54 protein-coding genes, 4 tRNA genes, 3 pseudogenes and 1 other annotated feature are annotated in these 53,553 nt (G+C 50.1%); of the genes and pseudogenes, 21 read left to right on the top strand and 40 right to left on the bottom strand.

Annotation, left to right across the window (positions count from 1 at the left end; genetic code table 11):
• Positions 1-21 precede the first annotated feature (21 nt).
• The 3 genes from HPC37_RS06495 to HPC37_RS06505 all read left to right on the top strand — a co-directional run bounded on the left by HPC37_RS06495 (position 22) and on the right by HPC37_RS06505 (position 1,746).
• A tRNA-Val gene (locus tag HPC37_RS06495) sits at positions 22-97 on the top strand.
• Positions 98-165: 68 nt separating this feature from the next.
• Complete coding sequence (locus tag HPC37_RS06500) at positions 166-1,149, top strand: glycosyl transferase family 90 (RefSeq protein WP_208122358.1); 984 nt, start codon at positions 166-168, stop codon at positions 1,147-1,149.
• A gap of 78 nt (positions 1,150-1,227) precedes the next feature.
• A complete protein-coding gene (locus tag HPC37_RS06505) occupies positions 1,228-1,746 on the top strand; it encodes a DUF1440 domain-containing protein (protein WP_208122359.1) in 519 nt (172 codons plus the stop codon).
• A gap of 43 nt (positions 1,747-1,789) precedes the next feature.
• Here the strand turns inward: HPC37_RS06505 and hisIE are convergent, their stop codons facing one another.
• From hisIE to hisG, 15 genes are all read right to left on the bottom strand, one after another.
• Positions 1,790-2,404 (bottom strand): bifunctional phosphoribosyl-AMP cyclohydrolase/phosphoribosyl-ATP diphosphatase HisIE, encoded by a 615-nt coding sequence (hisIE, locus tag HPC37_RS06510; RefSeq protein WP_208122360.1) that lies wholly within the window; start codon positions 2,402-2,404, stop codon positions 1,790-1,792.
• A 13-nt stretch (positions 2,405-2,417) separates the two neighbouring features.
• On the bottom strand, positions 2,418-3,191 hold the full coding sequence (hisF, locus tag HPC37_RS06515) for an imidazole glycerol phosphate synthase subunit HisF (protein WP_208122361.1): 774 nt from the start codon (positions 3,189-3,191) through the stop codon (positions 2,418-2,420).
• 2 nt (positions 3,192-3,193) lie between these two features.
• Entirely contained in the window at positions 3,194-3,679 is a 486-nt protein-coding gene (locus tag HPC37_RS06520) for a DUF1643 domain-containing protein (protein ID WP_208122362.1), read from the bottom strand.
• 63 nt (positions 3,680-3,742) lie between these two features.
• Complete coding sequence (locus tag HPC37_RS06525; RefSeq protein ID WP_235961515.1) at positions 3,743-4,243, bottom strand: opioid growth factor receptor-related protein; 501 nt, start codon at positions 4,241-4,243, stop codon at positions 3,743-3,745.
• A gap of 58 nt (positions 4,244-4,301) precedes the next feature.
• Positions 4,302-5,048 carry a 1-(5-phosphoribosyl)-5-[(5-phosphoribosylamino)methylideneamino]imidazole-4-carboxamide isomerase gene (gene hisA, locus HPC37_RS06530; RefSeq protein ID WP_208122363.1) on the bottom strand — a complete coding sequence of 249 codons (747 nt, stop codon included), beginning with the start codon at positions 5,046-5,048 and terminating at the stop codon, positions 4,302-4,304.
• A gap of 25 nt (positions 5,049-5,073) precedes the next feature.
• Complete coding sequence (locus tag HPC37_RS06535; RefSeq protein WP_208122364.1) at positions 5,074-5,514, bottom strand: protein disulfide oxidoreductase; 441 nt, start codon at positions 5,512-5,514, stop codon at positions 5,074-5,076.
• A 59-nt stretch (positions 5,515-5,573) separates the two neighbouring features.
• Positions 5,574-6,179: a PP2C family protein-serine/threonine phosphatase gene (locus HPC37_RS06540; RefSeq protein ID WP_208122365.1), complete on the bottom strand. Its 606-nt coding sequence runs from the start codon at positions 6,177-6,179 to the stop codon at positions 5,574-5,576.
• On the bottom strand, positions 6,167-6,370 hold the full coding sequence (locus tag HPC37_RS06545; protein WP_208122366.1) for a hypothetical protein: 204 nt from the start codon (positions 6,368-6,370) through the stop codon (positions 6,167-6,169). Before HPC37_RS06545 ends, HPC37_RS06540 begins: the two co-directional genes overlap by 13 nt.
• Positions 6,371-7,204 (bottom strand): SIR2 family NAD-dependent protein deacylase, encoded by an 834-nt coding sequence (locus tag HPC37_RS06550; protein WP_208122367.1) that lies wholly within the window; start codon positions 7,202-7,204, stop codon positions 6,371-6,373.
• A 156-nt stretch (positions 7,205-7,360) separates the two neighbouring features.
• Complete coding sequence (gene hisH, locus HPC37_RS06555; RefSeq protein WP_208122368.1) at positions 7,361-7,954, bottom strand: imidazole glycerol phosphate synthase subunit HisH; 594 nt, start codon at positions 7,952-7,954, stop codon at positions 7,361-7,363.
• On the bottom strand, positions 7,951-8,625 hold the full coding sequence (locus tag HPC37_RS06560) for a hypothetical protein (protein WP_208122369.1): 675 nt from the start codon (positions 8,623-8,625) through the stop codon (positions 7,951-7,953). Before HPC37_RS06560 ends, hisH begins: the two co-directional genes overlap by 4 nt.
• A 96-nt stretch (positions 8,626-8,721) precedes the next feature.
• A complete protein-coding gene (gene hisB / locus HPC37_RS06565) occupies positions 8,722-9,816 on the bottom strand; it encodes a bifunctional histidinol-phosphatase/imidazoleglycerol-phosphate dehydratase HisB (RefSeq protein WP_208122370.1) in 1,095 nt (364 codons plus the stop codon).
• A 9-nt stretch (positions 9,817-9,825) separates the two neighbouring features.
• Positions 9,826-10,890: a histidinol-phosphate transaminase gene (gene hisC / locus HPC37_RS06570; protein ID WP_208122371.1), complete on the bottom strand. Its 1,065-nt coding sequence runs from the start codon at positions 10,888-10,890 to the stop codon at positions 9,826-9,828.
• A gap of 97 nt (positions 10,891-10,987) precedes the next feature.
• On the bottom strand, positions 10,988-12,271 hold the full coding sequence (gene hisD / locus HPC37_RS06575) for a histidinol dehydrogenase (protein ID WP_208122372.1): 1,284 nt from the start codon (positions 12,269-12,271) through the stop codon (positions 10,988-10,990).
• 3 nt (positions 12,272-12,274) lie between these two features.
• Positions 12,275-13,174 carry an ATP phosphoribosyltransferase gene (hisG, locus tag HPC37_RS06580; protein ID WP_208122373.1) on the bottom strand — a complete coding sequence of 300 codons (900 nt, stop codon included), beginning with the start codon at positions 13,172-13,174 and terminating at the stop codon, positions 12,275-12,277.
• Positions 13,175-13,209: 35 nt separating this feature from the next.
• Positions 13,210-13,333: a sequence feature (His leader region), on the bottom strand.
• Between the two features lie 256 nt (positions 13,334-13,589).
• Between hisG and HPC37_RS06585 the strand changes: the two genes are divergently transcribed.
• From HPC37_RS06585 to yjjG, 10 genes are all read left to right on the top strand, one after another.
• On the top strand, positions 13,590-15,131 hold the full coding sequence (locus tag HPC37_RS06585) for a YjjI family glycine radical enzyme (RefSeq protein WP_208122374.1): 1,542 nt from the start codon (positions 13,590-13,592) through the stop codon (positions 15,129-15,131).
• Positions 15,131-15,952 (top strand): 4Fe-4S cluster-binding domain-containing protein, encoded by an 822-nt coding sequence (locus HPC37_RS06590; RefSeq protein WP_208122375.1) that lies wholly within the window; start codon positions 15,131-15,133, stop codon positions 15,950-15,952. Before HPC37_RS06585 ends, HPC37_RS06590 begins: the two co-directional genes overlap by 1 nt.
• 148 nt (positions 15,953-16,100) lie before the next feature.
• A complete protein-coding gene (locus tag HPC37_RS06595) occupies positions 16,101-17,372 on the top strand; it encodes a NupC/NupG family nucleoside CNT transporter (RefSeq protein ID WP_208122376.1) in 1,272 nt (423 codons plus the stop codon).
• Between the two features lie 72 nt (positions 17,373-17,444).
• The gene (gene deoC / locus HPC37_RS06600) at positions 17,445-18,236 is read left to right on the top strand and encodes a deoxyribose-phosphate aldolase (RefSeq protein WP_208122377.1); all 792 of its coding nucleotides are present in this window, start codon (positions 17,445-17,447) and stop codon (positions 18,234-18,236) included.
• Between the two features lie 42 nt (positions 18,237-18,278).
• Positions 18,279-19,517, top strand: a complete 1,239-nt coding sequence (gene deoB, locus HPC37_RS06605) for a phosphopentomutase (protein ID WP_208122378.1) — start codon at positions 18,279-18,281, stop codon at positions 19,515-19,517.
• Positions 19,518-19,527: 10 nt separating this feature from the next.
• Positions 19,528-20,247, top strand: a complete 720-nt coding sequence (deoD, locus tag HPC37_RS06610) for a purine-nucleoside phosphorylase (protein ID WP_208122379.1) — start codon at positions 19,528-19,530, stop codon at positions 20,245-20,247.
• A 113-nt stretch (positions 20,248-20,360) separates the two neighbouring features.
• Positions 20,361-21,209: a co-chaperone DjlA gene (gene djlA, locus HPC37_RS06615; RefSeq protein WP_208122380.1), complete on the top strand. Its 849-nt coding sequence runs from the start codon at positions 20,361-20,363 to the stop codon at positions 21,207-21,209.
• Positions 21,209-21,817 (top strand): DUF2238 domain-containing protein, encoded by a 609-nt coding sequence (locus HPC37_RS06620; RefSeq protein WP_208122381.1) that lies wholly within the window; start codon positions 21,209-21,211, stop codon positions 21,815-21,817. Before djlA ends, HPC37_RS06620 begins: the two co-directional genes overlap by 1 nt.
• On the top strand, positions 21,810-22,769 hold the full coding sequence (gene dusC, locus HPC37_RS06625) for a tRNA dihydrouridine(16) synthase DusC (RefSeq protein ID WP_208122382.1): 960 nt from the start codon (positions 21,810-21,812) through the stop codon (positions 22,767-22,769). Before HPC37_RS06620 ends, dusC begins: the two co-directional genes overlap by 8 nt.
• Entirely contained in the window at positions 22,756-23,466 is a 711-nt protein-coding gene (yjjG, locus tag HPC37_RS06630; RefSeq protein ID WP_208122383.1) for a pyrimidine 5'-nucleotidase, read from the top strand. The genes dusC and yjjG overlap by 14 nt, the downstream gene beginning before the upstream one ends.
• On the opposite strand, the gene agaF is transcribed toward yjjG, so the two are convergent.
• The 19 genes and pseudogenes from agaF to HPC37_RS06725 form a co-directional block, all read right to left on the bottom strand.
• Positions 23,435-23,902, bottom strand: coding sequence for a PTS galactosamine/N-acetylgalactosamine transporter subunit IIA (gene agaF, locus HPC37_RS06635; RefSeq protein ID WP_208122384.1), 468 nt, complete (start codon positions 23,900-23,902; stop codon positions 23,435-23,437). The two genes, yjjG and agaF, sit on opposite strands and share 32 nt — an antisense overlap.
• 48 nt (positions 23,903-23,950) lie before the next feature.
• Positions 23,951-24,799, bottom strand: a complete 849-nt coding sequence (agaE, locus tag HPC37_RS06640) for a PTS N-acetylgalactosamine transporter subunit IID (RefSeq protein ID WP_208122385.1) — start codon at positions 24,797-24,799, stop codon at positions 23,951-23,953.
• Entirely contained in the window at positions 24,789-25,565 is a 777-nt protein-coding gene (gene agaW, locus HPC37_RS06645; RefSeq protein WP_208122386.1) for a PTS N-acetylgalactosamine transporter subunit IIC, read from the bottom strand. Before agaW ends, agaE begins: the two co-directional genes overlap by 11 nt.
• Positions 25,566-25,576: 11 nt before the next feature.
• Positions 25,577-26,056 carry a PTS N-acetylgalactosamine transporter subunit IIB gene (agaV, locus tag HPC37_RS06650; RefSeq protein WP_208122387.1) on the bottom strand — a complete coding sequence of 160 codons (480 nt, stop codon included), beginning with the start codon at positions 26,054-26,056 and terminating at the stop codon, positions 25,577-25,579.
• Between the two features lie 178 nt (positions 26,057-26,234).
• Positions 26,235-27,575 (bottom strand): ribosome rescue GTPase HflX, encoded by a 1,341-nt coding sequence (hflX, locus tag HPC37_RS06655; RefSeq protein ID WP_208122388.1) that lies wholly within the window; start codon positions 27,573-27,575, stop codon positions 26,235-26,237.
• 14 nt (positions 27,576-27,589) lie between these two features.
• Positions 27,590-27,853: an RNA chaperone Hfq gene (gene hfq / locus HPC37_RS06660; protein ID WP_208122389.1), complete on the bottom strand. Its 264-nt coding sequence runs from the start codon at positions 27,851-27,853 to the stop codon at positions 27,590-27,592.
• A 108-nt stretch (positions 27,854-27,961) separates the two neighbouring features.
• Positions 27,962-28,915 (bottom strand): tRNA (adenosine(37)-N6)-dimethylallyltransferase MiaA, encoded by a 954-nt coding sequence (gene miaA / locus HPC37_RS06665; RefSeq protein ID WP_208122390.1) that lies wholly within the window; start codon positions 28,913-28,915, stop codon positions 27,962-27,964.
• On the bottom strand, positions 28,912-30,714 hold the full coding sequence (gene mutL / locus HPC37_RS06670; protein ID WP_208122391.1) for a DNA mismatch repair endonuclease MutL: 1,803 nt from the start codon (positions 30,712-30,714) through the stop codon (positions 28,912-28,914). The genes miaA and mutL overlap by 4 nt, the downstream gene beginning before the upstream one ends.
• Positions 30,715-30,721: 7 nt before the next feature.
• Positions 30,722-31,639: pseudogene (locus HPC37_RS10925) on the bottom strand (N-acetylmuramoyl-L-alanine amidase); the annotation flags it as partial.
• A gap of 105 nt (positions 31,640-31,744) precedes the next feature.
• Positions 31,745-32,095 (bottom strand): annotated as a pseudogene (locus HPC37_RS10930) (AMIN domain-containing protein); the annotation flags it as partial.
• Positions 32,096-32,131: 36 nt separating this feature from the next.
• A complete protein-coding gene (gene tsaE / locus HPC37_RS06680) occupies positions 32,132-32,617 on the bottom strand; it encodes a tRNA (adenosine(37)-N6)-threonylcarbamoyltransferase complex ATPase subunit type 1 TsaE (protein ID WP_208122393.1) in 486 nt (161 codons plus the stop codon).
• A gap of 80 nt (positions 32,618-32,697) precedes the next feature.
• Positions 32,698-33,315: a 2-dehydro-3-deoxy-6-phosphogalactonate aldolase gene (locus HPC37_RS06685; RefSeq protein WP_208122394.1), complete on the bottom strand. Its 618-nt coding sequence runs from the start codon at positions 33,313-33,315 to the stop codon at positions 32,698-32,700.
• A 4-nt stretch (positions 33,316-33,319) separates the two neighbouring features.
• On the bottom strand, positions 33,320-34,237 hold the full coding sequence (locus tag HPC37_RS06690) for a 2-dehydro-3-deoxygalactonokinase (protein WP_208122395.1): 918 nt from the start codon (positions 34,235-34,237) through the stop codon (positions 33,320-33,322).
• A 2-nt stretch (positions 34,238-34,239) separates the two neighbouring features.
• On the bottom strand, positions 34,240-35,751 hold the full coding sequence (locus HPC37_RS06695; protein WP_208122396.1) for a tripartite tricarboxylate transporter permease: 1,512 nt from the start codon (positions 35,749-35,751) through the stop codon (positions 34,240-34,242).
• A gap of 18 nt (positions 35,752-35,769) precedes the next feature.
• Positions 35,770-36,246, bottom strand: coding sequence for a tripartite tricarboxylate transporter TctB family protein (locus HPC37_RS06700; protein WP_208122397.1), 477 nt, complete (start codon positions 36,244-36,246; stop codon positions 35,770-35,772).
• Between the two features lie 54 nt (positions 36,247-36,300).
• Positions 36,301-37,260, bottom strand: a pseudogene (locus tag HPC37_RS10935) (Bug family tripartite tricarboxylate transporter substrate binding protein).
• Between the two features lie 33 nt (positions 37,261-37,293).
• On the bottom strand, positions 37,294-38,070 hold the full coding sequence (locus tag HPC37_RS06715) for an SDR family NAD(P)-dependent oxidoreductase (protein WP_208122400.1): 777 nt from the start codon (positions 38,068-38,070) through the stop codon (positions 37,294-37,296).
• A gap of 28 nt (positions 38,071-38,098) precedes the next feature.
• Complete coding sequence (locus HPC37_RS06720; protein WP_208122401.1) at positions 38,099-38,599, bottom strand: IclR family transcriptional regulator; 501 nt, start codon at positions 38,597-38,599, stop codon at positions 38,099-38,101.
• Positions 38,600-38,619: 20 nt separating this feature from the next.
• Complete coding sequence (locus HPC37_RS06725; protein WP_208122402.1) at positions 38,620-38,823, bottom strand: helix-turn-helix domain-containing protein; 204 nt, start codon at positions 38,821-38,823, stop codon at positions 38,620-38,622.
• A gap of 263 nt (positions 38,824-39,086) precedes the next feature.
• Between HPC37_RS06725 and HPC37_RS06730 the strand changes: the two genes are divergently transcribed.
• The 8 genes from HPC37_RS06730 (at position 39,087) to HPC37_RS06765 (ending at position 49,367) form a co-directional block, all read left to right on the top strand.
• The gene (locus tag HPC37_RS06730) at positions 39,087-40,121 is read left to right on the top strand and encodes an ABC transporter substrate-binding protein (RefSeq protein WP_208122403.1); all 1,035 of its coding nucleotides are present in this window, start codon (positions 39,087-39,089) and stop codon (positions 40,119-40,121) included.
• An 82-nt stretch (positions 40,122-40,203) separates the two neighbouring features.
• Positions 40,204-42,240, top strand: a complete 2,037-nt coding sequence (locus tag HPC37_RS06735) for an ABC transporter permease (protein ID WP_427915962.1) — start codon at positions 40,204-40,206, stop codon at positions 42,238-42,240.
• A 12-nt stretch (positions 42,241-42,252) separates the two neighbouring features.
• Positions 42,253-43,308, top strand: coding sequence for a ferric ABC transporter ATP-binding protein (fbpC, locus tag HPC37_RS06740; RefSeq protein ID WP_208122405.1), 1,056 nt, complete (start codon positions 42,253-42,255; stop codon positions 43,306-43,308).
• A gap of 137 nt (positions 43,309-43,445) precedes the next feature.
• Positions 43,446-44,792, top strand: a complete 1,347-nt coding sequence (locus HPC37_RS06745; RefSeq protein WP_208122406.1) for an imelysin family protein — start codon at positions 43,446-43,448, stop codon at positions 44,790-44,792.
• Between the two features lie 49 nt (positions 44,793-44,841).
• Positions 44,842-46,209, top strand: coding sequence for a di-heme oxidoredictase family protein (locus tag HPC37_RS06750; RefSeq protein ID WP_208122407.1), 1,368 nt, complete (start codon positions 44,842-44,844; stop codon positions 46,207-46,209).
• Positions 46,206-47,228, top strand: a complete 1,023-nt coding sequence (locus tag HPC37_RS06755; RefSeq protein WP_208122408.1) for an imelysin family protein — start codon at positions 46,206-46,208, stop codon at positions 47,226-47,228. Before HPC37_RS06750 ends, HPC37_RS06755 begins: the two co-directional genes overlap by 4 nt.
• Before the next feature lie 8 nt (positions 47,229-47,236).
• The gene (locus HPC37_RS06760) at positions 47,237-48,244 is read left to right on the top strand and encodes a sterol desaturase family protein (RefSeq protein ID WP_208122409.1); all 1,008 of its coding nucleotides are present in this window, start codon (positions 47,237-47,239) and stop codon (positions 48,242-48,244) included.
• Positions 48,156-49,367 (top strand): cytochrome-c peroxidase, encoded by a 1,212-nt coding sequence (locus HPC37_RS06765; protein WP_208122410.1) that lies wholly within the window; start codon positions 48,156-48,158, stop codon positions 49,365-49,367. The genes HPC37_RS06760 and HPC37_RS06765 overlap by 89 nt, the downstream gene beginning before the upstream one ends.
• A 66-nt stretch (positions 49,368-49,433) precedes the next feature.
• Here the strand turns inward: HPC37_RS06765 and efeU are convergent, their stop codons facing one another.
• The 6 genes from efeU to HPC37_RS06795 form a co-directional block, all read right to left on the bottom strand.
• The gene (efeU, locus tag HPC37_RS06770; RefSeq protein WP_208122411.1) at positions 49,434-50,225 is read right to left on the bottom strand and encodes an iron uptake transporter permease EfeU; all 792 of its coding nucleotides are present in this window, start codon (positions 50,223-50,225) and stop codon (positions 49,434-49,436) included.
• A gap of 151 nt (positions 50,226-50,376) precedes the next feature.
• Positions 50,377-50,453 (bottom strand) — tRNA-Arg (locus tag HPC37_RS06775).
• 58 nt (positions 50,454-50,511) lie between these two features.
• Positions 50,512-50,588: transfer RNA gene (locus HPC37_RS06780), tRNA-Arg, on the bottom strand.
• A 10-nt stretch (positions 50,589-50,598) separates the two neighbouring features.
• A tRNA-Ser gene (locus HPC37_RS06785) sits at positions 50,599-50,688 on the bottom strand.
• Between the two features lie 106 nt (positions 50,689-50,794).
• Positions 50,795-52,813: a DNA helicase Rep gene (gene rep, locus HPC37_RS06790; RefSeq protein WP_208122412.1), complete on the bottom strand. Its 2,019-nt coding sequence runs from the start codon at positions 52,811-52,813 to the stop codon at positions 50,795-50,797.
• A gap of 2 nt (positions 52,814-52,815) precedes the next feature.
• Complete coding sequence (locus HPC37_RS06795) at positions 52,816-53,031, bottom strand: YceK/YidQ family lipoprotein (protein ID WP_208122413.1); 216 nt, start codon at positions 53,029-53,031, stop codon at positions 52,816-52,818.
• Positions 53,032-53,553 lie beyond the last annotated feature (522 nt).

Here is a 53,553-nt window from a genome sequence, read left to right on the forward strand (position 1 = left end):
ACCACTTGATTTCCGCATTGCGGGCGATTAGCTCAGTTGGGAGAGCACCTCCCTTACAAGGAGGGGGTCACTGGTTCGAGCCCGGTATCGCCCACCATCTTATTTTTATTGTCATTTCCTCCAAATCGTCTACAATCAATTAACGTTTTCTTAACGGTGATTGCGATGAAATTACTCAGTCGACTCCACAAAGCCGCCTCGCGTGTGCGTTTTTATCTCCGCCAGACCGCACTTTCACTTGTGCCGAGCGCCTTTGCACGCCGCCAAGCCCGCACGCTTGAGCGCGATTGGCAAACCTTGCAGGCGAAAAATCCAGCCAAAGCGGCCGAGATTCAAGTGCGGGTGGATTACTACAACAAGCTCAGCGCGCCCTTTGACATCGCGCACCACGCCGAGCGGCAGGTGATTGGCTCCTTTCGCTTAGGCGATAATGGCTCAACCTATTACCTCGACAGCAAGCCACTGCTGAAAATGTTCCCACCGCACTTTGCTTTTTTGCGAGAGTTTGGTGACGTGACCCACATTCCAAGCGCGCCGAGCTTGGTCAAAAGCCGTCCGATTGCCGGCGACAACCAAAACGCGGTGGTGCTCAAGCTCGACAGCGTGCGCCATTTTTATGTCTTTCCTGATAACGTGCCCTTTGAAGATAAAAAGCCAATGGTGGTGTGGCGTGGTGCGTCGCACCAGCCGCATCGGCGCGTGTTTTTAGAGCAGTTTCACGCCCACCCGCTGTGTGATGTCGGCTGCGTGCATGACCGCTCGCTCAACACGCCTTATCACCGCGGCTTTTTGAGCATCGCCGAGCAGCTGCAATACCGCTATGTGCTGAGCATCGAGGGCAATGACGTGGCGACCAATTTAAAATGGATTATGGCGTCAAACTCGCTGTGTTTTATGGTCAAGCCCGTGTATGAAACCTGGCTGATGGAAGGCCGCCTTGAAGCGGGCAAGCACTACGTGGAGCTGAAAAGCGATTATTCCGATTTGGACGACAAAATCGCCTATTACAACGCTCACCCCGAGCAGGCCAAGGCCATCATCGCCAACGCCAATGCGTGGATGGCGCAGTTTTTCAACGCCCGCGACGAGCAGCTGGTGAGCTACTTGGTGCTGGCGAAATATTTCCAACTGCAACAGGCGGCGAAGTAGCGCTCTTTTTGTTGTTTTTTTAAACAAATGGGTGTAGTGTGAGGGTGAATAATGATAACCATCCTCAAGGGGGAACTTATGCAAGGGCTACGCACAACACCCTATTCCGCGCGCCACTATGGCGTGGCAATGCTCTCCGGCATCATTGGCGGGATCCTCTCCGCCATGGTGAAATCGGGCTGTGAAGACATCTTGCCACCGCGCCCGCCTGGTGCCGTGCCACCACCGATTGGCATTATCAACGATCTTGGGCTCTCGCCGGATTCCATGGTTTACACCTTCTCAGAGCAAGTGGTCAACTGGGGCGGCAACGGCATTCACTACCTCTTTTCCATCGCCATCGCGATTCTCTATTGCTGCTTGGTGGAAGTGTACCCCAAAGTGAAAATGGCCTGCGGCGTGGTGTTTGGGCTGGTGGTCGCGGTGCTTGGCTTTCACACCATTGTGTTGCCGATTTTGGGCCTCACCGCACCGATTTGGCAGTGGCCTGTGGACAGCTTGATTTCAGAGCTCATCGGCACCCCGATTTGGATCATCGTGATCGAAATGGTGCGCTATTACCTGCGCGGTCGCATCGTCGGCAGCCAAGTGTATTGATGGCAAAACCGCACTTTACTATGAAAGTGCGGTTTTTTTGGCGTTATTTATGCCGCTCTTTCAGCTTGCCGATCACATCGGCCCAGCTTAGGTTGGCATCTTGCAGCAACACGGTTAAGTGATAGGCCAAATCCGCCGCTTCGCAGATGGTCTCTTCACGGTCTTTCACCGTAGCGGCCAGTGCGGTTTCCACCCCCTCTTCACCCACTTTTTGCGCGATGCGTTTGGTGCCGCGGGCGTAGAGTTGCGCGGTGTAGGAGCTTTGCGGGTCGGCATGCTTGCGCTCGCCTAACAGGCGCTCAAGCTTGGCGAAAAACACCCAATTGAGCGCATCACTTTGCCCAAATTGGTGAAAGCAACTCTCCGCGCCAGTGTGGCAGGTCTCCCCGATGGGCTCAGCGATAATCAGCAGCGTGTCGTTGTCGCAATCAATGCTCATATCCACCACATTCAAAAAATGGCCTGAGGTTTCGCCTTTGGTCCACAGCCGCTGCTTGGTGCGCGAGAAAAAGGTCACCTTTTTCTCGGCCAATGTTTTTTCCAGCGCCTCGCGGTTCATGTAGCCAAGCATCAGCACTTCGCAAGTGAGCGCACTTTGCACAATCACGGGCAACAGCCCGTCAACTTTTTGCCAATTGATTTCAGGCAGAGATGTCATAATAACCTTCCTGTTAGCGACGAATGTCGATCTGTTGTGTGGCGAGGTAGTCTTTCAGTTCGCCAATATTAATAATCTGTTTATGGAACACGCTGGCAGCCAGTGCGCCGTCGACGTTGGCGTCAATAAAGGCATCACGAAAATGCACCATTTCGCCCGCGCCGCCTGAGGCAATCAGCGGCACATGGCAGACTGACCGCACTTTTTTCAGCTGCACGAGGTCATAACCGTTGCGCACGCCGTCTTGGTTCATCATGTTCAGCACAATTTCCCCCGCGCCGCGGCGTTGCACTTCTTCCACCCAGTCTAACGTTTGCCAAGTGGTTTGGCGAGTGCGTTTTTCATCCCCCGTGAATTGGTTGACCCAATAGTGATCCGTTTCGGTGTCATGCCAAGTGTCGATGCCAACCACAATCGCCTGCACGCCAAAGCGATCGGCCAAGCGCTCGATAAGCGTTGGGTCGGCCAGCGCAGGCGAGTTGATGGAAATTTTATCCGCGCCAAAGGCGAAAATTTGCTCGGCGTCGGCCACGGTTTTAATGCCACCCGCTACGCAAAACGGGATGTCGATCACCTCCGCCACGCGCTGCACCCAGCTTTTATCAATGGTGCGCCCGTGCGCCGAGGCAGTGATGTCGTAAAACACCAGCTCATCAGCGCCCTCTTCGGCGTAGCGTTTCGCCAGCGGCACAATGTCGCCAATGATTTCATGATTGCGAAACTGCACGCCCTTGACCACCTGCCCGTCGCGCACATCTAAGCACGGGATTATCCGTTTTGCCAACATGCTTAATTTTTCCTTATATATTCTTGTAAATTAATATCGCCCTTGAGGTATAAAGGATGATGAGGCTCTCCTGTGTTATTAAGTTTAAGACAATATAATTTGTCAAACATACGGCATACTTCAGTTGAACGTCCTCGATAACAACCATTATTTCCCCAAGCAGCAATAATTTTATCCACTGAACAAGCATATTTTTTCAAGTAGAGATCGTTTTCTAACCCAATGGGATCATCAACTTGATAAATAACATCTTGATATTTATCTACAAAGGCGAACAAATTTAGCATGTAGAAGCCGCCAAATCCTTCTTTTTTTGTGTAATGGATGCATTTTTTAATTGTAGAGTCATCATGATGTTCATCTGCTTCCGAAGGATTTAGTCCAATCCACATTATTTTCGGTAGAGAATTATCCCATGTGCGTTCGAGAACATATCTATATTTCCTACAATCAGAAAATACAGCATTTTTTATCATTTTGTCTGACATAAAATTATTTCCTAAGCTATCAGTTAGTCGTTAATATCTATGTGTATCCATCTTTATCCATCTTTATGATGGAATAATGCTCTGCCAAATACCAATTGTTTGTTCTTGAATATGACCTTTTTCTTCTCCCAATTCGATGGCGATACGTTGCAAGTTTCTTGCTAATTCAGGTTGACCGCAGAGCCAAAGACTATAGATGATGCGAGAAATTTTTTTACTCTCATGGCCGATATTACGCAGCCAGTACTGTTGATTTTTAAGTGATTCCTTTGCATAAAGCTGATCATCTTTTCGATAGAGCGAGAAATAATCGATGATAAAATCAAATGCCTGTAAAAAACGCTGTTGAATAATTTCATTATTTCGGAAATAGTCGATATCTTCTTGCGTAAAAAAACCTTCGCGATGATTCCATTTGCTGGGTTGATCGGTCGGGAAAAGCCATGCAATATAAAAATAACCATCTCCAATAACAGGTTTTGGTATAGTGAGCATGGCATTGAAATCAAATCTATCACATGCAATTTCTTGATCTAAATAAAATTTAATAATTGGATGCATCATTACCTACTTAGCAAAAAAGAATTAACTTGCTGTTTCTATGCTTGTATGAGAAAAGGGATTATCTGTTTTGCCAACATGCGATTGCCTCCGCTACGTTAAATTTGCCTTCCAACAGCGCGCGGCCGACGATCACGCCCGCCACGCCGGTGCCTTTGAGTGCTTCAATGTCGGCCAGCGAGCCGATGCCGCCGGAGGATTGAAACCGCACTTTAGGAAATTGCGCGCACACGTCGCGATAGAGCGCCACATTCGAGCCGGCAAGTGTGCCATCGCGGGAAATATCGGTGCACAGCACATGCTGCAAGCCCACTTGGCTGAAGTCGTCAATCACCTGCTCCAAAGTGAGTGCGCTGGTTTCTTGCCAGCCGTGAATGGCGATCAGTTTTTGCCCATTGATGATGTTGATATCCAGCGCCAGCACAAATTTTTCTGCGCCATAGCGCTCAAACCAACGTTTCACCATCTCGGGTTGCTTGATGGCGGTTGAGCCAATCACCACGCGGTTGGCGCCGACTGCGAAAAGATCCGCCACATCACGCTCAGTGCGGATGCCGCCGCCGACTTGCACAGGGCAGCCTGTTTTTTCAATAATATCGCCAATCAGGGCAGTTTGGCGCGCGGCGGGGTCTTTCGCGCCAGTTAAATCCACCAAGTGGAGCTGCTCGGCGCCTTGCGCCACATAGTCAGCAAATTGGGTGATTGGGTCGTCGCTGTAGGTGGTTTGCTTGGCATAATCCCCTTGGTGCAGCCGCACCACGTGCCCGTCAATCAAATCCAACGCTGGGATGATAATTGATGTTGTCATAATCGTTTCCTTATTGTGGCTAAGCTTACGCCAGCCATAGCCGTAATTTCAAGCCCCATTTACTGGCAAGGCCTGTGGTGGCATGCACTATTTTGCCTTGCTTGATGATGATAATGCTCGGCGTCACCTGCACTTGCCAAGCGCTCGCCAGCGCCCCTTGCGGGTCATTAATGGTGCGAAAGTGGTAGTCATGCTCACGCAAATAGGCCGCAACCGCACTTTTATCGCCCGAGCGCAGCGCCACACTCACCACCTGCACGCCCTCATCAGCCAGGCTTGCCACCGCAGGGGAGGTGAGGCGGCAAATCGAGCACCAACTGCCCCAAAAATAGAGCAACACAGGCTTGTCTTCACTCAATGGCCCCAAGTGTAAAGTGCGGTCATTGATATCCACCAACGCTTGCGCCAACGCATTGTCTGGCGCCACTGGGCGGCGGACGTGGTCAATCACCACGGAAAGGCTCATTAGCAGGGCTATAAAATAAAAACTTTTTAGCTATTTTTATCATAAATTGTTATTCTTTTTTAAATATTTATTACGCCGCTGTTTGCATCTGGCTGATAATAAAAACATACGACAGAAATGTCATCATAAATTTGGCGTTTTTCGCCAAAAAAAGTATGGATCCGCTCAAGCCAGCCACAGGCTTTATAATCCAGCGATTTATTCCATGTTGGAAAGCCGCTCCAAATACCTTGGCGAATCGCTTTGGTGGTGTAGTCAGTCAATCCATCAGTGCAAATTAACAAAGTTTCGCCAGCCTTGAGTTGATATTGTTTCAGCGTGATTTCGCCACTAAAAGGCGCCCCATCCGCGACAAAACAAGAGGTTAGCCCAGCGTATAGACTGGCATAATGTTGTTTGTCATCTTCATCGAGGTCAGGTTTTAATTCGCTGAGCATATTATGATCTTGCGTCATTAAGTGCCAATTATCCTCTTTATCAATCACATAAATTCGACTATCCCCCACACTAAGCAGTGTGCATAACCCTGTTTGGGGGTTAATACTCGCGCCAGCAAACGTTGTTGCACTGCCCCAGCAGCGCGTTGAGAGCAGTTTGTTAAAATCAGCATAATGACGCTCAATCCATTGCTTTGATAGGGGCTGAGTTTTGCTCAGGGCTTGCATCCAATAATAACTCGCGCAATGCGATTGCGCGCTGGAAGAAATGCCATCAGCCACGCCAATAAAAAGGGCTCATCTTGAATAAAAATATTCCCAATGGCAAATTTTTGCTGCAAGATATTCTCGCCATTAAATAACGCATCTTGGTTTTGCTTTTTAGCGCTGGCTTTATGTTGATAATAATTAACTTGCATTTATTTGCCCCTCTTCCACACATTATTGATAGCCACCAGCGCCTCGAGGGCGTTCATTTCAATGCTTAAAAACTTGTCATGCGGAACATTTGCTTCTATGGGATTAATCCTAATCAAGTCAGCATCAGCCGTTTTAGCCACTCGTTCAGAGAAATTTCGCACGGTTCTTATTGTTTTGCCAGCACCTATCTCAATAATAAGCAGGTTATTAACCTTCATTAGCCAGCGCTCAAGCAGCTCGCGCTTGAGCTGGTAATAATGCTCGCAAAAATGCCAATCATCGAACATTAAAACATTTTGCCGAGCCAAACCACCACAATAGCGACAAGTCGGTGGAGGAGTCAGTAGCTGGCAATTTTCATTATCCACAACAGGATTAAAATCTGTGGCTTCCCAACTGGTGTCACAGCAATTATTTAAACACTGTAAACGGTGAATAGTGCCGTGACATTCATAAACTCTATGCTCTTGAAACCCCGCTTTTTGAAACTGTCTATCAACATTGCTGGTAAACACAAATGCCCCCTGCGCCATTGTGTCTGACCACGCTTTTAAAATCTGGAAACCCAAATGAGGTTGCGTTTCTCTGTTTTGGATCAACCGATGCGCAAAAAACCAATAGCCAATATCAGGATGCTTTTTGTACACATCAGGGGTGGCGAGATCCATAAATGAGAGATCAACATTTTTAAGCGGTGGATAAGCATTCCATAACCCACCCATGCTACGAAAATCAGGGAGCCCAGAATCCACCCCCATGCCTGCCCCTGCCGTGATTAACAAACCATCGGCTTTGTTGAGCAGCGCTACGGCATAATTTAAATCGTTTTTCATTTCAATCTCCTCATATTGACCACTTAATACAGGCTAAAATGCGCTGTAAGAAGTCATTGATATGAGGAAATCAAATTATTTTCTTGTTATTCAATATCGTTATCGCTGCATCCCACTTGACGCCTAGTGAGCGCCTGGTGGGATGGCAGATCAATATCACACCTTCTCCACAAAATTGCGCAGCAATTGCGCGCCTGCTTTGCCGGAGCGTTCAGGGTGGAACTGTACGCCGTAGAAATTGCCGCGCGCGATGGCAGCCGAGAATGGCTCGCCGTAGTCACAGGTGGCGATGGTGTGCTCGTTGGGGCGCACGGCAAAGCTGTGGACAAAATAGAAGTAGCTGTCTTGCGCAATGCCGTCAAACAGTGGGTGAGCGTCTTCAAACCGCACTTTGTTCCAGCCCATGTGGGGCAGTGGCAGCGCACAGTCAGGCAATTTTTCAGTTTGCCCGCCAATCACGCCGAGTGCCGCCACATTGCCCTCGGTTGAGAAGTCCGTCATCAGCTGCATGCCAAGGCAAATGCCCAAAACAGGTTGGGTGAGGGCTTGGATGGTGTCAATCAAATCACGATCGCGCAAGTTCGCCATCGCCGCATTCGCCGTGCCCACGCCGGGCAATAACAATTTATCCGCTGAGCTGATCGCATTTAAATCACGGCTAATCTCAGCGGCAATCCCTAGGCGATCAAACGCAAATTTAACAGAAGACAGGTTCGCACAACCTGTGTCGATGATGGTGAGTTTGGTCATATTTCCTCTATGGTATATCCAGCATTTATAAAGCGTCTTATCATTTCTTTTCTATAATTATCTGAACACTCAGAAAAATCTAGAGTTTTAATTTCATACTCTAAGGTGTTTTCTGGAACTAAAAATTTTATATTTCTACGAATAAGTCCATTTAGTAAATATTGATAGGGTTCTGTATCTTCATTATAATTAATAGCATATAATTCCCAGCATTGGTTAATAAATGGATCGATAATGCTGTAAATATACTTTAAGGTTTCCTCGCTGAAATCTTTATTTAATGGTTCTTTGAAATGTTGAATAGAGTTCCTTAACTTTCCAAATTTATCATACAACTTTCTGTCAGATAATTTTATCCCTGTTGTGATCCATAATCTGTCTGGGAGTTCAGAATACGGAATAGTCCTTGATTTATCTAATAATTGTATAAAGTTTAATTTATCATTGTGTTCACTATATTTTGGTAAGGTTTCAAAAATTAGCAAAGGATGTTCTTCAGCGATTCTTGCTTTTATTAAAATTTCCATAGCATGAGCAGCTTGTAAAACAGATAATTCATGCCACATGTCATTTTCAAAACTATAATAATTTGCATGCCAATTAGAATGTTGTAATGCTGACAAACCTAATTTTAGCATGTGTGATGAAATGTTTTTTAATTCATCTTTCATAAATCTCACTTACACCAAAGATCATATTACCTAAAAACTTTTAGTCTAACGTATTTTAAATAAAAAACATAAGTGCGGTCACACCGCACTTTGCCATTACAACACCCCTTTCGAGCTCGGTAGCACGTCGCTTTCGACTTTAAAGGCTTGGCGCAGGGTGCGGCCGAAGCATTTGAAGAGCGCCTCTACTTGGTGGTGGGCGTTTTTGCCTTTGACTTTCAAATGCAAGGTGCAGGCGAGCGCGTAGGTGAGCGACATGAAAAAGTGCTCCACCATTTCGGTGCTGAAATCGCCAACTTTGTCTCGGGTGAATTTAGCTTTGAATTTTAAATACGGGCGGCCAGAGAGGTCGAGCGCGCATTGGGTTTCGCACTCGTCCATCGGCAGCACAAAGCCAAAGCGGGCGATGCCGCGTTTGTCGCCAAGGGCTTGTTTGAGCGCCTCGCCAAGGGCAAGTGCGGTGTCTTCAATGGTGTGGTGATCGTCAATGTGTAAGTCGCCGTTGACCTTTACGTCCATTCTAAAGCCGCCATGGGTGGCGATTTGGTCGAGCATATGGTCGAAAAAGCCCAGGCCCGTGGCGATGTTATTCACGCCCGTTTCATCAAGCCACACTTCAACGTGAATGTCGGTTTCTTTGGTGGTGCGGGTCACGCTGGCGTGGCGGGGTTTGTGGCCTTTGTAGGCTTTTTTCTCAGCTAAAATCTTTTCTGCAATTAGCTCCCACGGCAATTTTTCAGGGTGGTACTGCAAGCCGGTGATGCCGAGATTGACTGCCAGTTGTAAATCGGTTTCACGGTCGCCAATCACAAAGCTGTGGGCGGGGTCAAAGAGTTTTTTGCTGATGTATTTTTTCAATAATTTGGTTTTGGGTTTGCGGCAATCGCAGTTGTCTTCGGGCTTGTGTGGGCAGATCACGATGTCATCAAAGGTGATACCTTGGGAGCGGAAAATCTCCAGCATTGCATTGTGGGGCGCGTCAAAATCCGCCTGCGGGAAGGACTCGGTGCCCAGGCCGTCTTGGTTGCTGACCATCACAAAGCGGTAGCCGTGGTCTTTGAGTTTCAATAACGCCGGAATCACGTTTGGCTCGAGTTTTAATTTCTCAAGGCTGTCGATTTGAAAATCGGTTTTTGGCTCGTCAATCAGCGTGCCGTCGCGGTCGATAAACAGGATATTTTGTTGGCTCATAATCAGTCCTTAGCGTTGTGCAAATGCGTTAATCGCAGCCAGTGTGCGTTCGTTTTCGTCTCGGGTGCCAATGGTCATGCGGATGCAGTTTTGCAGCATTAATTGGCTGTGTTGGTTGCGCAGAATTATGCCGTTGTCCCACAGGTATTTAAACAGAGCTTGGCCGTCTTTGGCGCGAAAGAGCACGTAGTTGGTGGCGCTGTCAAACACGTGCTCGATAATCGGGCATTGTTGCAACGCGTTGATGACCCAAGTGCGGTTGTCCAGCACCTCTTGCACCCGCGCACGCATGGATCTCAAGCTCGCTTCACTCAAGGCTTGCTCGGCAATGTCGCTCACCGGCACGGGGATCGGGTAAGGGGCGATCACTTTTTGCAGCACGCCAATCAGCTCCGCATTGGCAAGCGTGAAGCCACAGCGCAAGCCCGCCAAGGCAAAAGCTTTGGACAGCGTGCGGATAATCGCTAAGTGCGGGTAGCGCGCTAAAAGTGCGGTCACACTGTGCTGCGGGCAAAATTCAATGTAGGCTTCATCGACCACCACAATGGTGCGCTCGGCGGTCATCTCCAAAAGTGCGGTCAGGTCGTCGCGGTCAATCAGCGTGCCCGTTGGGTTATTCGGTGAGCAGACAAACAGCACTTTCACGCCGTCGAGATGGCGCTGAATCTCGGGCAAATCCAGTTGAAAATCCGCACGCAGCGGCACAGCTTTGAGCGCCACGCCGCAGGTTTCGCTGCTGACCGAATACATGCCATAGGTCGGTGGGCAGTAGAGCACCGCATCTTGGCCTGGCTCACAAAACGCGCGGATAATCAGCTCAATGGCCTCATCGCCGCCGCGGCTGACCAGCACATTGCTGTCATCAAGGCCGGCGTATTGGGCATAGCGCGAGACCAACGTTTGCGGCTGCGCCTCGGGGTAGCGGTGAAAAGTGCGGTTTTGAAGCGCAATGTCGGGCGAGCTGTGATATTCATTCGCGTTAAGCCAAATATCGCCACTGCCCCCCAAGCGCCGAGCCGATTGATACGGTGTCAGCGCTTGAATGTTTTTGCGTGATAATGCTGTGATTGTCATGGTGTTCTCTCTTAAATCCTATTAACGGTTCTATTGCACGTTTTTTGAGCTGTTGCATTTTTTGCAACAGCTGTTTCTCGTTCTACTTCACTTACCCTTAGAGCGTTTTTAAACGAATACTCACCGCGTTTTTGTGCGCATCGAGTTGTTCGGCGCTGGCCATCAGTTCGACGGTTTTGGCGAGATCTTTAAACCCTTGAGGGGTGAGCTCTTGCACGGTCATGCGTTTGGAAAAATCCGCCAGACCAAGGCTGGAGCTGGTGCGCGAGTAGCCGTAGGTTGGCAGCACGTGGTTGGTGCCGCTGGCGTAATCGCCCATGCTCTCAGGGGAGTAGGCGCCGAGGAAGATGGAGCCGGCGTTATCCAGCAGTGGCAGCAGGCTGCGCGCGTTTTGAATTTGCACAATCAAGTGCTCAGGCGCGTAGGCGTTGCTGATTTCAACACATTGGGAAAGGTCGCTGGCGACAATGGTGCGGCTGTGCTCAAGGGCTTTGCGCGCGGTTTCGGCGCGTGGCAGTTTAGACAGCTGGCTTTCCAGCGCTAAATCGACCTCAAAGGCAAGGCTTTCACTTGGGGTGACGAGCATCACTTGCGAATCCGCGCCGTGTTCAGCCTGCGAGAGGAGATCCGAGGCGACAAAATCCGGGTCGGCCATTTCATCGGCGATTACTAACACTTCCGATGGGCCGGCTTGCATATCAATGGCCGCGCCGCCTGGCATTTGGCTCACTTGGCGCTTAGCTTCGGTGACATAAGCATTACCTGGGCCGAAGATTTTATCCACCTTGGCAACACTTTCCGTACCAAAGGCCATCGCCACAATCGCCTGCGCACCACCGACGGCATAGACGGTTTCAATGCCGCACAGTTTGGCGCAATAGAGGATTTCGTCGGCAATCGGCGGTGGGGAGCAGAGCACAATTTTGTGGCAGCCTGCAATTTTGGCCGGGATCGCCAGCATCAACACCGTTGAAAACAGCGGCGCGCTGCCGCCTGGAATATAAAGCCCCACGCGGTTGATTGGGCGGGTGAGCACCTGACAGCGCACGCCAGCTTGAGTTTCCACGTCAATGGCGGGCGTGGTTTGCGCTTGGTGAAATGTGCGGATGTTGTCGTAGGCGTTTTGAATCGCCGCTTTCAGCTCCACATCCACGCGCTCGCAGGCCGCGTCGATTTGCGCTTGGTTGACCACAACGGAGTCAATCAGTTCTTTGTCGAATTTTTCAGTCAGTGAAATCAGCGCCTTATCGCCTTGCTCACGCACCAGCGACAAAATGGTGCCAACCGCACTTTGAATATTGCCAGATGCCGACATGGCTGGGCGCACCAGTGCTTGTTGTTGCTCGTCTTTGCTCAGTTCGTTCCATTTTAACAGTTGCATGGCTTACTCCATCATTTTTTCAATCGGTAGCACAAGAATTGAGCTTGCACCAATGTTTTTCAGTTGTTCCATGGTTTCCCAAAAGAGAGTTTCTTGGCTCACCATGTGCAGCGCCACGCGCTCTTCGTCGTGCGCCAGTGGGATAATGGTTGGGTTTTCCACTCCTGGCAGCAGCGCTACCACTTCCTCTAAGCGCGCTTTTGGTGCGTGCAGCATAATGTATTTAGATTCGCGCGCTTGAATCACCCCTTGCATGCGGGTTAACAGTTTGTCGATCAGCGCTTGTTTTTCAGGTTCCAGCTCGCCGTCGCGTTGAATTAAGCAGGCTTTGGAGCGATAAATCACCTCCACCTCACGCAGCCCGTTGGCCTCCAAGGTTGCCCCTGTGGAGACCAAATCACAAATCGCGTCAGCCAGCCCGGCGCGCGGGGCGACTTCCACCGAGCCGTTGAGCAAGCAGCTTTTGAATGCGATGTTTTGCTCAGCCATAAAGCGCTTGAGCAGTTGCGGGTAAGAGGTGGCGATGCGCATATTGCTCAATGATTGTGCGCCGTTGTATTGCGCATCTTGCCCTACGGCGAGCGACAAACGGCAGCCGCCGAAATCGAGCCGGCGCAGCATGCGGTAGTTCACCTCTTCGCCGGCACTAAGGCGTGTGAGTTCTTCTTCTTCCAGCACGTTTTCGCCAATGATGCCCAAATCCACCACGCCGTCAAACACCAGCCCTGGGATGTCGTCGTCGCGCACCCGCAGAATGTCGATCGGCATATTTTCCGCATAAGCAATCAGGCGCTGTTCGTTGAGGTTGATTTTCACCCCGCAGCGTTTTAAGAGTTCTTGCGAGTCGCGGCTTAAGCGGCCTGATTTTTGCATCGCAATGCGTAAGCGTTTTTTCTCTGACATACGTGTTATATCCTTTTTCTATTTTAAAACTGGCAAAAATAAACCCCTCGAAAGTGTCCTTCCGAGGGGTTAGGTTGACTGTGTCGTACATCACTCGGAAGTTATCTTCCAAGCAACACCAAGCGCCTGAAAGACTAATCAGGGAAATGGTGGTGATGGTGAGTGGTACGAACAAAATTCATGTTTAGCTCCTGTGTAATGGCAATAACATACTGAAATTTGCGTGCTGATGCAAGCATTGTTTTAATTATTTTTATCACGCAAAATAATTAAACCGCACTTTTACTTTTGCGCACACAAAAGTGTGAGAAACCTCTCAAATTTCAACATTGGTATGCTTGTTTGCGAAAATCCGATTGTTCGCGATTTTCCTTTTCGATAAGATTTGCTGATCAGAATTTTTCAGGAGGTGGCAATGCTGGCAACATTACAAGATATTCTCGATACCGTGAAGGCGGAAAACCTCACCACGCAACAAAAGTTGATGTGCTTGGGCAATATTGCCGAGCGCTTGTTTGACCCGCGTGAGCTGTTGGGCTACACCGATGAAGAGTGGCAACACATTGAAAACCAAATGATTTGTGACCTCAACGAGGGCTATGCGATTTATCGCCCGCGCTACATTCTGCCCGATTATTCAGTCTATATTGAAAAAGGCTGTGACTTTTTAGAGCTGCCCGTGCCGCAAACCCTTGATGACGTGCTTGACGGCTTGCTGATTTTATACGCCAACGTGCCGTCAATCACCACCTATCCAGTTTATATTGGCCGCCTTGATGTGCTGCTCGAGCCGTTTATCACCGATGAAAAAGCCGATTACATAAAAATTAAGCGCTTTTTAAATCACATTGATAAAACCATTCCAGACTCCTTCTGCCATGGCAATATCGGCCCTTATGACACGCGCGCCGGGCGCTTGATTTTGCAAGCGGTGATAGAGCTTGAAAACACCACACCGAATATGTCCATTCGTTATGACAAAACGAAAACCAGCCGCGAATTCGCTGAATTAGCCGCCAAGGCCTGCTTGCTGGTGTCGAAGCCGTCGTTTGCCAATGATGCCTACTACATCGAGGATCTCGGTGAGCAATACGGCATTGCCAGCTGCTACAACGCGCTGCCAGAGTGCGGTGGGGCGTACACCTTAACCCGCCTCCGTTTGGGCACCATTGCCCGCGCGTGCGACAGTGTTGATCAAATGGTTAATGATTTGCTCCCTAGGGTGGCGAACATGGCGCTATCCACCATGGACAAACGCCACCGCTTTTTGGTGGAAGAGGCGAACTTTTTCAACACCTCGTTTTTGGCCAAAGAGGGCTTTATCGCGCGGGAAAATTTCACCAGCATGATTGCCATTGTGGGGCTGGCGGATGCCACCAACCACTTGCTGGCCAAAGAAGGGCGCAATGAAACCTTCGGCCAAAGTGCGCGCGGTGACGAGATTGCAACGCTCATCATGCAAAAACTCGATGCAGTCAACCAAGCGCACCAAGGGCTTTATGTAGAGCGCACCGATAACCACTACTTGCTGCACGCGCAAGTGGGGGCAAGCTGCCACGAAGAAGACAAAGCCAACACGCCAGCGCACCGCATCAAAGTGGGGCAAGAGCCTACCTTGCTGGCGCATTTGAAGCAATCCGCGCCGTTTCATCAGTATTTCCCATCCGGCACGGGGGATTTGTTCGCATTTGATCAAACCTATGTGGATCACCTCGATGCCGTGGTGGATATTATCGACGGCGCCTTTGCCCTGAATTATCGCTACATCACCACCTATTTGAAAAACACCGATTTGATTCGCGTGACAGGTTATTTGGTGAAAAAAAGCGAAGTAGAGCGCTTTAGAAAAGGCGAGGCGGTGCTGCGTGATACCACATGGTATGGCTCTGGCACTGATGAGTGCGCCGATGTGTTTGACCGCCAATTGCGCGATGAGCAGGATGTGAGCGCGGCGTGATGGCGTGTGAAAACGCAAAGTGCGGTCAGCGTAGCGTGCTTGATGAGATTTATCTGCCGCTGCATCGCATCATCGCGTTTTCCAATGTGGAGGGGCAGGGCAACCGCACCAGCATTTTTTTGCAAGGCTGCAAGCTCAATTGCCTCTATTGTCACAACCCAGAAACCATCGCGCGCCACAGCGAGCAGGCCAACGCGGTGAGTTTGCGCTATTTAATCGAGCAAGTGCAACACGCAATGCCGTTTATTCGCGGGGTGACGGTGTCAGGCGGTGAGCCGACCATTCACCACCGCAAATTGGTGCCCTTGTTTAAAGCGCTGCGCGCGCAGGGGTTGACGTGTTATCTCGACACCTCAGGCTTTTTTGATTTTGAGGCGACGCGCGAGCTGATTGAAGAAACGGACAAATTTTTGTTCGACATCAAAGGCACAGGCCTTGGGCTGCAGCAGCTGTGCTTTGACCGTCAAAACCGAGCAGGCAAAGTGCGGTCAAACCCCATGGCAGGCGTGCGAGCGCATATCAAGCCTGAGCATTTGGCGCGCAATATGGACAATCTCACACGCTTGCTGCCGATGGGCAAAATTGAAGAAGTGCGGTTGGTGGCGATAAACGGCTTTTTTGATGCGCACACTTTGGTGCACGATCTCGCGGCGAGATTAAAACACTACCCCGAGGTGTTGCTGAAAATCATCCGCGTGCATGCCAAGGGCGCGCGCGACGCTGACGGGCTGACGCCGTTCATCCCAAGCACGCAGGAGATTGACGCACTGGCACAACACGCCAAAGCGTGCGGGGTGGCAAAGGTGGTGACGATTTATTAAGCGCTCGGTTGGCGGAAAAAACCGCACTTGCGCTTTTGCGGCGCGCTAAGTTTGATTTTGATCGCGTTTTTGGATTTTTTATAAAGATTTTTCGGTAAAAATAAGTCATATTTCAACAACATTTGTTTATCTACTTTAGAGGTAATTTATGAACTCGTTAATGAGTATTATTGGTATCGTGGTGTTGATTGCCATTGCGGTGATCTTTTCCAACAATCGTCGTGCGATCAACTTGCGGACTGTGATCGGTGCGTTTTTGATCCAATTTTCTGTCGGGGCGCTGGTGTTGTATGTGCCACCTGGACGCCAAGCGTTGTTGGCCGCATCCGAGGCGGTGAACAAAGTCATCAACTACGGCAACGATGGGATCAACTTCCTTTTCGGCGGCTTGGTGAGCGACAAAATGTTTGAAGTGTTTGGCGGCGGCGGTTTCGTGTTCGCGCTGCGTGTGTTGCCAACCATCGTGTTCTTCGCTTCACTCATCTCAGTGCTGTACTATTTAGGCATCATGCAAGTGGTGATTCGCTTGATCGGCGGCTTCTTGCAAAAAGTGCTGAAAACCTCCAAAACCGAATCCATGTCGGCGGCGGCCAATATCTTTGTGGGCCAAACTGAAGCGCCATTGTTGGTTCGCCCTTATTTGGCCAGCATGACCGAATCTGAGTTGTTTGCCATCATGTGTGGTGGTGTGGCCTCTATCGCTGGTGCGGTGATGATCGGTTATGCCTCAATGGGCGTGCCATTGCCATACCTTATCGCGGCTTCTTTCATGGCGGCACCGGGTGGCTTGCTGTTTGCTAAAATCCTCTACCCACAAACTGAACACGTGGATGACTCATTGGAAGTGTCTGATGATTCAGACAAACCAGCCAACGTACTTGACGCTGCGGCAATGGGCGCCTCATCAGGTATGCAATTAGCGCTTAACATCGGTGCGATGTTGCTGGCCTTTATCGCCTTGATCGCGATGCTCAACGGCATCATCGGCGGCGTGGGCGGCTGGTTTGGCTATGGCGATTTGAACTTGCAAACCATTTTAGGTTGGATCTTCCGCCCATTGGCGTGGGTGATCGGCGTGCCGTGGGAGCAGTCTGAAGTGGCGGGTGCCATGATTGGTCAAAAACTGGTCATCAACGAATTTGTGGCCTACGTTGACTTTGCCCGTTATCTCGGTGAAAACGCGCCAATGGTGCTGGATGAAAAAACCAAAGCGATCATCACCTTCGCGTTGTGTGGCTTTGCGAACTTCAGCTCCATTGCGATTTTGATCGGTGGCCTTGGCACCATGGCGCCAAACCGCCGCAGCGACATCGCACGTTTGGGTATCCGCGCGGTGATTGCTGGGTCATTGTCTAACTTAATGAGCGCCACCATCGCAGGCCTATTCATTGGCTTGACAGGCGCTGTTGTTCTCGGGTAATTTACCCCTAACACCACGGCTTGCCCGTGGTGTCCTTTTTTCAAAAAACAATAATAAAAAAGCGAGGCTTTTATGTCGAATTTGCAATCTCTTGAACAAGCCGCCCAATTGGCACTGTCGTTGATGGATTTAACCAGTTTGAATGACGACGACACCAACGAGACCATTACCGCACTTTGCCATCAGGCCAACACGCCGAAAGGCGCGCCGGCGGCGGTGTGTGTGTATCCGCAGTTTGTGCCATTGGCCAAACAAACCCTTTCACAACTTGGCCTTGAGCAGGTGAAAGTGGCGACTGTCACCAACTTCCCACACGGCAACAGCGACGTGGCGCAAGCGGTGGCCGAAACCGCCAGCGCCGTGCAAGCGGGCGCCGATGAGGTGGATGTGGTGTTCCCTTACCGCACTTTAATGGAAGGGGATGAAAAGTGCGGTTTTGTGCTAGTGCAAGAGTGCAAAAAAGTCTGCGCGGATGCTGATGTGGCATTAAAAGTCATCATCGAAACTGGTGAGCTGAAAACACCCGAATTGATTAAAAAAGCTGCTGAAATTGCCATTCGTGCCGGTGCGGATTTTATCAAAACCTCCACCGGCAAAGTGGCCGTCAACGCCACGCCAGAGGCGGCGCGAGTGATGCTTAGCACGATTAAAGAGATGGGTGTTGAAGACCGCGTGGGCTTTAAAGCCGCCGGTGGCGTGCGCACAAGCGAAGATGCCCAGCAGTATTTGCAGCTGGCATCGGAGATTTTAGGCGAGAAATGGCTGGACGCTTCACATTTCCGCTTTGGTGCATCAGGGCTTTTAACTGCCTTGTTGCGAACTTTAGGCGTCGATTCGTTGTCTAAATCTGATAACTCGTATTAATAGACAACGTCACTTGCGTTGTACTACGCTAGGAGAAAAATAATGAAAAGAGCATTTATCTTAATGATGGATTCCTTTGGAATCGGCGCGGCTGACGATGCTGATAAATTCGGCGACGCAGGCGCGAACACATTGGGTCATATTGCACAATTGTGTGCAGAAGGTAAAGCGGACAACGAGCACCGCCAAGGGCCATTGAATTTACCTAACTTAACCAAACTCGGCCTGGCGTTGGCCGCCAAAGAATCGGCCGGCAGCGTGCCAGCTGGCATGGATGCCAACAGCGAGCTAATCGGCGGCTATGCCTACGCGAAAGAAATTTCATCTGGTAAAGACACCCCGTCTGGCCACTGGGAAATCGCAGGCGTGCCAGTGTTGTTTGAATGGGGCTATTTTAAAGATCATGAAAACAGCTTCCCACAAGAGTTGCTCGACCGCATCGTTGAAAAATCAGGCATCCCAGGCTATTTGGGTAACTGCCACTCATCAGGCACCGTGATTTTAGATGAACTCGGTGAAGAACACATGAAAACCGGCAAGCCGATTTTCTACACCTCGGCGGACTCCGTGTTCCAAATTGCCTGCCATGAAGAAACCTACGGCCTTGAAAAACTCTATGAACTGTGCCACATCGTGCGTGAAGAGCTGGAAGGCTACAACATCGGCCGTGTGATTGCGCGCCCATTTGTCGGCGACCGTGCGGGCAACTTCCAACGCACCGGCAACCGCCACGACTATTCTATTGAGCCACCTTCAGCTACCGTGTTGCAAAAACTGGTGGACGAAAAAGGCGGCGATGTGGTGTCTATCGGTAAAATTGCCGACATTTATGCCCACACTGGCATCACCCGCAAAATCAAAGCCACTGGCATTGAAGAAATCTTCGATAAAACCGTGGCTGAAATTAAAGCGGCAGGTGACAACACCATCGTGTTCCCGAATTTTGTAAACTTTGACTCCGATTATGGCCACCGCCGCAACGTGGCAGGCTATGCGCAAGCGCTGGAATATTTCGACTCCCGCCTGCCAGAGGTGTTGAAGCTGGTTGAAGAGGGCGATTTGCTCATCATCACCGCAGACCACGGCTGTGACCCAACGTGGCACGGCACAGACCACACGCGTGAGCACATTCCTGTGTTGATGTACGGCAGTGACGTACCGCGCGAGTTTTTAGGCAAACGCGACACCTTCGCCGACATCGGGCAAACTTTGGCCAACTATTTTGGCTTAAGCCCAATGGATTACGGCAAAACCATTATCGATTTTAAACAAGAACAATAAGGATAAAATTATGGCAACTCCACATATTAACGCCAAAGATGGCGCATTTGCAGATGTTGTATTAATGCCAGGCGACCCATTGCGCGCCAAATACATCGCAGAAACATTTCTAGAAAACCCAGAGCAAGTCACGAACGTGCGCAATATGCTCGGCTTCACTGGCACTTACAAAGGCCGCAAAATCTCCGTGATGGGCCACGGCATGGGTATTCCATCTTGCTCAATTTACGCCACCGAATTGGTGAAAGACTACGGCGTGAAAAAAATCATCCGTGTGGGCTCTTGTGGCGCGGTGAAAGAAGATGTGAAACTGCGTGATGTGGTAATTGGCATGGGCGCGTGTACTGACTCCAAAGTCAACCGCATTCGTTTTAAAGACAACGACTTTGCCGCCATCGCCGACTACTCATTGGTTGAAAGTGCGGTGCAAGCGGCGCGTGCGCGTGGCGTGAATGTGCGCGTGGGCAACTTGTTCTCCGCGGATTTGTTCTACACGCCAGATGCTGAAATGTTTGACTACATGGAAAAATACGGCATTTTAGGGGTTGAAATGGAAGCCGCTGGCATCTACGGCGTGGCCGCAGAATACGGCGCCAAAGCCCTGACTATCTGCACCGTGTCTGACCACATCCGCACCGGCGAGCAAACCAGCGCCGAAGAGCGTCAATTAACCTTCAACGAAATGATTGAAATTGCCCTCGACGCGGTATTGCTCAACGACAAAGCCTAATGGCACACAACCGACAAAGGCAGCCACGGCTGCCTTTTTCTTTGGGCTTTAAACCGCACTTTTGGTATACTGTCGAGAATTTGAAAAAACCAAAGTGCGGTCAAGGATAGGAAATGAATTTTATCGGGAAAATTTTAGGTTTTATTTTAGGCTACCGTTATGGTGGCTTTTTTGGCGCGATTTTTGGTGTCATTTTAGGGCACATGGCGGACAAAAAGCTCTATGAACTGGGGTCGGTCAGTTCGAGTATTTTTGCCCGCAAGTTAACGCGCCAGCAGCTGTTTTTGCAAACCACGTTTGCCGTGATGGGGCACTTGAGCAAGGCGAAAGGGCGCGTGACGGAAGAAGATATCCAAATGGCGCAATCGCTGATGAACCGCCTCAACCTAGACGCCAACGGGCGCAAAATGGCGCAAGAGGCTTTTAATCAAGGCAAGCAGAGCGATTTCCCAGTGCGGCAAGTGATCCGTGAATTTCGCCAAAGTTGTGGCCAACGGCCAGATTTGTTGCGGATGTTTTTGGATATCCAAATTCAAACCGCACTTTTAGACGGCCAAATTGAAACCGCCGAACGCGAGCTGCTGTTTGTGATCGCTCAAGAACTGGGTTTAAGCCAGCTGCAATTTGAGCAGATGATGGCGATGATTTTTGCTGCGCAAAACTTCACCAGCGGTGGCGGGCAACAACGCAGCCAAAGCCAAGGCGGTTATGACTATCAAGAGCAACGCACAGGCTACACCAGCCAAAACAGCCTCAACGCGGCCTATCAAGTGTTGGGCGTGAGTGAAAATGATGACAAAACGGCCGTTAAGCGCGCGTATCGCAAATTGATGAACGAATACCACCCCGACAAGCTGGTGGCCAAAGGCTTGCCGCCGGAGATGATGGAAATTGCCAAAGAAAAAGCGCAAAAAATCCAAGCGGCTTATGACATGATCTGCAAAGCCAACGGGTGGAAATAATGCCGTCGCGCGCGCGTCATCTTTTGCCCGCACTGCTGTGCGGGTTTATTTTGTGCCTGCTTGTGTGGTCGGGCATTGCGCCTCACTCGCGTGCGGTGTGGTATGCCGAGGCTATCCCGATTATCGCCGTGTTTGCCTTGTTAGCACTCACTTACACTAGGTTTCAGTTCAGCCAAACGGCCTATGCCTTGATGAGTGTGTGGCTGATTATGCACACCATCGGCGCCCATTATACTTTCGAGCACGTCCCTTTCGGCTGGGGTAATGACCTGCTGGCGCCGTGGCTGGGCGAGGGGCGCAACCACTTTGACCGCGCGGCGCATTTTGCCATCGGCTTTTATGCTTACCCCGTGGCGGAGCTGTTGCTGCGTCAGCGCGCGTGCAACCGCACTTTAGCGATGCTGTTTGGGCTGTTTTTTATCATGAGCTTAGCCGCCAGCTATGAGCTGATTGAGTGGCAATATGCCGTGCTGGCTGGCGGCGATGAAGGCGCGGCGTTTTTAGGCAGCCAAGGCGATGTGTGGGATGCGCAAAAAGACATGCTCGCCGACACCCTCGGCGCGCTGACCGCACTTTGCCTTTTTTATTGGCAACACCGCGATGCCTAGGCTCATCCTCGCCCCAATGCAAGGGGTGCTTGACCCGCTGATGCGCGAGCTGCTCACCAGTGTGAATGACTACGACCTGTGCGTGTCGGAGTTTGTGCGCGTGGTTGACCAGTGCCTACCTGAAAAACTGTTTTATCGCCTCTGCCCAGAGCTGTTGAACCAAGGGCGCACTCGAGCGGGCACGCCTGTGCGGGTGCAACTGCTCGGCCAATCGCCTGAGTATCTGGCCGAAAACGCACAACTGGCGCTGAAATTGGGCTCGCACGGGATTGATCTCAACTGCGGCTGCCCGTCGAAAACCGTCAACGGCAGCTGTGGTGGCGCCAGCTTGCTCAAAGACCCTGAGCTGATTTATCGCGCCACGCGCGCACTGCGCCAAGCCGCGGGCAAGGCGGTGGTGAGTGTCAAAGTGCGGTTAGGCTGGGCTTGCAGCAGCGAAGCGTTTGAGATTGCCGATGCCGTGGTGCAAGGCGGCGCAGACGAAATTGCCGTACACGGTCGCACCAAGCTCGATGGTTACCGCGCGGAGAAAATCGACTGGGTCAAAATTGGCGAGCTGGCGCGCGCTTTGCCGATTCCGGTAATCGCCAATGGGGAAATTTGGCGCGCACAAGATGCCGAGCGCTGCGTGCACCTCACGCAGTGCGCGGGCTTGATGGTGGCGCGTGGCGCGTTAGGCTTGCCGAATTTATCCCGCGTGATAAAGCAGCAAGCCGCGCCCATGGGCTGGCCGGCGGTGGTGGCGTTGCTGCAAGCCTACCTCGCGCTTGAAGACGCGCAGCAGCGCGAGCTTTATCATATTGCGCGCATCAAGCAGTGGCTGCGTTTTTTAATGGTGCAGTACCTCCAAGCGCTCACGCTGTTTGAGCGCATCAAGCCGATAATGGAACACACCGCACTTTGCCAAGCGGTGAACGATTACGCACAGGAGCACAGTGATGGCACGATTTGAATGGGTCTTTTTTGACGCGGACGAAACGCTCTTTTCGTTTGATGCTTTTCGCGGGCTGCAATTGCTGCTGGCGGATTACGGCGTGGGCTTTAGTGCGGCGGATTTTGCCCAATACCAAAAGCTCAACAAGCCGCTGTGGTCGCAATATAACCAAGGGCAGATCACTGCCGCGCAGTTGCAAACCACACGCTTTGCCCAGCTGGCGGCGAAATTGCGCGTCAGTGCGGATACGCTGAACCATCAATTTTTGCTTAAAATGGCTGAAATTTGCCAGCCACTGCCTGGCGTTGTGGAGACGCTCGAATGCTTGCGCGCCCATGATGTGAAACTTGGGATCATCACCAACGGCTTCACGGCCTTGCAACAGCTTCGCCTAGCGCGCACGGGCTTGGCGCACCACTTTGCTTTTGTCGCGATTTCTGAACAAGTGGGCGTGGCCAAGCCACATCGCGGCATTTTTGATTACGCATTAAGCCAAGCGGGCGTGGTGGATAAAAGTGCGGTTTTGATGGTCGGCGACAGCCTGGAAACCGACATTCAAGGCGCACTCAATGCTGGGATTTCGTGTTGCTGGGTCAACCCGCAAGGCCAGGCGTGTGCAGATGTGGTGCCAACGTGGCAAATTGGCGCGATGGCCGAGCTCACCGCGCAGGTGTTGGGGAAAGTCAAAGTGCGGTGTGACCGCACTTTGCATTAGATGCCGTCGTCTTCGTCGTTGGCGCGGCTTTGTTTTTCTTGGCTAATTCATCGCTGAGTTTAACGATGCCGCGAGTGCCGCTTTCCACCGCCAAATCGACCAATTCTGGGAAGGATAAACCGTCTTTTTCCATCGCACATTCGATCACCATCTGCAAGTTAGCACCAGCAATCACCTCAACGGTGTCGAGGGTGTGCGCAACGGTGGAGGCGGTGCGAAACGGTGTGCCGCCTAAAATATCGCAGCAAAATAACACGCCGTCATCACGGCCCATGTCATCTAATGCGCTTTCAATTTCGTCTTTCAGCTCCGCGGGGCTTTTGCTTTCGGTGAAGTTTAAAAAGGCCACATTTTCTTGTGGGCCGATAATTTGCAGCATTGCCGCTTGCAAGCCTGTCCCAAATTGCCCGTGACCGAGCACAACCATGCTAATCATAATGACTCCTTAAAAATTATCGGCTGGGAGCCCCAGCCGATGTTGTTTTTATAATACGCCCAAAAAGCGCCCACCAATACCTAAAATCACGGTGAGGATAATCAATCGCAGTGGCGACCAGCCGCGTTTGACCAAGTAGTACATGAACAAGGTGTACACCAGCGGGAAGAAGGCTGGCATCAGTTTGTCGATCACATCCTCTTGCACCTTGACCACCGCGTCCCCTGCGGTAATTTCAAGGGTGGTGTTAAAGCGGATGTAGGTGGCCACCAACGCACCGATAACGGTCATCCCCACCATGGAGGCAGCGTGGCCGACTTTTTTGGTGTTGGCTTTGATCACAGGAATTGCCGCCACACCCATGCGGTAAGAGTAGTGCGCCAAACCAAAACGCAAAGCAAAGTGCACAATGTTGAACACCACAAAGAAGAAGATGGCGCCCATAAGAGAGCCTTGCAGCGCGAGGCTGGCACCGATACCACCACAAATTGGCAGCAAGGTCAGCCAGAACATCGCATCCCCAATCCCACCGAGTGGCGCACCAACGGCGATTTTGGTAGATTGAATGGCGTTAACGTCTTGTTTTGAACGTTCCATCGCCAAAGCAATCCCCATGACGAAGGTCACCAAAAATGGGTGGGTGTTGAAGAAGCCTAAGTGGCCTTTCATCGCACGGCTTAAGTCATTTTTGTTGGTGTGGATTTTTTTCAATGCTGGAGAGAGGCCATAAAGCCAGCCAGCAGCCTGCATACGTTCATAGTTGAAAGAGGCTTGCAACAGCAGTGAACGCCACGCCATCACATTAATATCGTGTTTTGTCAGCTCAGCACCGATAGTTTGATCTTCATAGAAGTTGTCGTTTTGTAGTGCTTGTTGCTCGGTTGTTTTAGATTCCATCTTCAAACTCCTCTTTTTTCACAACAACAGGTTTTTCAGTGCCTTTGCGCGCATAGTCAATCAGCGCCATGGCAGTGGCGGCGGCAGCAATCGCCAAGATTGGTAGTTTCAACCAAGCTGCGGCAACAAAACCTAGAATAAAATACGGGATATACACATTTTTCATCATGATCTTCATCAGCACAGCAAACCCAATCGCTGGCATAATGCCACCGGCAACGCCAAGGCCGTCGATCACTTGTTTTGGCAACATTTCGATGATTTTACCTGCATGATCGGCACCGAAATACACCGGCAAGAAGGCGCAGAAGAAATAGAATGTACCGAGTACCAACAAGCCTAAGTAGTTAACCCAGTCAATGCCGCGCAAGTTAGCCTCTTCAGCCATTTGGTCACAGCGAGACATCACAGCCGACATCACAGAGAACAGGAAGGTGATTCCCATTTGTACCGCAATCGCAAATGGCACCGCCACCCCAACGGCCACTTTCGGGTCAGTTTTGGTGGTGATGGAAAAGGCCGTACCCACCACAGTACCGATGATCACATTCGGTGGTTGAGCACCCGCCAACGGCGCCAAGCCCATCCACACCAGCTCAAGCGTACCACCGACGAGGATACCGGTTTGCAAATCGCCAAGCACCAAGCCGACAATCGGGCCGAGCACAACCGGACGGTGGAAGTGAGTTAAGCCGTTATACAGGTCAAGCCCTGCAAAAAACGCCACTATACCGAGTATAATGGATTGCAGTAAACTAATTTCCATTCTATGCCCCCTTATTTATTGAGTAATTTGAACAGATCGTGAGATTCTTCTGTTGGCACGCCTTGCACATAACACTCAACGCCGTGGGCTTTGAGTTTTTCAAACGCGTCAATGTCTGCTTGGTCAACAGAAACGGTTTTGTGAATTTGTTTTTTGCCTTCAGTGAAGTGCATATTGCCGACGTTGATGCGTTTCACAGGCACACCGCCTTCCACCAATTTCAAGAAATCGGCAGGCTTTTTGCACACGAGCAGGATTTTTTGGCGATCGGCGGCTTTATGAATGTTGTCGATCACTTTTTGCAATGGCCAAAAACGCACCGCAATGCCATCAGCCAGCACCATTTCCATTAAGTTTTGTTGCATTTCATCTTCGGCAACTTCATCGTTGGCAACCAAGACTAAATTTGCGCCAGCAAAGCCGACCCACTGCACGCCCACTTGCCCGTGGATCAATCTTTCATCAATACGACTTAGTACAATATTTGGCATATTTCTCTCCTTAGCGATAGGCCAATGGGCACGCGCCCAACTGCTTGCTTCATCACATTCTAATTTGGTGATGGGCCTATTATGAAAACGTTTGCTTAAGGCGTAAAGCGCCCAATGCGCGAAACAAGATGTAGTTCACAAAATTTTTTATTTTGATTAAAAAATCAGAAAGTGCGGTTTAGTTTTGTTGTTCAACAAAGTTGGCGAGGGTATCAAAGCGAGCGAGGAGCTGCTGCCATTTGACGCTGTCGATATGCACTGTGAGGTGAAATTGGCCGTGATCATCAATGTGCTCGGCGGTGATGGCATTTTCTTGGTATAACGCATGGCGCAATTTGCCGGCGTGGACGGGCAAGGTGAGTGTGACATCCACCATGGTGTTTTTCAGCCACTGGGTGATGGCCGAAAGCAGTAAATCAAGCCCTAGGCCTGCTTGCGCGGAAATATAAACCGCACTTGGCCGGCCTTGGTCGTCGTAGTCAATGTGCGACGCTACGTTGTCGCACAGGTCAATTTTGTTATACACCAGCAGTTGCGGCACATCTTGCGCGCCAATTTCATCGAGCACGCCGCGCACCGCGTCAATGTTCTCTTCACGGCGCTCGTCGCTGGCATCGAGCACGTGCAGCAGCAGTGTGGCTTCGGTGGTTTCTTGCAGTGTGGATTTAAACGCTTCTACCAAATCATGAGGCAAATGGCGGATAAAGCCCACGGTGTCGGCCAAAATGGTGGTGCCGACTTGCTCAAGCTCCAAGCGCCGCAGTGTGGGGTCAAGGGTGGCGAAAAGTTGGTCGGCGGCATACACCTCCGAGCGGGTCAGGGCGTTAAACAGCGTGGATTTGCCCGCATTGGTGTAGCCGACAATCGACACGGTTGGAATTTCGGCTTTGGCGCGGGTGCGGCGGTTGAGATTGCGTTGGGCGGCCACTTTCGCCAGCTTGGCTTGCAGTTGGCTCAACCGCACTTTGATTAAGCGACGGTCGGTTTCCAGCTGGGTTTCACCCGGGCCTCTTAGCCCCACGCCGCCTTTTTGTCGCTCAAGGTGAGTCCAGCCGCGCACCAAGCGGGTGGAAATATGCTTGAGTTGGGCGAGTTCAACTTGCAGCTTGCCCTCGTGAGAGCGTGCGCGCAGGGCGAAAATATCTAAAATCAAGGTGGTGCGATCAATCACGCGGCAATCGCAAAGTTTTTCCAAATTGCGGTTTTGCGCGGCACTGAGAGAATGGTTGACGAGCACTAAATCGGCGCCGTGGGCTTTCACCGCGGCGGCTATTTCTTCGGCTTTGCCAAGGCCGACAAAGTATTTGGCTTGTGGCGTTGAGCGGCTGGTGGTGAGCACCTCAAGCACATCAACACCGGCGGAGCTGGCCAGCAGGCGGCACTCTTCGATGTTTTCGACGTCTTTTTGTTGCGAAAAAAACACATGCACGAGAATCGCCTTCTCGTGTTCACGCACGCCTTTTGCCGCACTGACAGTAATATCAAAGGCAGAATTTGCCTTTTGCTCTACTTCAGGCATTCGATGGGCTGGCCTTAGCTGTTTTCAACGCTGTCGCTGCTGGCGGCTTGGTTGGCGTTACCACTGTGGTGAGAAATCGCGCGAGCGGGCACAACAGTTGAAATCGCGTGTTTGTACACCATTTGACTAACGGTATTTTTCAGCAAAATCACAAATTGATCAAACGACTCAATTTGCCCTTGCAGCTTGATGCCATTGACGAGATAAATTGATACAGGAATACGCTCACGACGAAGCGAGTTCAAATAAGGATCTTGTAAGGATTGTCCTTTTGCCATAATGAATTCCTTAATTGTTATAGGTTAGCGTCAAAAAAACATAATTATGTGAGAAATAAAGAAAATAAGTCTCCACGCCCAATATAGCAACTTTCTTGACAAAAGTCATCAGGAAAGCGCAGGGAAATTATCACTTTGTGTTATTTTTTGCAAAACGTGATTTTTATTTTGCTCGCCTTCAAGGCTGTCGAGCCACGTTAACGGATGCTTCCAGCCGCGCAGCCAGGTGATTTGCCGCTTGGCCAGCTGCCTGGTGGCGCAAATGCCGCGATAGCGCATCTCGGCCCAATCGTAATCGCCGCGCAGATACTCCCACATTTGGCGATAGCCGACACAGCGCATCGACGGTAGATCCAAATGCAAATCACCGCGAGCATACAGCGCGCGCACCTCTTGCTCGAAGCCGGCGGACAGCATCATATCAAAGCGCTGCTCAATGCGCTGGTGCAAAATTTCGCGCTCGGCAGGTGCAATAGCAAACTGTGCAATGTGATAAGGCAAATTATTATCTACCGTTTGCGACAGCTCGGTTAAACTTTTACCCGAAAGATAATAAACTTCCAACGCTCGGTTGATGCGCTGCGGGTCATTGGGGTGAATGCGCGCGGCGGAAACAGGATCCACCTTGGCTAACTGTTGGTGCAAGTAATCCCAGCCCTTTTCTTGCGCGGCGCGTTCAATTTCTGACCGCACTTTGCTGTCTGCCGCTGGCAGTGGCGAGAGCCCTTCAAGCAGTGCGCGGAAATAGAGCATGGTGCCACCCACCAGTAGCGGGATTTTGCCTTGCGCGGTGATATCCGCCATCTCGCGCAGCGCATCGGCGCGGAAATCCGCGGCAGAGTAGCGCTCGGCGGGGTCTTTGATGTCAATCAAGCGGTGCGGGGCGAGCGCAAGCTCCTCGGCACTGGGCTTGGCGGTGCCGATGTCCATGCCGCGATAAATCAGCGCGGAGTCCACACTGATGAGCTCAACCGGCAAGTGTGCCCGCAAACGGATGGCCAAATCGGTTTTGCCCGAGGCGGTTGGCCCCATTAAAAACAGGGCGAGTGGCTTGCGGCTCATTGCAGGCCTCGGTAGGGCGAGAGATCCAGCGGCATTAAAAGTGCGGTCAGCGCGCGGGCATCTTCGCGCTCAACCGTCGCCAATGCTTGGCTGGCATCGGCCAGTGAGGTCATGGTGTGCTCAAGGCGTTGGCAAAGGGCGAGGGCGAGATCAGCAATGCTGTGGTGATCCTGTGACAGTGCGCCCAGCAGGCAGGCCTGCAAATTGTGGTGGCGCAGCTGGGTTGGCACGGCGCTGATGGTCAGCCGGCAAGCCTCATTTTGTGGATACTCACTCACTTCAAACCCAAGCGTGTCGAAAAAGCCTTTTTGCGCCTGCCAGCGGGCGTGTTGCGCGCTGTCTAAGCGCAGCACGAGTGGGATCAACAACGCATGGCGCTGCACATGGTGCTGCAACGCCAGGGCCTGCGCCGTGGCAGCCAATTTGGCGGCGTGGCAAACATAAAGCTGCTGGCCTTTTTGCAAAAGAATCAATTGGCTGTCGCTGAGCAAGGTGAGCAATCGTAAATGGTGCTCGCTGGCCGTCACCACACTTTGTGCGGGTGCTTGCTCATAGCGAACCGCACTTTGCGTTTCAACCGGTGGTGCTAGCGTGCGGGCAGGTTGCGTGGCGTAGTGCGCCTGCGGCTCGTGCGCGCTCTCGGTGCTCAGCAGCTGGCGATAACTTTCCCGCCACGCTTTGGGCACCGTGGTGGTGGCGTGTTTAAACGGCGCGCTTGTGCTGCGCGCGGTGTCGGTGAAGCTGTTCACGCCTGCCGCAGCACGGTTAGTGGCGGGGCTTGGCGCGTTGAGGGGCAATTGATCGGCTTGGCTGAGCGCTTCTTTCACGCCTTGATAGACAAAATCATGCACCAAGCGCGCTTGGTGAAACCGCACTTCATGCTTGGCGGGGTGAACATTGACATCCACCAAGCTTGGGTCGAGGTCTAAAAAAAGCACAAAAGCAGGATAAAGCTGGCTGTCGAGCTGCTCGCCATAGGCTTGGCGAATGGCGTGCAGCAGCGTTTTATCGCGCATCATGCGGCCATTAACATAGCTGTAATTAAGGTCATTTTGATGGCGTAAAAATTGCGTGTCCGCCACCCAGCCGTAAAGGTGCATGTCGTTGTGTTGCCAGTTGATTTCCAGCGCGTGCTGGACAAACTCCGCGCCACAAATTTGGCTTAAGCGTTTGCGTTTTTGCGCCTCGCTGTGCGCTTTCGGGTACTGGCGCACCACTTTGCCGTTGTGCGTGAGGGTGAAGGCAGTGGTGTTTTTCACCAATGCAATGCGGCGGATGACCTCGTCAATGTGGCCAAATTCCGTTTTTTCGGTGCGCATAAATTTGCGTCGTGCAGGCGTGTTGTAAAACAGCGTAGCCACCTCCACCGTGCTGCCAACAGGGTGCGCGGCGGGTTTTAAGGTGGCGAGCATATCACGCCCTTCGGCATAGACTTGCCAAGCCGCACTTTGCTCGGCGGTGCGTGAGGTGAGTGTCAAGCGCGACACCGAGCTGATGCTGGCTAATGCCTCACCACGAAAGCCAAAGCTTAAAATGTGCTCCAAGTCATCTAAATCGCTGATTTTGCTAGTGGCGTGGCGGGCAAGAGCGAGTGTGAGTTCGTCTTTGGCGATGCCCACGCCGTTGTCGCGCACGCGAATGAGCTGCGCACCGCCACGTTCAATGTCGATAACAATTTCACTGGCGCCAGCATCCAGGCTATTTTCCACCAACTCTTTGACCACCGAGGCTGGGCGCTCGACCACCTCGCCGGCGGCGATTTGGTTGGTCAATTGCGGTGGCAGGATTTGAATCGGCATCTTATTTCAACTTAATTTTTTGCCCAACGCGCACGTTGTCGTCTTTCAGGCCGTTGAGGCGGCGCAACTCACGCAGTTTAATGTTGTATTTAATCGAAATCAGCCCCAAGCTCTCACCCGGCTTAACTACATGCACGCTCGGCACATCACCACTGGCGGCACTTTTGCTGGTGCTGGCGGGCACCGCACTTTTATAATTGGCGGCTTCACCGCTGGTGTTGTAATAATCGATCAAGCCTTGATAAATCGCATTGGCAATTTTGCGCCGGTGCGCCGTGGTGGAGAGTAGTTGCTCCTCACGCGCATTAGACAAAAAGCCCGTTTCCACCAGCACAGAGGGAATATCCGGCGAGCGCAACACGCCAAGGCTGGCATGCTGCGGGCGGTTTTTGCTCAAACTTGCCACCCGCCCAATGCGGCGCAAAATCGATTGCCCCAATTGATAGCCCGCGCGCTGCGAGTGGCCAAATTGCAAATCCAGCACCGTTTGGTTTAAGTATTTTTCGTCATGCGAGGCCAGCACGTTGCCCGCGCCGCCAAGCAGCTCGGATTGTTTTTCGTGATCTTCCAGCCAGCGGCCCATTTCGCTGTTGGCGCGCTTGTTCGAAAGCACCCACACCGACGCCCCTTGAAAGCTCGCTTTCATATTGGAGTCCGCATGGATTGAGATTAAATAATTGGCCTTGTTTTTGCGCGCGATTTCAGAGCGCTCGGGCACCGAGATGTAATAATCCCCACGGCGGGTCAATACGCTGCGAAAGCGCGGGTCGGCATCGAGCATGGCTTTGAGCTCTTTGGCGATTTGCAAGGTAACGTTTTTCTCCCGTACTTGCAAATTCGCGCCTGTTGCGCCTGGGTCTTTGCCGCCGTGGCCCGCGTCAATGGCGATGGTGAGCACCCCTGAGCGGCGCGCAGGCGGTGGCACGGGGGCGGCTTTGGTGACAGGTTTGCTTTGGCTGACTTGCTTGGCGGTGTTGACCGCACTTGTGCTTTTGGCTCCCGCGGTTTTGGGCACCGTGACGGTCACCGTTTTGCCTTTTTGCGCAAACTTGACCGCACTTTTGCCTTCAAGCTCGAGCACCACACGCAAGGTGGTGCTGCGCGGGGATTGGCTGGTGCGCACTTTTTTCACCGCACCATTGCCACGCACAGGCAGCAGGGATTTGTTGTCTAATTGGCTGTTTTGAAAGTCAATCACCAGCCGTTCAGGGTTATGCAAAGGAAAGTAGCTGAATTTGCTTGGCAGCGAAAACGCAAAGCGCACCTCCGTGCTGGCGTTGTTCTCGCTTAGCTTCACGTTGGTCAAGGTGCCGGCAAAAGCCGAAACGCAAAACAAAAAAATCAGCGCCAGCGCAGTCCAAACGCGTGCCAAAGTGCTCATCACAGCCAAGTTCCTCTTAATTGAAGTTGAAACTGCTTATTGTGCGAAAATTTGCGCTAATTGGCAAACAATTTGTGCGCCCAACGCGTTTTGCGGCGTAAAGGTCAAGCGGCGGCCGGTGTTTTGATAGGCGATATCCAGCACCACATCGGGCGGATTGATAAAGCACTCGCCCTTGGCTGGCCACTCGATCAAACACAGTGCATGGGCGTCAAAATAATCGCGAATGCCCATAAATTCGAGCTCTTCAGGGTCAGCCAAGCGGTAGAGATCAAAATGAAAGACCGCCAGCGGCGACAGATGATACTCTTCCACCAGCGTGTAAGTCGGGCTTTTCACATTGCCATCGTGCCCCAACGCTTGCACCACCCCGCGGCTAAAGGTCGTCTTGCCCGCACCCAGTTCACCGTTTAAATAGACACACACAGCGCAGCCTTGCGCCTTCACCACTTGCGCAAACGCCCGCGCCACACCCAAAAGTGCGGTTTCATCCTCACACGTTTTAGTCCACCCCTGCATCATCAATCCTTGGCTGTTTTAACATCACACAATGCCGCTATCTTAGGGTGGTTGTGGCAAGATTACAACTGCATAGTGCTAAATTACAGTGATGTAATAAGCCGTTGTGTTTTAGTTTGAATTTCATCTAAGGTATCGCCTGCTTTGAAAATATTCCCACCGATACCAAGTGCAGATGCGCCACTTTGCATAAAGGCTTTACTATTTTCTGCATTAACACCACCGACAGGGATGAGTTTCGTGTTTTTAGGGAAAACACTTTTCCACGCTTTGATAACGGAAGGTGAAATCATTTCAGATGGGAAGAGTTTCAAACCATCAGCACCATATTTCAAGGCAGTAAAACCCTCTGAAGGTGTCATCACGCCAGGAAGCCAAAGCATGCCCAATTGTTTTGCTTTAAGGCCAACATCAGTATCTAGATTGGGTGCGATAACAATTTCGGCATTTATTTCGTGCAATGCAATAACATCTTTGACAGTCAACACTGTGCCAGCACCAATAATTGCGCTCTCTTTGAAATGATCTTTAAGTAATTTAATGCTCTCAAGAGGATAGGGTGAATTAAGAGGCACCTCAATAATTCTGATGCCTGCTTTGTAAAGTAAATTACCCACCTCTAGACACTCTTTTGGCGTAATACCTCTTAGTATGGCAATAATTGGGCAGGCATTAAGACAGCTTTCAAATTTATTTTTCATAATGTCATCCTTTGTACTGGTTAAAGATGGCTAATGTACCTTGAATAACCGTATTATCAGGCACCATTTTAAAATTGAACCCAAGGTGTTCTAGAGCACTGGCGTAAGCTTGTGGTAATTTGCCATTACCCATAATCCAAACTGTCTCATCTTGATATGATGATGCACCAATCTCAGCACCAATTAGTATGCCACTTAAAAAGCTCATGGCATACTCCTGTGGCATATCGCCGCATAATACTTTAGTCCGAGATAAAAAAATATGATTGAGTAATTGTCCTCCATGTCGAGAATCAAAACCTTGTTCTGCACCCTGCCTAAACCATATTGATTGACTATCAACACTACCCTTAAAAGCACCCAGTATGGTTGATTGGCAAAGAGCATGAAACATTTCACCTGTTAAAAAAGATTTAAAATCAACCATTTTTTTATTTCTGATAGAGGCAACTTTGGAGTGAGTGCCTGTGATAATCATGGAAGCATTTGTTAAACTCAACGCGCTGATAGCACCAATAATTTCAGTTTCTTCCCCACGAATAACATCGGGTGATTTTCCTGTTTTGTTTACACCAGGAATAAGCAGGATTTTGGCGTTTTGACTATTGGGTACTTCAAGCATATTTTTTGCAAGCGTGTTGGCATCGCAAGGAAGTGATGTGTAAGGTATTTCAAGCCAGCCATTTTTAGAGCCAATCATGCCAGACATTACAATAGGCAATTCAGCGCTATAGCCTTGTAACTGAGAGAGGTGTGTAAAAAGCACGGTTTCGAAGTTTGGAGAGGCTTTCAAAATGCCTTCATCTGTTGACACACTATCGATAATATCACCTTGTGCTCCTATTATTCTTGCACGAAATGAAGATGTTCCCCAATCTACTGCAATCAGATGAGCGTGATTTGATGGTTTTTGTTCTAGCATGATTAAACTCCCTTATTCACTAAAAATTTAGAAGCCAAATAGTTATAGATTACTTTGATAACAGGGAAGAAAATAGTAAGCATAGCAATTGAAAACAGTGTGGCGGTGATCGGTCTTGTGTAGAGAAATTCAACACTGCCATTATGGAGTGCGAGTGCGCGTCTGAAATTGGATTCAGCCATAGGCCCCATAATCATAGCTAACACAATGGGTGATACTGGGAAGTCACGCATTCTTAACACATAACCGACAATGCCTGCTGTGAGCATGATGCTGATATCAAATACAGAGTTATTAATCGCAAACGTTCCCACTAAGCATAAACACAAAATAATAGGAATGAGATAAGATTTAGGCATGGACAACACTTTGACTAAATATTTGAGTGTGGATAAACCAATGACCAATAATGCAATGTAGCAAATAAACATTCCCGCAAATAATGTGAACACCATGGAGCTGTGCTCTTTAAATAAAAGTGGGCCAGGTTGAAGCCCTTGTAATGTCAGTGCACCCAACATAACTGCAGTGACCGCATCACCTGGGATGCCTAAACTCAGCATAGGGAGCATAGCGCCACCCGTGCAACCGTTTGAGCCCGCTTCAGCAGCGGCCACGCCTTCAATTCGTCCTGTGCCAAAATGAGCCTTGTGTTTTGAAAAGCGTTTTGCTTCATTGTAAGACACAAAAGCAGCAATATCCGCCCCAGCCCCTGGTACCGAACCTATACAACTACCAATGAAACCAGAGCGAATCATCAGTAGAAACTGCTCTTTAATTTCTTTGAGTTTCGGTATAACACTCGGAATTTGGATATGATTGCGCTCGACTTCATTAGGCTCAGAGATCGACTTGAATGCCTCAGATCCTGCAAATAAGCCGATCATGACAGGAATAAAAGGAATGATCATAAGTTCTTGATTACCAAAAGTGAAACGAGGGTAACCTGTCATAGGATCAAGTCCAATTGTGGCAATCAATAACCCGATAAAGCCCGTAATAAGTCCTTTTAATAGAGATTTGCCTGAAATACTAATAATGATGCTTAAACCAAAAACTGCAAGCGCGAAGTTTTCTGGTGCTGAGAATTCAAGTGCAAATTTTGCTAGTAGTGGTGCCAAGAAAACTAACATTAAAACACTAACAATCCCGCCAATAACAGAACCAATGGTGGCAAAACCTAAAGCTAACCCTGCTTTGCCTTTACGTGTGAGTTGATAACCATCAAGTGCGGTTGCCGCGGCAGCTGGCGTGCCTGGAATATTCAATAAAACGGCAGTAATGGAGCCACCATAAATGCCTCCGAAAAAAACACCACTAATCATTAAAAGTGCTGAAACAGAGTCCATGCCAAAGGTGAAGGGTAATAAAATAGCAACACCCATAGTCGCTGTTAATCCAGGTAATACACCTAAGACAAGGCCAATACACACCCCCATAAGCCCTAAAAATATCGCCATGGGTTGAGTAAATAAGCTATAAAATCCTGCAAGTAATAATTCTAAGTTTTCCATTTAATTTCTCCTTCAATATTATTCAAAAATAATACCCAGTGGGAGTGGAACGTTGAGCAGCAATTGAAAAACAACATATATCAAGATTGTTATTCCTAGTGAGGTTAAAACAATATTTATTTTGCTTTTTATTCCAAGGAGTATCATTAGCGCGCATGAAAATAAGAAAGAAGATAAATAAAATCCAATTATTGGAATGAGATAAATAGTTAAAATGTTAAAAATGATTGCAATGATAGCACGTTTGACATTTAGCGGTAGTGAGCTAATGGCTTCTGTAGTGCTTGATTTAAATAGTGTTTTACCTATGCCAATAACACAGAGCAGCGCAAGTGCGGACGCAAAGAAGATTGGGAATCGAGCTGCGCCAATATCATTGGCCATTGTGAAATCAGGGAAAGTATTAGCATAGTACAAAGCAAAAACAGCAATGGCGAGAAAGAAGATATAAATTGATAATATGATATAATCAATGTTTCTTTTCTGATTTTCCATAATTAACCTCAAACTTGCAAAGAGGTGCTAACCAAGGTTAGCACCTGAAATTAATTATTTAGTCATGCCTAATTTGGTCATGATGTCATGGAAAAAGGCGTTGTCTTGCTCAATCACTTTTTCAAATTCTTCTGAATTTAGGTATGCAGGTGTCAGATTCATTTTTTCGAGTGATTGATTGAAAGCCTCATTTTGGCTCACTTTAAGTGCTACTTCACTGAGCTTATTCACAGCATCATCAGGCGTTTTTTTCGGTACTACAATACCTCGCCATGTTGCAATAGACAGATCAACGCCTAACTCTTTAAGCGTAGGAACATCAGGAAATTTTTCTGAGCGCTTATCCGCCATTACTGCAAGAATGCGCACAGTCTTATTTTAAACATGTGTTATAACCTCTGCAGGACTAACAGTCACGGCTTCAATATGTCCACCTAAAAGTGCGGTTACTGCTGGGTTTGCACCACCATAAGGAATATGAGTAAATTTTGCTCCTGTCTTTTCGCTTAGTGCTTCGGCAGCAATATGCCAAATGGCCCCAGTGCCTGAGTTACCAATGCGAATTTTGCTCGGGTTATTTTTGGCATAATCAATGAATTCTTGAAAGGTATTCCATTGAGAGTCAGATTTAACTGAAATGGCTGCAGGCTCAGCATTCAAACGTGCAATAGGCTTGAAATCACTAGCTTTCCAATTCACTAATCCCAAATTTGGTAGCATTGTTAATTCAACGGTACCTGTTCCAATTTTGTAACCATTTGGTCGCGCCATGACGATCTCAGTTAAACCAACTGCACCGCCACCACCTGCTTTATTAACAACGCCCATGTTGTGTGGGAGATATTGATTAGCGGTATCTACAAATGCACGGGTAACAAGATCAGTTCCACCCCCTGCAGAGTAAGGCACAATCACCTCAATATTACGTGTTGGATAATCTGCCGCTTGAGATACAGTGGCCGCGGCAAGGCAAGAAACACCGACGATGCTGATAAGCTGAGTTAATTTTTTCATATAAGTCTCCTCAATAAAATATAAAATTACGCCTTAAGGCATATATTGTCCGCCATTTACATTGATAATCTGTCCTGTTATATATCCAGCAGCCTGATGTGAAGCGAGAAAGGCAAAAGCGGGAGCCATTTCTTTTGCCGTGCCAAAGCGGCCAAGAGGGATGGTTTTATTGATGGCTTCTCGTGTTGCTTGGTCTTTGTCTGCATGGAAATCCGTATCAACAGTGCCGGGTGAAACAAGATTGCAGCGAACACCGTCTTTAGCATAGGCTATCGCCCATGATTTTGTGATGGTATGTAACCAGCCTTTAGATGCTGCATATAACGAGGCGCCAGGTCCGCCACCCATATAAGCTGCAAAAGATCCAACATTAATCACTGAACTTGTCCAATTTTCTTGTTTAGCTGAGTTAATTAAATAAGGAAGTGCATACTTGGTCATATATTGTGCTGACGCCACATTGAGGTTAAAAACAGCCTCAAGAAATTTTTCGTCAATTTCGGGTAATTGTTTTCGGCCGACTAATCCGCCGACATTATTGATAAGAATATCTAGTCCACCATGCTCGTCGACAAAATCGTTGACCAATTTCCTGCATTCAGATTCCTTACTTAAATCAGCACAGTAATAAGCTGCTTTACCGCCAGCTTGCTCCATTTGTGACAGTAAATTATCGAGATCTTTTGGTGGTCGCCTTGATGTGATAGCAACAGTTGCACCTAGTGATGCAAAAAGTTGCGCGACTGCAAGGCCAATCCCAGCAGATGAGCCAGTTACGATAACTTTTTTATTGCGCAAATCACTTAGCATATACTCTCCTTAATTTTTGCAGCGAAGATCATAAATTTTCAATTTTATTTGAAATGGCTTGAGCAGTATTTTTGAGTACAGCAACTAACTCATGCATTCTCTCGTTAGGCATATAAACGCTGATACTGGCAACAGAAATAGCAGCAATTATTTGTCCATATTTGTTGCGTATTGGTACAGCCACACAGCGTAAAATTTCGCAGTTGTCCTCCAAATCAAAAGAAAAATCACCTTTACGATACTCATTCATCCGTTTTTTCAGCTCTTCGTGTTTATCTGTTGCTGCATAGTGAGTGATTAAGCGATTTGTCTCAGTAACAGGCAGATCCAGCATTAATGCTTTTCCAATGCCAGTGATGGCAAGTGGGAGTCGATCACCAATTCGAGAGCGCATTTCAATTTGGCGAGAGCCTGAAATTTTGTCTAAATAAAAAATATGGTCGCCTTCACGAATACCTAAATGTACTGTATCTTGTGTCACTCTCGCTAATTCCTCTAAATAAGGATGCGCAATGGCTTTCAGAGGCATCTGTTCTTGTGCGATGATACCTAATCGAATGATACTGGTGCCAAGGACATAGCCAATACCAACGACGTGGCGAATATAGTTTTAGTTTCCAATGATTTCAGTGTCCGGTGCACAGTAGTTTTAGGCATATCTAAAGCTCGTTGGATAGCTGTTAGCGTCCTGTGTCCAACGGAGATAGCTTCAAGTACATCGATGCTTTTTAAAATACTTTTGGTTTCACTCATACTTCATCCTTACATGAGTTACTTTAACTAAAAGCTTGTACAATTTATGTGATCAATGCCATAGTTTCATAATGCAAAATACATATTCCGAATAGTGGAATTTTTTGTAATTGCTTTAGAAATCTGAGTAGGCATAAACCGCACTTTTAGAATAGATAGACGGTGGCCCTCTTTAACAACTTGTGAAACAACTCACAGAATGCGGGGGGCTTTTTCGATATACTAAACGCAATTTTCGTATTTCGACATTAAGAGGAGAGCGTATGAAAGTGTCTAAATTATCATTAGTGGCTGCATCATTGTTGATTGCAGGGGTGTTTACCGCAACGGCGCAGGCTAAGGGGCGCTTGGTGGTGTATTGCAGTGCGACCAACGCAATGTGCGAAAGCGAAGTTCAAGCATTTTCTAAAAAATACGATGTGAAAACCTCGTTTATCCGCAATGGTTCAGGCAGTACTTTTGCCAAAATTGAAGCAGAGAAAAACAACCCACAGGCGGATGTGTGGTATGGCGGGACATTTGACCCGCAATCACAAGCCGGTGAACTGGGCCTGCTTGAGGCGTATAAATCCCCGAATTTAAAAGAAATCGATGAAAAATTCCGTGACCCAGGCAAGGTGAAAGGCAATTTGTCATCGGCGATTTATATCGGCATCTTGGGCTTTGGGGTGAACACTGAGCGGCTGAAAAAATTGGGCATTAATGAGGTGCCAAAATGCTGGAAAGATTTGCTGGACCCACGCCTGAAAGGCGAAATTCAAATTGCTGACCCGCAAAGCTCAGGCACGGCCTACACCGCCATTGCCACTTTCGTGCAGTTGTGGGATGAAGGCAAAGCATTCCAATATTTCAAAGACTTAGATAAAAATATTTCACAATACACCAAATCAGGTATCACCCCTGCGCGCAATGCCGCCCGTGGTGAAAGTGCGGTCGGGATTGGCTTTTTGCATGACTACGCGCTTGAAAAAGAAAAAGGCGCGCCGCTTGAGTTGGTGGCACCGTGTGAGGGCACCGGCTATGAGCTTGGTGGCGTGAGCATTCTTAAAGGCGCGCGCAACCTCGACAACGCGAAATTGTTTGTCGATTGGGCGCTTTCAAAAGAAGGCCAAGAAGTGGCGTGGAAGTCTGGCCAGTCTCACCAAACGTTGACCAATACCACCGCGGAGCAATCCCCAAGCGCGATTGACCCGAACAAATTGAAACTGGTGAACTACGACTTTGAAAAATATGGCTCAACAGAGATGCGCAAAGCCTTGATCAACAAGTGGGTTGAAGAGGTAAAATTATCTAAATAAGGCGCACTGAGGTGGGGAATGGCGTTGTGCCATTCCCTTTTTCTTTTTAACATTTGAGGTTGTAATGAAATTTATCACAACAATGGCAAACAAACCGCACTTTTGGGTGCTGCTGACGTTTTTAGGGTTTGCTTGCTTGCCGTCAATGGCGTTGGATTATGGGCTGTTGGATTCCACTTTTGATGAAATGCTCGAGGCGATGGGCTGGTATAGCGTGAACCTCAGCTGGCTGTGGTTTGCACCTGTCTTGATCTTTTTGCTGCTGCCCGCATTGGGCTTGAAGCGGCAAACGCAAGCCAAACTTGAGCTCGCGCTGGTGTACGCAACCGCACTGTTGGTTTTCATCAGCGCGATTGTCTACAAAGTCAGCCTTGGCTATTCGGTGATTGTGCTGTTTATCGCGCTCACCGCCATTGCCACGCTATCGCTGGCGAAGCTCAAGGTGATGCAAGGAGATAAATTCATTATCGCCTCGCTGTTGGCGATCATTTTGCTGATCTTTTTCTTTATTGTTTACCCAACAGTGGCGATTTTTATTTCGATGTTTTATGACGGCGATGAGTTTGTGCCAGGGCAGGTGCTGCACATCTTAAGCCAGAATTACATCATTCGGGTGATCACCAACTCGTTGCTGCTCTCAGGCTTTGTCGGTTTGATGTCAACGGTGTTTGGGCTGGCGTTTGCGCTGTATACCACGCGCATTGCCAAGCGCACTGCGTTTATCGGTAAGATCTTCTCTATTTTGCCAATCGTGACACCGCCGTTTGTGGTCGGCCTTGGGGTAACCTTGATGCTCGGGCGCTCAGGCTATGTGACGGATTTCCTCTATACCCATTTTGGATTCACGAACACCAACTGGCTCTATGGCTTTAACGGCATTGCCATTGCGCAAATTTTGGCGTTCACACCGCTGGCGTTTATGATTTTAGACGGGGCATTGAAATCCATTCACCCGTCGATTGAAGAGGCGTCCTACACCTTGCGCGCCAACCGTTATCAAACCTTTTTCCAAATCATTTTTCCATTGCTGCGCCCTGCGTTGGCGAACGCCTTTTTGCTGGTGTTTATCCAATCACTGGCGGACTTCTCCAACCCGTTGGTGCTCGGCGGCAGCTTTGATGTGATCGCGACCCAAATTTATTTCTACATTGCAGGCTCCCAGCTGGATTATGCCTCAGCCAGCACCTTGGGCACGCTGTTGCTGATTTTCTCACTCGGGATTTTCATTGTGCAGTATATCTGGATTGGCAACCGCTCTTACGTTACCGTTTCGGGTAAATCCTACCGCGGCGATGTGCAAGATTTGCCAACAGGGTTGAAAAATGTGATTGTCGCGCTGCTGGCGTTTTGGATTGTGTTCAACTTTGTGCTCTACGGCAGCATTTTCTACGGCAGTTTCACCGTCAACTGGGGTGTCGATTACACCTTGACCACCCGCAACTATGTCGAAATGTTTGGCCAAGGCTTCAGTGAAGGGGCGTGGCCGTCGCTGATCAACACCATCATCTACGCGGGCATTGCCGCACCGCTGACCGCACTTTTCGGTTTGCTGATAGCGTATATCGTGGTGCGTAAGCAGTTCCAAGGCAAAAAAACACTCGAGTTTTTAACCATGCTGTGCTTTGCCGTGCCGGGCACGGTGGCGGGGGTGTCTTACATTTTGGCGTTTAACAATGCGCCGATGTACATCACCGGCACTGGCATCATCATTATTATTTCCATGGTGATGCGTGATTTGCCAATCGGGATGCGTGCTGCGATCGCAGGCCTTGGGCAGTTGGATAAATCCCTCGATGAGGCCTCGCTTTCGCTCAAAGGCAGCTCGTTTAAAACCATTATTTACATCGTCTTCCCGCTGCTCAAACCCGCGCTGCTCTCAGCACTGGTGACCAGCTTTGTGCGCGCGATGACAACCGTCAGCGCCATCATCTTCTTGGTGACGGCCGACACACGGGTAGCCACCGCGTATATTTTAAATCGTGTGGAAGACGGCGAATACGGCACCGCCATTGCCTACGGCTCTGTGCTGATTGTGGTGATGATGTCGATTATTTTATTGTTCGACTGGGCCATTGGTGATACACGCATTTCGCGTTCGAAAGCAAAAGTGACGAAATAATAGGAACGAATAATGACAACACAAAACGAAGATTTCTTAGTATTAAAAAACGTGACCAAATCCTTCGGGAAATCGGTGGTGATCGATAACCTCAACTTGCGCATCAAACGCGGCACCATGACCACCTTGCTGGGGCCGTCGGGCTGTGGCAAAACCACCATTTTGCGCTTGGTAGCCGGCCTTGAAAGCCCAACCTCGGGGCAGATTTTCATCGATGGCGAAGATGTGACCAAATCATCCATTCAAAATCGTGATATTTGTATCGTGTTTCAATCTTATGCACTGTTCCCGCATATGTCGATTGCCGACAACGTGGGCTATGGCTTGAAAATGCTCAACGTCAGCAGCAAAGAGCGCAAGCAGCGCATTGAAGAGGCGCTGGCGCTGGTGGATTTAGAAGGCTTTGGCGATCGCTACGTTGATCAAATCTCCGGCGGGCAGCAGCAACGGGTGGCGCTGGCGCGCGCGTTGGTGCTTAAGCCAAAAGTGCTGTTGTTTGACGAGCCGCTCTCCAACCTCGACGCCAACCTGCGCCGTGCGATGCGCGAGAAAATCCGTGAATTGCAGCAACAGCTCAACATCACCTCGCTTTATGTGACCCACGATCAAACCGAGGCTTTCGCGGTATCGGATGAGGTGATTGTGATGCACAAAGGCCACATTATGCAAAAAGCCAGCGCCAAAGAGCTTTATTTGCGCCCAAATTCGCTCTTTTTGGCCAACTTTATGGGGGAATCGACCATTTACCCCGCCACGCTGCACGACGGACGAGTGGCGGTCAATGATTATGAGTTTGACTTCCCCGATTATGCCAGCTTTGCCGTCAAAGACGGCGAGTGTATGCTCGGCATCCGCCCAGAAGCGGTGTTTTTGACCAGCGAAGGCAGTGAGGCGCAGCGCTGCGAAATCAAAAGTGCGGTTTATATGGGTAACCACTGGGAGGTGATTGCGCTGTGGCAAGGCCAAGAGTTGTTAGTCAACACACGGCCAGAAGATTTCCAAGCAGATCAACGCGTTGCTTACGTTAAGCTGTCGTTGCGCGGGGTCTTCTTGCTACCATGTGAGTGAGTGCTTACGTTAAACAGGGGCAAAAATCTACCTCTTTTTGTGGATAAAATTTGATATTGGGTTAAATTTGACTGATAATAGTTAGTATTTACAGTTGTTCTGAATTTAACCCAATTCTTTAACCCGAGGAGATTCCCATGTTGAAATTAAAAACTCTCACTGTTGCAATTTGCGCAGGGCTGGCCATTGGCAGTGCGTCACTGAGCGCCAATGCCGCAGATTTAACGGCTGCGCAAGTCAAACAAGCACAGTCATTTTTAAACACCTACGCACAAATTGCTGATCTAGCCTATGCCGACAGCTTGAAAGACGCCAAAAAATTGCAACAAGCCATTGACGCCTTTGTTAAAAACCCAACTGAAGAAACATTTAAAAACGCCAAACAAGCGTGGCTTGACTCGCGTGAATCTTACGGCCAATCTGAAGTGTTCCGCCTCTCCCAAGGCCCAATTGACGCAGAAGAAGGCTGGGTGGAAGAAAAATACGGCAACAAAGAAGAGCAAATCAATGCTTGGCCGCTTGATGAAAATATGATCGACTACACCGTGGATGCTGAAGGCAAAAAAACCAGCGGTAACATCATTGATTCAAAAGGCAAATTTAACCCAGGTGGTGAAAACCCAACCGATGTCAATGTGGATAAAATTACCCCTGAAGTGATCACTGAGCTCAACCAAAACGGTGGCGAAGCCAACGTGGCATCAGGCTACCACGCGATTGAATTTTTGCTCTGGGGTCAAGACCAAGATTACAACAACTTCATTGAAGACAAAGTCACTCACGGTGCGATGACCGCCGGCCAACGCCCATTGACAGACTTCACCACTGACAAATTCGCCCAACGCCGCCTTGACTACCTCAAAGCCTCAGCGGACAAATTGGTCAGCGATCTTGAAGTGGTTTACAGCGCCTGGACACCAGACGGTGAATTCCGCCAAGCCTTGCTCGGCAAACTTTCTGGCGACAAAGCGAAAGAAAACATCCCTGAAGCGGATGCGTTGAAAGACATTTTCATCGGCATGGGTATGTTCATCAAATCTGAATTAGCCAACGAACGTATCGCCGTGGCGGTGTTGACCCCAAGTGAAGAAGACGAACACTCTTGTTTTTCTGACAACACCCACCGCGACATCGCGCAAAACTTCTTAGGCTTTGAAAACGTGTTGCTCGGCCAATACAACGGCAAAAAAATCGGCCAAGCGCCAATTGACGCCTTAAACGCGCAAGATAAAGCGGAAATTGAAAAAATGCTTAAAAGCATCAACGGCCGCATCGCGAAAATCGACCATTTGGCCAAAACCACCATGCATTTTGACTACCAAATTCACCCAGAAAACAAAGCAGAAGCGCAAAACATCGTGAGCTTGAAAAACGAATTGCGCCGCTTGGGTGACAAAATGGTAACCGTGGCTAAAACCTATGGTGTTAGCTTGACTACCGATGATGTAACCGACAGCGAAGAAAATCACGATTACGAAAAATAATCTGTTAAAATTGGCGGCAGATGTCGCCAATATTTCTCGCAAGGTTATTATGCAAACCCATCGTATCACACTTTCTGCACCCGCTTGGCTGGGTGCAGTTTTCCTTTTTTTATCGCCTGGCATTTTGGCCAACGCGCCTGCCAGCGGCGTGTTTGAAAGCCGCCAGCAATTGCCCAGCCACCGCGCCGTCAAAGGCTTGAATGATGCGCAGCTGGATGAATTTATGCTCGGGCGCTCCTTTTTCACTATCCCGTGGGTGGTCGCACCCAGCGCCACCACCGCACGTGACGGCCTAGGCCCGCTGTTTAACGCCAATGCCTGTGTGGCTTGCCACAGCGAAAGCCGCCACAAAGGCGCGCTGAGCAAAGGCGAGGGCGTCAACCGCACTTTGGTTTTCAAACTCTCGCAACCGAACAAACACAGCCAGCGCCCCGCCCACAGTGTGACGATGCCAGACCCTGTTTACGGCAGCCAAATCGCCATCAACGCCACTGGCGCCGTGCCGTTTGAGGCCAAAACCGCACTTCGCTGGCAAGAACACACCGACACACTTGCCGACGGCACAGTGGTGTCGCTGCGCCGCCCCATCGGTGAGCTAAGCGAGCTCAACTACGGCCCGCTGGACAAAGCCACACGCATCAGCCTGCGCGTTGCGCCAGTGTTAACGGGCCTTGGCTTGCTGGAAGCGGTGAGTGATGACACGATTTTGGCACTGGCTGATGCCCAGGCGAAAACCCAAAGTGCGGTCAAGGGCAAGGTGCAGTGGGTTTATAACCCCTACACCCAGCAAAAAGAAATTGGCCGCTTTGGCTACAAAGCCGCGCACAGCAGCGTGCGGATGCAAACGGCCGACGCCGCCCACAACGACATGGGGCTGACCAACCCGTTTTACCCAGCCGAGAATTGCACCAGCGCGCAAACAGCCTGCCTTAACGCCACGCCGTCGCGCAACTCGCCACAAGGGCGGATTGACTTGCCACTGCTGCGCCTCGATGCCATCGCGTTTTATTTGAAAAAGCTGCGCGCACCAGCCAATTTGCCGGCGGGCAAACACCCGAAAGGGGCACAGCTGTTTGAGCGCATTGGCTGCCATGACTGCCATACGCCCTCGCTGCAAACCGCCGATGGTGTGCCTTTTATGCCGTATACCGACATGCTGCTCCACGAGATGGGCGAGGGGCTGTCTGACAATCGCCCAGAGTTTGAAGCGGCGGCCAGTGAGTGGCGCACAACCGCACTTTGGGGGCTCAATGCGCGCTTGAAAGCGGGCATTTTATTGCTGCACGATGGCCGTGCGCGTAACGTCACGGAGGCCATTTTGTGGCATGGCGGGCAGGCGCAAGAGAGCGTGGATCACTTTAAAAACCTAACCCCAAGCGATCGCCAAGCGTTGCTTGATTTTGTGGAGTCGTTATGAAACTGAAAAAAATTGCCATTGCCGTGGCGCTGCTTAGCGTGGTGAGCGTGCTGGTGCTGATTAAAGACCCAAACGCCCAGCAAGACGAAGCGCTCGCTGCGATGTATGACAACGTGATCGTCAAAAATGCTCAAAGTGCGGTCAGCCAATGCCACAACTGGCAGCAAACGCTAGACGCCGCCCAGCCAGGCTCGCGCAGCAGCGCGATTGACGCAGGCTTTAAAGACTTGATTTTGCGCTGGAAGGCCGTGGAGGCGACGTATATTGCAGGCGATCTTGACCAAGATGCGATTGACTACCCACGCTATTTAGATATTTTCCACGTGGGCAACGAGAGCATCACCGAGCAGATGGACAAAGTGCTCAAAAGCAGCTCCGCACCGAAAACCGCACTTTATAAACACTCCTATAAAACCGTCAACGCCCTTGAGGCCGTGCTCTACGGCGCGGATGACTTAAGCGAGCGCCGGCTGGCCATTGCCAAAGGCATCAGCGACAATATTTGCGAGCGCCTAGGGGACATTGCCAACGTGTATGAAACCAACCGCGAGAACTTTTTGAGTGCGCGCGACAACGCCCTTTCAATGCTCGCCAATGTGCTCGCTAACCAAACCTTGGGCTTGAAAGATTGGCGCATTGGTGATGTGGCAGGACTAACTAAAAAATACCTTAACCAGCCCGACCCACGCCGTGCGGAGTATTTTTTAAGCCACTTGAGCTTGGCGGCAATTGGTGAGATTTTGCACACCCAAAGCCAGCTCATCAGCCCGCAAGCCTTCCCTAATTTTGTCGAAATTGCCGATATTTATGGCGCGCAAAAGCCCCTTGAGCAGGCTCAAAGCCAACTGGCGCAAGCGGAAGCTGAGGTGGCAAAATTAAATAAGAGTGAATTTGATTTCGATCAGCAACAAAGCAAATTGTTGTATCAAGTGGTCGGTAAATTGCAAAGTAGCTACTATAATAGCCTTATCCAAGCTTTGCCGGTGATGGCAAAAATTCTCGAAGCTGATGGCGATTAAGGTGCACCGTGCCACTTTTGCAAGATTACTTATTCAACCCGCAGCAGCGCTTATACTGGGGCTATTTGCTCAGCGCGCTGGTTATTGCGCTGGCCTATTTGGCCTGCAAGCCGCGCGCGCAGCAAAGCCGCATCCGCACGCGCTTAGGCGAGGTGAAAGCCTATTGGCTGCACCCCAGCGCACTGCTGGACTACCGCTATTTTATCGCGGTGTGGCTGGTGAAGATGTACATCTTGCTGCCGCTGATTCTTTCGGCCAAAACGGTGGCGCTGTACACCAATTTAGTGTTGCTTAAGCTCCACGCGCCGTTGCATTTAAGCTGGCCGGCGGTGGCGGTGACGCTGTGTTACACCACCGCACTTTTCATCACCAGTGAGTTTACCCGCTATTGGCTGCACCGCTGGCTGCACACCGTGCCGTGGCTGTGGCAATTTCACAAAGTTCACCACAGCGCGCCTGTGCTCAATCCACTGACGTTTTACCGCGTGCATCCGATGGAAAATTTCCTCTTCGGGCTGCGCTATGCGCTCACCGCCGGTATGGTGACAGGCGTGTTTTTGTGGATCTTTGGCGCGGGGCTGGATGTGTATATGATTGGTGGCGCGAATATTTTTATCTGGCTGATGGCGATGCTCGGCGGCAATTTGCGCCACTCGCACATCTATTTGCGTTACCCAAAATGGCTCGAGCGCTGGTTGATTTCCCCCGCGCAGCACCAGCTGCACCACACTTATCAATACGCCGCACGCAATTTTGGCGGCTATTTGAGTGTGTTTGACCGCACTTTTGGCACGCTGCAAACCAGCGAAAACATCACCACGCCACCGCCGTTTGGCTTCCCAGAAAAAATGGCAAAACAGTACCGTACTTTAATTGATCTATTCAAGCAGCCGTTTGTTGACTGCTGGACGCTGTGGAGAAAAAACCATGAAAAAACGTTATCTCGCTTTACTGATCAGCGCAGCCAGTTGTGCCTGCGCGACAAATCTCGCGCTCGCGAAGGGCGCTCAAGTTGACAAAGTCGCCCTTGGCGAAGAGCTGTTTTTTGACCCTGATCTCTCGTTTTACCAAAATGAGAGCTGCTCAAGCTGCCACAGTCCTGACCATGGGTACACCGATGGGCGCGTGACCAAGGCCAACGGCATTGTCTCTGAGGGCAGCGACGGCCACTCCTTTGGCACTCGCAACGCGCCAACCGCGGCGTACGCCAAATTCTCACCGCACTTTCATTATGATAAGAAAAAGGGCGAATATGTCGGCGGGCAATTTTTGGATGGCCGCGCAGTGGACTTAGCCGCGCAAGCCGGCGGCCCGCCAGTCAACCCTGTGGAGATGGCCATGGGCAATGAAGACGAAGTGGTCGCACGGATCAAAGCCAAACCGTTTTATCATGATAACTTTATCAAACTCTACGGCGAGCACGTGTGGGACAGCACCAAAACGGCCTATGCCGCAATGACCGATGCCATTGCCGCCTATGAAATGACCGATGAATTTGCGCCGTTTGACTCGAAATACGACCGTTATTTGCGCGGTGAATACGAGCTCACCTTGCTCGAAGATTTAGGCCGCACGCTGTTTTTCTCTAACAATAACCTCAAATGCATTGAGTGCCACACCCTGGAAAAACGCGAAGATCTGAAAAACGAAACCTTCAGTAATTACGAATATCACAACATCGGCGTGCCATCAAACCCTGAATTGCTGGCGTTGGACAAGTTGCCAGAGGATTTCAAAGACGAAGGCTTGGCTGAAAACCCGATGATCACAGACCCAGCCGATCGCGCCAAACAACGCGGCAAGTTCAAAGTGCCAACCCTGCGTAACGTGGCGGTCACTGGCCCTTATATGCACAATGGCGTGTTTAAAGACTTGCGCACCGTGGTGCTGTTTTATGATAAATACAACAACCCAGAGAACAAAATCAACCCTGAAACCGGCAAACCGTGGGGCAAGCCTGAAGTGGACGGCACGCTGAGCATGGACAAACTGCTGGCGAAAAAACTCACCGATCGCAAAGTTGATGCCTTGGTGGCGTTTATGGAAACATTAACCGACAAACGCTACGAGCCCCTGCTTGAGCGGCAAAAGAAAGCGCGCGCCGAGGCGCAAGCCAAGCAACAAGCGCAAGGGAAATAGGTGATTAAAACTCAAAACCGCACTTTGAAAGTGCGGTTTTTTGATTATGCTTTGGATGCTTTCCCTTTATACAAAAGAAAACAGCACAGGGATCAGGTAGCCAAAATAGAGGGTTAAATCGCTCACGGTAGGGTGGTCGGTGTAGCCGAAAATGCCCCCGAGCAAAATGCCAAACGGGCTTTTTTCATTCAGCGCGCCTGACCAGTTGAACACCACCTCTTGCCCCCATTGCCACAGGCCGGCGTTGTGAAAGCCACGAAATGCGCTGGCGATTAAGCCGGCGGCGACAAAAATCAAGAACACACCTGTCCAACGGAAGAATTTGGCAAGATTCAGGCTCACGCTGCCTTCATAAATCAACCAGCCGATCACGATTGCAAACACCAGCCCGAGCACGGCGCCGAGCGGCATATATTGCGAGCTGCTTTGTTGAAACACCGCCAGCAAGAAGAAGACGGTTTCGATCCCCTCACGCACCACGGCTAAAAACGCCATGCCCACCAGCGCCCAGCCTTGCCCGTTGCCTTGTTTCAACGCGGCGGTGACGGAGTCTTGCAATTGGCGTTTGACCGAGCGGGCGGCCTTTTTCATCCACAAAATCATATAGGTCAGCATGCCAACGGCAATCAAGGCAATGGAGCCGGCCACCATCGCTTGTGCTTGTTGTGGGATTTCGCCCGTGCCTTTGTAGATGCCATAGCCAATGGCGGCGCACAAAATCAGCGCGCCGAGCACGCCCAGCCACACTTTAGGGATCATATGGCTGTGGCCTGATTGTTTCAAAAAGCCGGCGACAATCGCCACGATGAGCGCGGCCTCAAGCCCCTCACGCAGCATGATAAGGAAGGTAACTAACATGATGTGTCCTTGTATTCAATGATGGCTAGATTATATAGTTTTTGACTATTGAATACAAATGACACTTATTCTTAATTTCATTTTACGCGCAAAAAAGCACGCTGATGTGTTTTGATGAAAAAAGGGAATAAAAAAAGAAAGAGAAGAGAAATGGCGCATCCGAGAGGATTCGAACCTCTGACCGCTCGGTTCGTAGCCGAGTACTCTATCCAGCTGAGCTACGGATGCGCTGATAATTTATTTAACCGCACTTATACATTTTACACTCACCTAGAGTAAAAGTGAATGGCGCATCCGAGAGGATTCGAACCTCTGACCGCTCGGTTCGTAGCCGAGTACTCTATCCAGCTGAGCTACGGATGCGCAGTATAAATGGCGGTGAGAGAGGGATTCGAACCCTCGATAGAGTTTCCCCTATACACCCTTAGCAGGGGTGCGCCTTCAGCCTCTCGGCCATCTCACCACATTTGGTTTGAGCGCACATAATACGATTTTCTGAAAATAAGTCAAATGCTTTTTGCCCTTAAACCGCACTTTTTGGTTTGGTTGCTTGATTTGCAAGCAATTGGCTACTTTTTCGTCTTCAAAAATGCGCGCAAGTTCGCCACATGGCTTTGGGTTTTTTGCTCGATTTGCGCCTCGGTTACCGGTGGTTTGTCACGTTCCCAAATGAGATCGTGCTGCGGCAGCTCAAGTAAAAAACGGCTCGGTTCCGGCTTGAATACCTCGCCATATTGCCGGCGTTCAAGGCAAAGCGAAAAGGTCAGCTCCCGCTGTGCGCGGGTGATGCCGACATACGCCAGCCGCCGCTCTTCTTCGACATTGTCTTCCTCAATGCTGGTTTGGTGCGGCAAAATGCCTTCTTCCATGCCGATTAAATAGACATACGGGAACTCCAGCCCCTTGGAGGCGTGCAGCGTCATCAACTGCACTTGGTCGGCCTCGTCGCCCTCTTCGCCGCGCTCGAGCATATCGCGCAGCGTCAAGCGCGCCACCACTTGGTTGAGCGTGAGCGCCGGCTCCAGCTCTGAGCCTTGCAGCATCGTGCCGACCCAGTCAAACAAAGTGGCAACATTGCGCGTTTGCATCTCGGCAATGGCGGGGCTGGCGGCGTTGTCGAACAAATAGGCTTGATAATTCAACCCCTCAAGCAGGCTGCGCACCGCACTTTCACCGCTCACGCGCTGATTTTCATCGCCTAACGCCACCAGCCAATCGGCAAAGTGTTGCAACGCGGCATAGCTTTTCGGCGCTAGGCGTTGAATCAGCTCAAATTCATAAATGGCGGCAAACAGGCTGATGTGCTTTTCTTGCGCTAGCTGGCCGAGCTTTTCTAGCGTGGCGGGGCCAATTTCCCGCTTGGGTGTGTTGACAATGCGCAAAAAGGCGGCGTCGTCATCGGGGTTCACCAACACGCGCAAATAGGCCATCATGTCTTTGACCTCCGCGCGGGAGAAAAACGACGTCCCGCCCGAAATTTTATACGGAATGCGGTTTTGCATCAGCACCTTTTCCAGGCTGCGCGCTTGGTGGTTGCCGCGGTATAAAATCGCGTAATCTTTGTAGCGTGTTTTGCGCATAAAGCGGTGCGCCACCAGCTCCGCCACCACGCGCTCGGCTTCGTGCTCTTCGTTTTTAGCCTCAATCACGTTGAGCTTTTCGCCCTCTTCGAGTTGAGAGAAAAGCCGCTTGGCGAAGACGTGATCATTATTATCAATCAAAATATTCGCCGCGTTCAAAATCCGCTGGCTTGAACGGTAATTTTGCTCGAGTTTAATCACGGTTAAAGCCGGGTAGTCATCGCGCAGGCGCTGCATATTTTCAGGCCGCGCGCCGCGCCATGAGTAGATGGACTGATCATCATCACCCACCACGGTGAAGTTGGCCTGTTGCCCGACCAGCAATTTAATCAGCTCATATTGGCTAGTGTTGGTGTCTTGGTATTCATCCACCAGCAAATACCGCACTTTGCCCTGCCAGCGCGCGCGCACCTCGGCGTTGTCTTTGAGCAGCAACGTCGGCAGCATAATCAAATCATCAAAATCAAGCGCGTTGTAGGCGCGCATTTGCCCTTGGTATTGCTGATAACTCAGGGCAAACACCGTTTCTTTATCGCCTTTGGCGCTGGCGATGGCCTGCTCGGGCAGCAATAAGTCGTTTTTGCAGCGCGAAATATAATTTTGCAGCTGCATCAGTAAGTCTTTGTCGTTTTTGAGCGTATTGGCGCACAACTCTTTAAGCAGCGCCAGCTGGTCGTGCTGGTCAAACAGCGTGATGTTGGCTTTGTAGCCGAGCAGGCGATATTCACGCTTGAGAAAGTCAAACCCAAGGGTGTGGAAGGTACACACGGTCAGCCCGCGGCTTTCTTTTTTGCCGATGGCGTGCGCCACGCGCTCTTTCATCTCGTGCGCCGCTTTGTTGGTGAAGGTGACGGCTGCGATGTGGCTTGGGTTGTAGCCACAGTGGTGGATGAGGTGCGCGATTTTGTTGATGATCACCCGTGTTTTGCCCGATCCTGCGCCCGCCAGCACAAGGCAGGGGCCGCAGACAAGGCGCACGGCGTCAGTTTGTTGTGGGTTGAGTTTCATGGTCACTCCTGCGCCCAAACATAGGGTAAAAGTGCGGTGTCGAGGATAAACGACAGTGGGATGTCGAGGATGGGGAGTCCCCAGCTTTTGGCCATGGCGTAGTCGTATTTGACGCCGGCGTAGGCGCTATACGGGGTGTTTGGGTTGATGAGTGTGACGATGGTGCCACAGCCGGTGGTGAGCCCAACACTCAATGCGATGATGATGATTTTGTACATGGCGCTATGGTTAAATGGGGGTATTATACGGTGTTTGAGGTAGGATCAAAAGTGCGGTTTTGTTTCTTTTATGACTCCGTCATGACTATCGCAGTTCCGCCTGCGGCGGCTTAGGGGCTTGTTTGCGCAAGCCCCTAAGAACCCAACGCACCCCAGGTTCGCCGCTGGCCGTGCTGCGCTACGTGGTTATTTAACCGTTCGAATTTTTAACTTGCCCGCTGCGCGGGCTTCGGACACGAAAAATTCTCACTGATAACCACTGCGCTCCGCACTAGCGGCTTTATGGGGCCCAAAAACACCACAGCCATTCACGAGGGTTAAAACACAAAGTGCGGTTGCCAAGATCTCAAAAACCGCACTTTTAAATTACTTTTAACCGCACTTTATGTTTGCAAAATTAAAATCTCGATTATGCGATCCGCCCCCGGAATAAGATGCTGAGCGGGTGCCTAAAGTGCTAGGCGAGGGAGGGTTTGATACCCGAGCGAGCCGTAGCAATTTGGCACTAAGCGAATATCTTAT

The organism is Spirabiliibacterium mucosae, from assembly GCF_014884965.1.
GTDB lineage: Bacteria > Pseudomonadota > Gammaproteobacteria > Enterobacterales > Pasteurellaceae > Spirabiliibacterium > Spirabiliibacterium mucosae.

Bases quoted from the DNA above. Each gene is read 5' to 3' on its own strand.
- hfq (WP_208122389.1), bottom strand. From the start codon at position 27,853: ATGGCAAAAGGACAATCCTTACAAGATCCTTATTTGAACTCGCTTCGT.
- HPC37_RS06620 (WP_208122381.1), top strand. From the start codon at position 21,209: ATGCCGTCGCGCGCGCGTCATCTTTTGCCCGCACTGCTGTGCGGGTTT.
- HPC37_RS06585 (WP_208122374.1), top strand. From the start codon at position 13,590: ATGCTGGCAACATTACAAGATATTCTCGATACCGTGAAGGCGGAAAAC.
- HPC37_RS06560 (WP_208122369.1), bottom strand. From the start codon at position 8,625: ATGAAAGATGAATTAAAAAACATTTCATCACACATGCTAAAATTAGGT.
- HPC37_RS06550 (WP_208122367.1), bottom strand. From the start codon at position 7,204: ATGAAAAACGATTTAAATTATGCCGTAGCGCTGCTCAACAAAGCCGAT.
- HPC37_RS06695 (WP_208122396.1), bottom strand. From the start codon at position 35,751: ATGGAAAACTTAGAATTATTACTTGCAGGATTTTATAGCTTATTTACT.
- dusC (WP_208122382.1), top strand. From the start codon at position 21,810: ATGCCTAGGCTCATCCTCGCCCCAATGCAAGGGGTGCTTGACCCGCTG.
- HPC37_RS06725 (WP_208122402.1), bottom strand. From the start codon at position 38,823: ATGAGTGAAACCAAAAGTATTTTAAAAAGCATCGATGTACTTGAAGCT.
- miaA (WP_208122390.1), bottom strand. From the start codon at position 28,915: ATGAGCCGCAAGCCACTCGCCCTGTTTTTAATGGGGCCAACCGCCTCG.
- HPC37_RS06595 (WP_208122376.1), top strand. From the start codon at position 16,101: ATGAACTCGTTAATGAGTATTATTGGTATCGTGGTGTTGATTGCCATT.
- tsaE (WP_208122393.1), bottom strand. From the start codon at position 32,617: ATGATGCAGGGGTGGACTAAAACGTGTGAGGATGAAACCGCACTTTTG.
- hisH (WP_208122368.1), bottom strand. From the start codon at position 7,954: ATGACCAAACTCACCATCATCGACACAGGTTGTGCGAACCTGTCTTCT.
- hisD (WP_208122372.1), bottom strand. From the start codon at position 12,271: ATGCAACTGTTAAAATGGAACGAACTGAGCAAAGACGAGCAACAACAA.
- fbpC (WP_208122405.1), top strand. From the start codon at position 42,253: ATGACAACACAAAACGAAGATTTCTTAGTATTAAAAAACGTGACCAAA.
- HPC37_RS06735 (WP_427915962.1), top strand. From the start codon at position 40,204: ATGGCAAACAAACCGCACTTTTGGGTGCTGCTGACGTTTTTAGGGTTT.
- efeU (WP_208122411.1), bottom strand. From the start codon at position 50,225: ATGTTAGTTACCTTCCTTATCATGCTGCGTGAGGGGCTTGAGGCCGCG.
- HPC37_RS06690 (WP_208122395.1), bottom strand. From the start codon at position 34,237: ATGCTAGAACAAAAACCATCAAATCACGCTCATCTGATTGCAGTAGAT.
- hisC (WP_208122371.1), bottom strand. From the start codon at position 10,890: ATGACAATCACAGCATTATCACGCAAAAACATTCAAGCGCTGACACCG.
- HPC37_RS06745 (WP_208122406.1), top strand. From the start codon at position 43,446: ATGTTGAAATTAAAAACTCTCACTGTTGCAATTTGCGCAGGGCTGGCC.
- HPC37_RS06505 (WP_208122359.1), top strand. From the start codon at position 1,228: ATGCAAGGGCTACGCACAACACCCTATTCCGCGCGCCACTATGGCGTG.
- HPC37_RS06765 (WP_208122410.1), top strand. From the start codon at position 48,156: ATGAAAAAACGTTATCTCGCTTTACTGATCAGCGCAGCCAGTTGTGCC.
- HPC37_RS06525 (WP_235961515.1), bottom strand. From the start codon at position 4,243: ATGATGCATCCAATTATTAAATTTTATTTAGATCAAGAAATTGCATGT.
- mutL (WP_208122391.1), bottom strand. From the start codon at position 30,714: ATGCCGATTCAAATCCTGCCACCGCAATTGACCAACCAAATCGCCGCC.
- HPC37_RS06545 (WP_208122366.1), bottom strand. From the start codon at position 6,370: ATGCAAGTTAATTATTATCAACATAAAGCCAGCGCTAAAAAGCAAAAC.
- HPC37_RS06755 (WP_208122408.1), top strand. From the start codon at position 46,206: ATGAAACTGAAAAAAATTGCCATTGCCGTGGCGCTGCTTAGCGTGGTG.
- deoB (WP_208122378.1), top strand. From the start codon at position 18,279: ATGAAAAGAGCATTTATCTTAATGATGGATTCCTTTGGAATCGGCGCG.
- hisB (WP_208122370.1), bottom strand. From the start codon at position 9,816: ATGAGCCAACAAAATATCCTGTTTATCGACCGCGACGGCACGCTGATT.
- HPC37_RS06730 (WP_208122403.1), top strand. From the start codon at position 39,087: ATGAAAGTGTCTAAATTATCATTAGTGGCTGCATCATTGTTGATTGCA.
- HPC37_RS06520 (WP_208122362.1), bottom strand. From the start codon at position 3,679: ATGTCAGACAAAATGATAAAAAATGCTGTATTTTCTGATTGTAGGAAA.
- HPC37_RS06700 (WP_208122397.1), bottom strand. From the start codon at position 36,246: ATGGAAAATCAGAAAAGAAACATTGATTATATCATATTATCAATTTAT.
- HPC37_RS06750 (WP_208122407.1), top strand. From the start codon at position 44,842: ATGCAAACCCATCGTATCACACTTTCTGCACCCGCTTGGCTGGGTGCA.
- agaF (WP_208122384.1), bottom strand. From the start codon at position 23,902: ATGATTAGCATGGTTGTGCTCGGTCACGGGCAATTTGGGACAGGCTTG.
- hisG (WP_208122373.1), bottom strand. From the start codon at position 13,174: ATGTCAGAGAAAAAACGCTTACGCATTGCGATGCAAAAATCAGGCCGC.
- hflX (WP_208122388.1), bottom strand. From the start codon at position 27,575: ATGCCTGAAGTAGAGCAAAAGGCAAATTCTGCCTTTGATATTACTGTC.
- HPC37_RS06685 (WP_208122394.1), bottom strand. From the start codon at position 33,315: ATGAAAAATAAATTTGAAAGCTGTCTTAATGCCTGCCCAATTATTGCC.
- yjjG (WP_208122383.1), top strand. From the start codon at position 22,756: ATGGCACGATTTGAATGGGTCTTTTTTGACGCGGACGAAACGCTCTTT.
- HPC37_RS06795 (WP_208122413.1), bottom strand. From the start codon at position 53,031: ATGTACAAAATCATCATCATCGCATTGAGTGTTGGGCTCACCACCGGC.
- hisA (WP_208122363.1), bottom strand. From the start codon at position 5,048: ATGACAACATCAATTATCATCCCAGCGTTGGATTTGATTGACGGGCAC.
- hisIE (WP_208122360.1), bottom strand. From the start codon at position 2,404: ATGACATCTCTGCCTGAAATCAATTGGCAAAAAGTTGACGGGCTGTTG.
- agaW (WP_208122386.1), bottom strand. From the start codon at position 25,565: ATGGAAATTAGTTTACTGCAATCCATTATACTCGGTATAGTGGCGTTT.
- hisF (WP_208122361.1), bottom strand. From the start codon at position 3,191: ATGTTGGCAAAACGGATAATCCCGTGCTTAGATGTGCGCGACGGGCAG.
- djlA (WP_208122380.1), top strand. From the start codon at position 20,361: ATGAATTTTATCGGGAAAATTTTAGGTTTTATTTTAGGCTACCGTTAT.
- agaE (WP_208122385.1), bottom strand. From the start codon at position 24,799: ATGGAATCTAAAACAACCGAGCAACAAGCACTACAAAACGACAACTTC.
- HPC37_RS06500 (WP_208122358.1), top strand. From the start codon at position 166: ATGAAATTACTCAGTCGACTCCACAAAGCCGCCTCGCGTGTGCGTTTT.
- HPC37_RS06590 (WP_208122375.1), top strand. From the start codon at position 15,131: ATGGCGTGTGAAAACGCAAAGTGCGGTCAGCGTAGCGTGCTTGATGAG.
- deoD (WP_208122379.1), top strand. From the start codon at position 19,528: ATGGCAACTCCACATATTAACGCCAAAGATGGCGCATTTGCAGATGTT.
- HPC37_RS06535 (WP_208122364.1), bottom strand. From the start codon at position 5,514: ATGAGCCTTTCCGTGGTGATTGACCACGTCCGCCGCCCAGTGGCGCCA.
- HPC37_RS06540 (WP_208122365.1), bottom strand. From the start codon at position 6,179: ATGCAAGCCCTGAGCAAAACTCAGCCCCTATCAAAGCAATGGATTGAG.
- deoC (WP_208122377.1), top strand. From the start codon at position 17,445: ATGTCGAATTTGCAATCTCTTGAACAAGCCGCCCAATTGGCACTGTCG.
- agaV (WP_208122387.1), bottom strand. From the start codon at position 26,056: ATGCCAAATATTGTACTAAGTCGTATTGATGAAAGATTGATCCACGGG.
- HPC37_RS06720 (WP_208122401.1), bottom strand. From the start codon at position 38,599: ATGCCTCTGAAAGCCATTGCGCATCCTTATTTAGAGGAATTAGCGAGA.
- rep (WP_208122412.1), bottom strand. From the start codon at position 52,813: ATGAAACTCAACCCACAACAAACTGACGCCGTGCGCCTTGTCTGCGGC.
- HPC37_RS06715 (WP_208122400.1), bottom strand. From the start codon at position 38,070: ATGCTAAGTGATTTGCGCAATAAAAAAGTTATCGTAACTGGCTCATCT.